Consider the following 57,671-nt stretch of genomic DNA (forward strand, 5'->3'; position numbering starts at 1 on the left):
TATGCAGCACCGTCCGGTGCCTGAGACGGCGCGTTTTGCAGAGCACCCGCAACAATGGGGTCATATCCACTGGCCGGAAGCGCTTGACGTTGAATCACGGACGGCACCGAATAATGATTCAATCACCGGTGTGTAAGAATGTAATCACACCTTTCCGCAATCAAGTCTTATTTATCTCTGTCGCAATAATAAATCATGCCCGTAAATTTAAAATTGATTCCACCTGTGGCTCAGAAACCCAAATTTCCGATCGGCAGACGCTGGTTGAAAGGTCTGACTGGATTACTGGTGATAGGTTCCGGTTGGTCTTATTTTACCGGATTGTCATTTTATGCGCCGGTATTCTGGATATTTTCAGCCGGGCTTCCCCTTACCGTGTGGTTGGTTGCAATATGGCTGCGCATTATGGTTTATCATCCCGTGTTAATTCAGGCCCAAGCCTGGGATCGGCGTAGAGAGGAATTATTACTACGTAAAATTCGTCGTGGTCGTCGCGCATTGCAGATATTGCATAGCGCATTTATTACGCCACACAGTGACAACCAGCCAACGGGCAACTCTTCTGCAAATATGTTGAAACAGAATAAGCCGCTCCTGCATATGCAGCCATCATGGCATGGAATTGAACGTTTTCGCCATAGTCGCTTGCCCCTGGAGCCAGGGATGAAGCGAGATGACCTGATTAAGCAGATATTTGACAGATTAATGACTGGAATTGCACGACATCTTAACCAACTGCCGGACCATCAGCCCATAGCGCTATTGTTTGAAACCAATACCTCACTATCCCGCCAACGGTTGCACACGCTGTGGTGCAATACCTGGCAACAATGTGATATTCGTCAACCCATCGAGTCTGTGACCGGGTACGGGTTGAACGTTATTGATAGCTGGATGGACAGTCGAACCCACGAAGAAACAGTATTATTGGTCATCGCGCTGCAGGTCGCTCCAGACGATCCTGATGGGACCGGGGAGGCGGCCGTTGCACTGCTGCTTGGCAATCGCATGACCCAAAATATCCTTCCTCCTCTGGCATGGGTTCATCGACCGGAAGCGAGTTTTGCCGACACGTTGGCAGAGAACATTGCTCAAGCGTTGGATTGGGTGCCCGTTCAACCTGAAGATATCCACGATCTCTGGTCATCCGGTCTGTCACACCAGCAGCAAAGTACGATAGCTGCGCTGAATGCGCACCCGCCTCTGCAGGGGATAGAGATGAATAGCCGGTTATATAACCTTGACCGAACGCTAGGTGAAACGGGGTGCGTCGCCCCCTGGCTGGCTATCGCTGCCGCAGCACAAGGTACAAAAGAGTCGCAACTGATTATGAGTGGTGAAACAGGGAGCACAAAAATGTGGAGCGTGGTGGTTTCACCTTGTCAGACTGCAAAGGAGAAGGACTAAGTGATGCGGTTTTTATTCCCGATTAACAATTCGACAGTGCGTTACTGGCTGATAGCAATAGCACCTATGCTGATTTCGGCAGTTGCCTGCCTGATAATCTGGCACTGGCCAGAAAAAGTCGGCATGTTGCCGGGAAGCCTGAAACACTCTCGCTGGATAACCGGGTTAGGGGTGACGACTGCGGTAACCGGCGTTTATGCGGTGTTGACCTGGTTTAGCGCGCGATCTTCTGGGCGTCAGAGTTTCGACCTTACCCGGGCGCATATCCAGGGGGATGATCAACCTCGCATTAGTGAGAGTTACCAACATCACCAGCAGTCGACCCCATTTGCGGATATGTACGCGTATCTACGCCGTCAGTATGGACTCTTCTGGCGTCAGAGGGTGCGTGTCATTCTTGTCATCGGGGAGGAGGCCAAAGTCGCATCGATTGCGCCAACGCTTGCCGAGAAACAATGGCTGGAAGGTGAGGGTACCGTACTGATTTATGGCGGTAGCCCGCAGGAATCAGCAGATCTCGGACCTTTATCGACGTTGCGTAAATTACGCAGTGCCCGACCTGTGGACGGAATAATTTTGTCGCTCAGCTGCGAACAAGCATCAAGCGCTCAATGGATGAGTGATTCGCGACGAAGCCTGGAGCTCACAGGTAACGCATATCACTGGCTACCGTCAATATGGTTGTGGCAAACGGACCAGAGCATGCAAGGGACCCGCATTACTCAGCCGGTAGGTATTTTCTTTCACGAAAAGACTACCCCAGAGAGTGTGGGCCGCGAATTAACCCGTTTGCTGCCGCAGCTATGTGAACAAGGGATGCGTCAGATTTTTACTGATAACCACCACGATTATCTATTACGACTTGGGCAGTGGCTGAAGTTGGGTGGGATTGAAAGCTGGCAGCGGAGCCTCACGCCGTGGCTGTCTGGTAAGCAATGGCGGATGCCCATATGTGGGCTGATGTTTAGTCCCTCTGTAACTGTCGCGGCGGCGTCGGTTATTCATGCGCATTACTGGTCTCCACCAGCCGTGTTTCGTGGCGTACTGAAAATGGGGGCTCAGGCAACTGGGCGGCATATGGGGTTATCCCGAGGTCGGATAATGTGTTACGTGGTGGCGGTAGCTATCGGTCTGTGGGGCGTCGGCAGCCTGATATCGTTTGCCGCCAATTATTATCAAATGACGTCCCTGACAGACAAAGCACAGCAGTTGGCGATCGGTGAGCAGGTATCAGATGCTGAACTGATACAACTGAATGAACTGCGTAATGATATTGGCCGCATTCAGACACAAAAAAACACAATAGGGTGGCGTCATTTTGGTCTGAATCATGATGCTGAATTATTGGCCGTTTTACTCCCGATTTATGGGGTGGCAAATAATCGCCTGATGAGAGATGAAGCTGCGCGGGTGTTGTCTGAAAAACTCAATGCTCTGACGCATCTTCCTCCAGGAAGTCAGCAACGCGCTGACCTGGCAAAAACCGCATACGATCAGCTTAAAGCCTGGCTGATGATGGGCCACCCGGAAAAGGCCGACCCCGCCTTTTTTTCTCAGGTCATGACGCTGACACAACCGACGCGCAAAGGGATTTCTACCGGTATCTGGCAGAGTCTGTCGCCGGACTTGTGGGGATTTTATATGCAAACTTTACCTGGGCAGCCTGACTGGAAAATTACCCCAGATACACCGGTGATGATAGCAACCCGACAGATCCTGCTAGCGCAGATTGAACAACGTAATAGCGATAATGCTATATATCGGAAAATGCTGGCAGCCGTATCTCGCAATTTTCCGGATATGCCTTTGGCGCAGATGACGAATGATACGGATGCCGCACAATTGTTTACCACTTCGGAAACCGTTCCTGGGGTATTTACCCGCCAGGCATGGGAAGGGCAGGTGAAGCAGGCAATTGCTGACGCAGTGGTATCACGCCGTGAAGAACTTGACTGGGTGTTGAGCGACAATAAAAAAAATATTAGTGCCGATGCTTCTCCTGAAGCATTAAAACAACGACTGACAGATCGCTATTTTAGCGAATACTCGGGATCATGGCTTAAGTTCCTCAACAGTTTACGCTGGAAGCCAGCGCAAAATCTTTCAGATGTTGTGGATCAGCTTACGCTAATGAGCGATGTGCGCCAGTCACCGGTAGTCGCACTGATGAACACTGTTGCCTGGCAGGGGCAGACAGGAAAAAAACGTGAAGATCTGTCCGATTCGTTGATGAAATCGGCAGAAAAAATATTGCAGAAAGCAGAGGATGCACCGGTTATTGACCAACATGTAAACGATATGACCGGTCCGTTAGATGAAACGTTTGGCCCATTACTGGCGATAACCGGTAAGGGTGATACGCTGAATAACCTAACGACTGAAACCTCATTAAGTTTTCAAACATTTCTCACTCGCGTGACCCGAGTCCGCCTGAAGTTGCGCCAGGTCACTAATTCAGCCGATCCGCAGGTCATGATGCAGCAACTGGCACAGACGGTGTTTCAGGGCAAAAATATTGATCTTACCGATACGCGGGAATATGGCAGTTTGTTAGCTGCGGGATTAGGAGAGGAGTGGAGTGGTTTTGGCGACGCGCTTTTTGTGCAACCTCTGACGCAGGCATGGGAGCAGGTCCTGCAACCATCGGCTGCGGGAATTAATGAGAGCTGGCAACGTGTGGTTGTCTCTGATTGGCAGGAGGCAACAGACGGCCGATATCCGGTGAGTGAGGGGCGCAGTGACATTCCATTGCCGGTTCTGGCTGAGTTTATTCGGCGTGATACCGGAAAGATCGACCAATTTCTTCATGAGAATCTCGCGGGTTTAATTCACCGTGAGGGGCGTCGCTGGGAAGTAGACGAAATGAATACCCAGGGATTAATTATTAATCCGGAATTTATTCATGCCGTTAACCGTCTAGGTGAGGTTCGCGATGCCTTATTCGCCGATGGTAGCCAGGGGATGCGTTTTGAGCTGCGCGCCCGTCCGGTACCGGACGTTGTGGAGACGGTACTTTCCATTGACGGACAGCGACTGCACTACTTTAACCAGATGGAAAGCTGGCAGAGTTTCCGTTGGCCAGGAGAAAGCCAGAGACCCGGCGCCATGTTGACCTGGACGACAACGCTGGGAGGGGCAAATCTTTACGGGGACTATCCGGGAGAATTAGGCTTAATTCGTTGGCTGGAACAAGGACGAGCGGAGAAACGTGATGATGGTATGTGGCAACTCACGCTCAGTGCGCCAGACGGTAAAAAGCTGTGTTGGCTAATGCGTACCGGGCCGGGCGGTGGGCCACTGGCATTATTAAAACTGCGAGGTTTTGTCCTGCCGAAGGATATCTTTTTGGTGAATCGCCAACAGAATTCAGACGCCGGAATAAACTAGCTCAGCCTTCAGATGCTTAAATCCGTTCCTGGACGAATGTATCCCTCTCATGTTGCCTCAACGCAACTCGAAATATATCGATATACAAAAAGAATACGCTGACGATAAATAGCAGTAAGGAGAATATATGGCTGGATGTTATTTGGTTATGGGTGATAAAACCACCTGCGGAGGGGTAATTATTGAAGGTGATCCCACGCATACTATTATGGGAATGCCTGTAGCAAGAGAATTTGACCGGGTTACCTGTGGGCGTTTTATTGGCATATTCAGCATTATCGGCGGAATTGTGCCCGATACTATCAACGGTCGAATCCCTGCCGGCTCGCAGGAAAGTCAAAGTACCTGTCCATGTCAGTCTTTGTTTATTCCTTCCATGATAACCGACATCTACACTATTTAATAAATGAGTATTCCATGGATGATTTAACCCTGCGTTACTTTGACGCCGAAATGCGTTACCTGCGCGAAGCGGGTGAGGAGTTTGCCCGCGCCCATCCTGACCGGGCGGTGATGTTGAATCTGGATCGCCCCGGTGCTCGAGACCCTTATGTCGAGCGATTGTTTGAAGGCTTCGCTTTTCTTATGGGGCGGTTGCGGGAAAAACTGGATGACGACCTACCGGAACTGACCGAAGGGTTGGTGAGTTTGCTATGGCCGCATTATCTGCGAACGATCCCTTCGTTAGCGATCGTGGAGTTGACGCCACAATGGCGCGAGATGAAAGAGCGGATGGTTGTAGAGAAAGGATTTGAGGTGCTTTCAGGCCCGGTAGGTGATAAGCGCACCCGCTGTCGTTACACCACGACCCGGGATGTCACATTGCTGCCGTTGTCGCTGGAGATGGCGCGACTGGACACCGATCCGGACGGACGTTCCGTGATCAAACTGCGTTTTTCCTGCGGTGAGCTGGCCGACTGGCAGCAGGTTGACCTGAGTCGACTTGCATTTTATCTCAATGCCGATGCACCGCTGGCCTGTGCATTACATGAAGCGTTGTCACTAAATGTGGCGACAATACGTTTGCGATTGCCTGGACAGACAGATGATCAACCGCTGGAGGCATGGTTCAGCCCAGGGGGATTTGGCAATGAGGATAACCTCTGGCCGAAGGATAGCGGTGCGTTTAGCGGCTATCAGCTGTTGTTGGAGTACTTCACTTTTCGGGAAAAATTTATGGCGCTGGCGCTCTGCGGACTTGAACAGGTTGCTCTCCCGCAAACGCTCCCCTGGTTCGAACTTGATGTCGTTTTGAAACGCCGCTGGGATTATGACTTCACCTTCAGTGAAAAACATATCCGCCTGCACTGTGTGCCAGTGATCAACCTTTTTCCTCTGGAGTCTGACCCGCTGACCCCCGATGCCTTGCAGACCGAATATTTGTTACGTCCGATGCGTATTCAGGATGGCCACACTGAAATTTACTCTGTAGATTCCGTTATTTCGTCAAAGCACTCCGGGCATCAGGTTTTTGTGCCATTCACCAGTTTTCGCCACAAGGGGGGAATGTTACGCCATGACGCACCAGAGTATTATTATCACACCCGAGTAAAACGTGGTCCTTCCGGTCTACATGATACCTGGCTAATCCTCGGTGGTGAGGCTTTTGATAACCACAGCGTACCTGAAGGCGAAAGCCTGTCATTAAGCCTTACCGGTACGAACGGTCAACTACCTCGTCGGGTATTACGCAGTACGTTGCTCGACACCGTTGTAAAGTCTACCGCGGCGAATGTCCGAGTCCGTAATCTGACGGCGCCAACGCTTCCCTGTTATCCACCAAACCGTGACCGCTTTCACTGGCGTGTATTAAGCCATTTGGGGAGCAGTTTTCTGTGGATGATGGATAACCCGGAAGTATTGCGTGGAACTCTGGCGCTTTATGACTGGACGGACGATGAAATGAATCGACGCCGTCTGGCCGCTATTGTTGACGTTAAGCACAGCGAAACGGAGCGTTTCGAGCGGGGGCATCTGCTACGCGGTGTGCAGATAGAGGTCACCATTGATAGCAATGGTTTTGCCGGCCGCGGAGACATCAGCCTGTTTGGTGAAATGCTCAATCGCTTTTTTGCACTCTATACCGACATCCACCTGTTTAATCGGTTGATTCTGATCTTACAACCTACGGGGGAGCAGCTTGCATGGGACGAAAATCCGCGCAACCCAGGGATGCGCTAACATCACGTCTGAAAGAAGATATTAGTCGTATTAATTTTTATCGATTTTGCCAGCTTCTGGAAAGCCACGGCGCTCACCGACTGGGGGAAAGTGATAACCCGCATGATGATATGGTGCGTTTTCGCCCCCATCCTGGAGTAGGGTTTCCCGCTAGTGAACTGAAAGCGATTGAGTGCGATCCAGATCATCCCGATGCCCCTCTTACGGTCCGCTCAACCTTCATGGGGCTTTACGGTGTGGATTCACCGCTGCCAACGACATACATAGATGACATCACGCAAAGGCGCGATGGCCACGAGGTACTGGAAACCTTCCTCGATATTTTCAACCATCGTATTTTGACGCAGTTTTACCGCATCTGGCGGAAATACAGTTACCCGGCCACCTTTGAAGCGGGGGGAAGCGATAGTACTTCTCGCTGCTTATTGGGACTCATTGGCTTAGGGATCGCCGGTACACAGGAGCATATTGCCACACCGTCATCGCGTTTCCTCGCCCTGTTGGGGATCATGCGCCAGCCTGGGAGAACGGCAGAGGGCATTGCACGGCTGGTCAACTTACTGGCACCGAACACGCGTACCGACGTCACACCACACGATCTGCGTACAGTGGCAATACGACAACCTGCAGGGCTGCTTGATGAACAGCCATTAAGGCTGGATGGTCATACGGTACTGGGGGATGAAGCAACCGATGCAGCCAGTCAGTTGTTAATTTCACTCGTTACTGATGATGCAACGGAAACGGAAGGCTGGTTACCCGATGGGGCGCTTTTGACCGACTTGTTGGTATTGCTGCGCGTTTATCTGGGGTGGCGCTATCGGGCGCGGATTATGTTGACTCTACCCACCCATCTGCTTCCTGTGCCTGTGCTGGGTGAGTCACCCGTGCGGCTGGGTCTTACCTGTGTTAATGGTCTGCAACAAGGAGACAGGGACTTACCGGACGACTTCACTGTAGAACTGGGACATTACCGTGGTCTGACATCCGCTATAATAAATAAGGACATACAGCGTGTTCATTACCGTTTTTAAATTGAAATACATTTTTCCCGTACTGGCATTAATACTCAGTGGCTGCGGCCTACTTCAGTCAGTGAGTGACGGTACTCGTTCCGCCGCAAGCTCTCTTTTTTATAAACAGATTAAGGTATTACATCTTGATATCTCTGGCCGGGCCGCGCTCAATACTGACAGCCGCGAGCAAAACAGCGCGCCGCAGTCGGTTATAGTGCGTATTTACCAGTTAAAAGATGAGAAGCGTTTTAATCAAACTCAGTACGAACAACTGGTCGGTGACGGGGCTAACTTATTAAAAGAGGATTTACTGGCTGAGCAGTTTGTGGTGGTGAAACCCAATAGCGCCGTGACGCTGGATATGCCGATGGAGGAGGGAACACAATTTGTGGCGATTGCGGCTCTGTTTCGCGATCCTGATATGGCCCAGGGAAACTGGCGCTTGGTAGTCAAACGCCACGATCTCGATCCCGATGAGGCACGTAAAATCGTGCTTGATGACCATACTATGACGATGCAGACAGAGGAAAAGTAACCTCTGATAGAAAAGGGCGCTGATGCGCCCTTTGGTGTGTTAATCGGTGAACGGGATGATGATTTCACCCGGTTTTACTTCAATTCCTTTTGCCAGCTTTTTCGCCAGCGCTTCGCCTTCACTGCTGTCTTCACGCAGGACGTATGCCGGTTGCTGGTTGAAATAATTGCGCAGCGACTGGTTTAAATACGGCATCAGGGTTTGCAAAACCGACTGCATTTTTTCTGGTGTGACGGTCGCATCAACCACTTCCATCTCTTGCAGATAAATCGCGCCTTTATCTTTATTGAACACCGGTAATGCTTTTAACTTCAGCTTCATTGTCGCTTTCTGGCTGCCAAATAGTGAGTTCATGTCCAGGTTGGCGTCGCCGGTCAGGGTCACTTTATTGGGTTCTTCACGACCGATCTGGCTGGTCAGATTGCTCAGCACGATGTGGGCTTCAGCAACGCCGGGCAAACCGATATCTTTCGAAAAATTATTATGCTTTGCCAGCGCCTGGTTAATTTCTTGCTCGCTTACCGTGTATTGTGTGAGTTGATTACAACCAACCAACAGGCCGCTGACAATGAGTGCAGCAGCAAAAAAAAACTTTTTCATGGGGTTCCTCAACATGATGCTTATGGCGTAATCGTGACACAAAGCAGCATCCAGTACCAGCGCCCCGGACACCAGCAGAAAAAACTGAAAAGGTGTCCGGGCTGAGGGTTACGCGTCAGGCATCAGGCTCCAGCATGCCACGCGTCGTGCGTTTGTGGCTGAACTGCCAGCCCAGCGCCAGGAAGGTGATAATGCCGATAACACCCAGCATCATCCACGGTAACTCGGGCTGCGACAGTGCCTTACCCATATCAAACAGCCAGCCGCCGCCGATGTAGCCTATGGCGCCGCCGATGGCGAGTCCCAGCCGACTAAAACCCATATAGCTCCCCCGGGCCCGTGCGCTCGCCAGCGAGGCGCTGAGCGTTTCACGTGCTGGCTCAGCAATAATGGAGCCGATATAGAACGTGCAGATCAGGGTGAAGAGCTGCTGTAGGTTTCCGACCAACCCAATAGGCATCATGCTGACTGACATGATTAACAGACCGGCCATCAGGCGGTGTTCAAGGCGAAAACGTTTTTCGCTCCAGCGGGCAATCGGGTAGAGCAACGTTAATGAGAGGCACGCCTCGATGGCATACATCCATTTGACGGCCGCCGGGGATCCTGCAATGTCGTTAACCATAATCGGCAGCATCAGCATCACCTGGACTGCCAGCATGTAGTAACCTGCCAGCGTCAGCACGTAAGTGACAAATCGCTTGTCACGCATCACGTGGTTCATCCCTTCACGCACCGGAATTTTCACTGTCGATAGTTTCCACGCAGGAAGCAACCAGGCGTTAAAGGCGGCGCACAGGATGAAGATAATGGCCCCGGTGGCGCAGACCAGCCTGAAGTCATACTGTAACAGCCAGCTTCCCAGTAATGCCCCAATGACCGCCCCGGCGCTGTCCTGCATCATCAGGATGGAGAAGAAGCGCCCGCGCTTTTCCGGGCGGATCAGTTTGACCACCAGCGCCGAACGGGGGGGATCGAACAGCGTGCCGCCCAGCCCGGAGAGAAAACAGGAAAACCACAGAAGCCAGGGTTCATGGGCGATTCCCATCGTCGCAAACCCGGCGGCGCGCATCAGCATGCCGGTGACAATCATCGGTTTTGCGCCAAAACGGTCGGCAATGGCCCCGCCAAAAATTCCCAAACCCTGCTGAATAAATTGACGTAACCCGAGCGCGATGCCGACCATCACGGCGGCCCAACCCATTTGGTCGACGAAACGAATCGAGATCAGCGGGAAGACGACGAAGAAGCCCAGCACGACCAGCATATTATCGATAAGCAGGAAATATTTACCCAGGTTCCTCGCCTGCGAGACTTGCGACATTTCCCCTCCAGGGAAAAACTCGTCACTCTGTTTAGAGTTTTAACGGTAAGCCTGTCTATTCTGCGGGGTTGTCTGACCTTTTCCCACCCTCGGTGGGACAATATTTTTTTATCAAAAGTCGGTCTTGATAGAGAGTTTTCATCAAAATGTGTGAATAATTCAAGAAATGGTGTTTTGCTCTTTTCATCGGGCATATTTGTACAGGTATAGTATCGCGAATAGCGTATTGAAAACGGTGCGGGAAGGAGTAGGTATAGAATGTTTGGCTATCGCAGTAACGTGCCAAAAGTGCGCTTAACCACGGACCGCCTGGTCGTGCGTTTAGTGCATGAGCGTGATGCCTGGCGTCTGGCAGATTATTACGCAGAGAATCGTCATTTCTTAAAGCCCTGGGAGCCTATTCGCGATGAAAGCCACTGCTATCCCTCTGGCTGGCAGGCGCGTCTGAGTATGATCACCGAGTTTCATAAACAAGGCTCTGCCTATTACTTTGCGCTGCTCGACCCGGAAGAGAAAGAGATTATCGGTGTTGCAAATTTCTCCAACGTTGTGCGTGGATCGTTTCACGCCTGCTATCTCGGCTATTCCATTGCGCAAAAGTGGCAAGGGCAGGGATTGATGTACGAGGCATTGGTTGCAGCCATTCGTTATATGCAGCGTACACAGCATATTCATCGCATTATGGCGAACTATATGCCACACAATAAACGTAGCGGCGATTTGCTGGCGCGGCTTGGATTTGAAAAAGAAGGTTATGCCAAAGACTATCTGCTGATAGATGGGCAGTGGCGCGATCATGTGCTGACGGCGTTAACAACATCAGAATGGACCCCCGGTCGCTAAGTTTCAGCTGTATTGGCTGATGAATGGAGAAGACGATGAAATATGAATTAACCGCTACCGAAGCACGCGTGATTGGCTGTTTGCTGGAAAAACAGGTGACTACGCCGGAACAATATCCGCTCTCCGTGAATGGTGTCGTGACCGCCTGTAACCAAAAAACCAATCGTGAACCGGTGATGAATCTGTCGGAATCGGAGGTGCAGGATCAGCTCGATAATCTGGTGAAACGCCATTTCTTGCGTACGGTGAGCGGATTCGGCAATCGTGTGACCAAGTACGAACAGCGCTTCTGCAATTCAGAGTTTGGTAACCTTAAGCTCAGCGCCGGTGAGGTGGCCTTGATCACCACGCTGTTACTGCGCGGTGCGCAGACGCCGGGCGAACTGCGTAGTCGCGCATCCCGCATGTATGAATTCAGCGATGTGGCGGAAGTGGAGTCAACGCTGGAACAGCTGGCCACCCGCGAAGATGGTCCTTACGTGGTCCGTCTGGCGCGTGAACCGGGAAAACGCGAAAGCCGCTATATGCATCTGTTCTGTGGCGACGTCGATCTGACGATGGTGACAACCGCCGATGAGCCTCAGGCGGCATCCTGCGATTTGCAGGCGCGCGTTGAGGTGCTGGAAAGCGAAGTCGCTGAGTTAAAACAGCGGCTCGAATCCTTGCTGGCGCATCTGGGAGAGTAACGTGAAAAAACTTCGTATCGGTGTCGTCGGGTTGGGCGGCATCGCGCAAAAGGCCTGGCTACCCGTGTTGGGCGCCGCTGCGGACTGGACGTTACAGGGGGCCTGGTCACCTTCGCGTGAGAAAGCAGAACGGATTTGTGCAGCCTGGCGCATGCCGTATGTTGATTCATTACAAAACCTGGCGGCAACCTGTGATGCGGTTTTCGTACACTCCAGTACTGCGACGCACCATGCGGTAGTCAGCGAATTGCTTCATGCCGGGGTCCACGTTTGCGTGGATAAACCGCTGGCGGAAAACCTGCGTGATGCGGAACAACTGGTGGAGCTGGCGGCGCGAAAAAAACTGACGTTGATGGTCGGATTTAACCGCCGGTTTGCGCCGCTGTATCGCGAGTTAAAGTCGCAGTTAAGCCAGCCAGCCTCCATCCGCATGGATAAGCATCGCAGCGATAGCGTCGGGCCACACGATCTGCGTTTTACGCTGCTGGATGACTATCTGCATGTGGTGGACACCGCGCTGTGGCTGGCAGGGGGAAAGGCACAGCTAAATAGCGGCACGCTGTTAACCAACGAGTCCGGAGCAATGCTGTATGCAGAACACCATTTCTGCGTCGACCGGCTGCAGATAACGACCAGTATGCATCGCCGTGCGGGCAGTCAGCGCGAGAGCGTGCAGGCGGTTATCGACGGTGGGTTAATTGATGTCACGGATATGCGTGAATGGCGTGAGGAGCGCGGACACGGTGTCGTTCAGCAACCGATACCCGGCTGGCAAACGACGCTGGAGCAGAGAGGCTTTACCGGATGTGCGCGCCATTTTATTGAATGCGTGCAAAATCAGACAGTTCCTGAGACAGCGGGTGAGCAGGCTATTCTGGCGCAGCGCGTGGTGGAAAAGCTGTGGCGGGATGCGATGGACGAATAACCCCCTGTAACATCTGGCGGTAGTAATTCAGCATAATCCAGGTACTATACCCAAAATAATTCGAGTTGCAGGCAGGCGGCAAGGGAGTGAATCCCGTTAGCTTACTCAGGTAAGTGATTCGGGTGAGCGAGCGCAGCCAACGCACATGCAGCTTGAAGTATGACGGGTATATATGCCCACTCAAAATAACACCTCTTTTCAACCATAGGCTGGCTTGTAGGCCTGATAAGACGCTGCGGCGTCGCCATCAGGCACAGTGACATTGCCGGATGGCGATGTTGGTTATACGGGGTTTTGCCTCAGAGTCTGGAATACAACATAGATGAATTTATTAAAGTCACTGGCAGCCGTCAGCTCAATGACGATGTTCTCACGTGTGCTGGGTTTTGCGCGTGATGCGATCGTCGCCAGAATCTTTGGTGCAGGGATGGCGACCGATGCCTTTTTTGTGGCATTCAAACTTCCTAACCTGCTGCGTCGAATTTTTGCTGAAGGCGCATTTTCTCAGGCATTTGTCCCTATTCTGGCTGAATACAAAAGTAAGCAGGGCGAAGACGCCACCCGCGTGTTTGTTTCCTACGTGTCTGGCTTGCTGACGCTGGCGTTGGCCGTTGTGACGGTTGCCGGGATGCTTGCCGCGCCGTGGGTGATCATGGTCACCGCGCCAGGCTTTGCCGATACTGCTGACAAATTTACGCTGACTACCCAGCTGTTGCAGATAACCTTTCCTTATATTCTGTTGATTTCGCTGGCCTCGTTGGCGGGTGCGATTCTGAATACCTGGAACCGTTTCTCTATTCCGGCGTTTGCGCCGACGTTTCTCAACATCAGCATGATCGGTTTTGCGCTGTTTGCCGCTCCGTATTTTAATCCGCCGGTGCTGGCGCTGGCGTGGGCCGTGACCGTCGGTGGTGTGCTGCAACTGGTTTATCAGCTTCCGCACTTGAAGAAAATTGGCATGCTGGTGCTGCCGCGCGTGAATTTTCGTGATGCGGGCGCGATGCGCGTAGTGAAGCAGATGGGGCCGGCGATCCTCGGCGTTTCCGTCAGCCAGATTTCCCTGATTATCAACACGATTTTCGCGTCATTTCTGGCTTCAGGTTCGGTTTCCTGGATGTACTACGCTGACCGTTTGATGGAGTTCCCTTCAGGTGTTCTGGGCGTCGCGCTGGGCACTATTTTGCTGCCCTCGCTGTCAAAAAGTTTTTCCAGCGGTAACCATGATGAATATTGTCGCCTGATGGACTGGGGGTTACGCCTGTGCTTCCTGCTTGCTTTGCCCAGTGCGGTGGCATTGGGGATCCTGGCAAAGCCGCTGACGGTTTCATTGTTCCAGTACGGTAAGTTTACCGCTTTTGATGCGTCCATGACCCAGCGCGCGCTGGTAGCGTATTCGGTCGGTCTGATTGGCCTGATCGTGGTGAAAGTATTGGCCCCCGGATTTTATTCCCGTCAGGACATTAAAACGCCGGTGAAAATTGCCATCGTGACGCTGATTATGACCCAGGTGATGAACTTGGCGTTTATCGGTCCGTTGAAACATGCCGGGCTGTCGCTGTCGATCGGTCTGGCGGCCTGTCTGAACGCCTCGCTGCTGTACTGGCAGTTGCGTAAACAGAAAATATTCACGCCACAGCCGGGTTGGGCCTGGTTCCTGGCGCGTCTGGTGATCTCTGTGCTGGTGATGTCTGCGGCGCTGGTGGGGATGCTGTACATTATGCCGGAGTGGTCTCAGGGGACGATGCTGTGGCGTCTGCTGCGCTTAATGGCGGTGGTGTTGGTCGGTATTACTGCTTACTTTGCCGCGCTGGCCGTGCTGGGCTTTAAAGTGAAAGAGTTTGTGCGCCGAACGGCATAATGAACATACTGCCGGATGAGGGGATCACCTTATCCGGCCTGCAAAACACGCAGGCCTGAAAGCTACGAGCCGTCAGGCATTCGTCAAATTGAGAATTTCTTTCCGCCGCGATGGGCTGAAGATGTTTGGCCGTTAGCGCCATACAGCGTGGGTTCCTGATGCGGTTTAAGCACCTCGAGCGCCTGTTGATTGCGCTCGATTTGTCCTTCCAACAGCCAACCATTATGCTGGTTGAGATCGCGTAAATGCTGCGTTTTAGTGGTAATCGTCTGCCAGCGTTGGGCAATATCATCATTAGCGCTGCGCGTCGCGTCGTGCTCAAGACGTCGCTGCTGCTCCAGGTAATCCAGGGTTGCCAGCAAAGAACTTTTTTCTTCTGTAATACGCTGTAGCTGGCTACCGTGAATGTGGCCTGCGGAAAGTTGCTGCTGCTCAGCATCCATCACCGTTTTCAGGTCATTCAGGACAGTCGTCATCTGATCAAGTATTTCTGACAAACGCGTCATACTTTATTTACTCTGTAAGTAGCTCTGCGCCTCGCGGATCAGCGAGTCGGCAATTTTTCCGGTATCCATTTTCAACTCACCGTTACGGATGGCGGTTTTCAGTGCTTCAACGCGCTCCATATTGATGTCGTTGGTGCCGGGTTGCATCAGCTTTGCCTGCGCGTCGCTCAACATGACGCTAGTGCTGTTGGTCGTGGACGTTTTTTCCTTACGCGTTTTTTGGACCAACGTGTCGCTGGCTTCGCGCGGCTGGACAGTACTAACTGGCTTCAATGGTGAGGTACGATCAATACTCATTTTTTTTATCCTCATCGAGGGGTTACGCTATAGCGGCCCGCTTTAATCATTGGTTGATTATCTATCGGCATCCGCAAAAAAATCTTTAACCTATTATAGGTTAATAAGAATATTCCCATCAGAATCGACGACGCCGCTGACGACCTGGCCTGAAAGCATCCGTACCCTGGCGTTCTGGGCAACCGCCGCATTATTCAGCGCCTTACCTTCCGCATTCACGCGAAAACCGTCTCCATTGGCGATAACCAGCACGCGCTGACCCGCTTTTATCCGCCATGCTTGACGCAGCATGGTGAGCTGGATCGGCTGGCCAGCGACCACATCACGCAGACTCACCGCTTCCTGCACCTGGTTAATGTCCAGCACGGTACGTGGCGGCAGTTGGTCCAGACGACCGCGTTTTAGCGTTACGCTGGCTGAGTTAAGCGCGCTTCCCCGCGCGATGGGGGCAGCGGCAACCACGTAGTCGCCCGTGGCCTGCACGTTCACCTGTAGGTAACGTTTTTCATTGCCGCATCTCGCCAGCACATTCACATTGCCCCATAACTTCGCGCTACCGGCCACGCTGAGTGCCGGTTGCTCACAGGCAGGCAGCAGGTTGGGTGGGGTCCGGAGGGTAACGACCACCTCGTCACTGAACCCTGCCAGTCGCTCGGAAAACCACGCCGTAAGCTGCGAATTCAGGTCTTGCGCCAGCGTCAGGGGGCTGAACAGCAGTGCGACCACCGCTATTCCGCGTTTGAACGTTTGCATCAATACCTCTCGCTTTTTCAGGCTGTGGCTGGATTTTACCTGTGTGACGCCGCCATCAACGCAACAAATAGCGACGCATTTTGCGCTTATTCCAGCGATAACGCGCGCGTAATGGGATTTAAGCTGTCGGCTGAATTTTGTCATTTGCGGAGGAGATATGCTCGATAAGCTCGACGCCGCCTTACGTTTTCAACAGGAAGCGCTGAATCTGCGCGCCCAACGCCAGGAAGTATTAGCGGCCAACATTGCCAACGCCGACACGCCGGGGTATCAGGCGCGCGACCTGGATTTCGCCAGTGAATTAAAAAAAGTCATGGTGCGTGGACGGGAAGAAACCGGCGGTGTCTCGTTGACGCTGACCTCTGCACAACATATTCCGGCCCAGACACTTTCTGCACCTTCGACTGAGTTGCTTTATCGCATTCCGGACCAACCGTCGCTGGATGGCAATACGGTGGATATGGACCGCGAGCGTACGCAGTTTGCCGATAACAGTCTGAAGTATCAGATGGGGCTCACCGCATTGGGTGGACAAATCAAGGGCATGATGACCGTGCTGCAAGGAGGGAACTAATTCGTGGCGTTGTTAAATATTTTTGATATCGCAGGTTCGGCGCTGACCGCGCAATCCCAGCGCCTGAACGTGGCGGCGAGCAATATGGCGAATGCGGACAGCGTGACGGGACCTGACGGTCAACCGTATCGCGCGAAGCAGGTTGTTTTTCAGGTTAACGCCGCGCCGGGTGCGGCTACCGGTGGCGTAAAAGTCGCTGATGTGATTGAGAGCCAGGCGCCGGACAAGCTGGTTTATGAACCGGGTAATCCGCTGGCCGATGCGAACGGTTACGTCAAAATGCCCAATGTGGATGTGGTCGGAGAGATGGTCAACACCATGTCAGCCTCACGCAGCTATCAGGCAAACGTCGAAGTGCTCAATACCGTAAAAAGTTTGATGCTTAAAACGCTGACGCTAGGCCAGTAAAGGAGCCGCACATGTCAATTTCGGTAAAAATGAATGACCCGAGCAGCACGGGCGTGAATGCAGCCAGTAACAACAGTTCACTGACGGGCAGCAATGCCGCCGATCTGCAAAGCAGCTTTCTGACGCTGTTAGTCGCGCAGCTGAAAAACCAGGATCCGACCAACCCCTTGCAAAACAACGAACTCACCACCCAGTTGGCGCAAATCAGTACCGTCAGCGGGATTGAGAAGCTGAATACTACGCTGGGGTCGATTTCTGGACAGATAGACAACAGTCAGTCGCTGCAGGCCAGTACCTTGATTGGTCATGGCGTGATGATTCCAGGTACCACGATCCTGACCGGGAAAGGGACGGAAGAGGGGGCGACCACCACCACGACACCGTTTGGCGTTGAGCTGCAGCAGCCAGCCGATAAGGTCACTGCCACCATTACCGATAAAGACGGCAAGGTCGTGCGCACGATCGATATTGGTGAGCTGAAGGCGGGGGTTCACACCTTCACTTGGGACGGCACCATGACGGATGGCACGGCGGCCCCAAGCGGTTCCTACAACGTGGCGATATCCGCCAGCAATGGGGGGACGCAGCTTGTGGCGCAGCCACTTCAGTTTGCGTTGGTGCAGGGGGTTATTCGCAGCAACGGCGGTAACACGCTGGACCTCGGCACCTATGGAACCACCACCCTCGACGAAGTACGGCAGATCATCTAAGCCTTCACACTTATCAGGAGTAAGTCATGGCCTTTTCTCAAGCGGTCAGCGGTCTGAACGCTGCAGCGACCAACCTCGATGTCATTGGTAATAACATCGCCAACTCCGCGACCTACGGGTTTAAATCCGGAACCGCTTCCTTTGCGGATATGTTTGCCGGTTCTAAAGTGGGCCTGGGCGTTAAAGTTGCGGGTATTACCCAGGACTTTACCGATGGCACTACCACCAACACCGGCCGTGGGCTGGACGTTGCCATTAGCCAGAACGGATTCTTCCGTATGGTCGACAGCAATGGGTCTGTTTTCTTCAGCCGAAACGGTCAGTTCAAGCTCGATGAAAACCGTAATATCGTCAACATGCAGGGGCTGCAGTTGACGGGTTATCCGGCCACCGGCACACCGCCGACGGTACAGCAGGGCGCAAACCCGGCACCGATCACGATTCCGAATACGCTGATGGCGGCGAAATCCACGACCACCGCGTCTATGCAGATCAACCTGAACTCCACTGACAAGATTCCGGCGAATAAACCTTTTAGCGCAAGTGATGCGGACTCGTACAACAAAAAAGGCACCGTGACCGTATTTGATAGTCAGGGTAATGCCCATGACATGAATGTTTTTTATGTCAAAACGACGGATAACAAATGGGATGTTTACACCCAGGATGCCAGCGTGGCGGGCTCTCCCGCGACTAAAAATGCGGTGATGAACTTCAGCGCTAATGGCACGCTGGCCTCGGTGAATAACTATGTCGAAGAGCCAGTAGATCCCTTAAATCCAACTGGGCCAAAACATCTCGTGGAAGGCCCCGCCAACGCCCAGCCGCAAATTCAGATAACCACCGGTGCTATCAATGGCGCGGTCCCTGCGGGTTTCTCTCTGAGTTTCCTCAATTCCATGCAGCAGAATACCGGCGCCAATAACATCGTTGCGACGAATCAGAACGGCTACAAACCGGGCGATCTGGTGAGCTACCAGATTAACGATGACGGCACGGTGGTGGGTAACTACTCCAACGAACAGAAGCAACTTCTGGGACAGATCGTGCTGGCTAACTTTGCCAACAACGAAGGTCTGGCTTCTCAGGGCGATAACGTCTGGGCCGCGACACAGTCTTCTGGCGTCGCGCTGCTGGGCACCGCGGGCACCGGTAACTTCGGCAAGCTGACGAACGGCGCGCTGGAAGCATCGAACGTGGATTTGAGTAAAGAACTGGTGAACATGATCGTCGCCCAGCGTAACTATCAGTCGAACGCGCAGACCATCAAAACCCAGGATCAGATCCTCAACACGCTGGTCAACCTGCGCTAAGCGCTTGACGGGATGGCTTAATGGATCACGCAATTTATACCGCCATGGGCGCGGCCAGTCAGACGCTGAACCAACAGGCGGTGACGGCCAGCAACCTGGCAAACGCCTCAACGCCGGGTTTCCGCGCGCAGCTTAATGCGCTACGTGCGGTGCCGGTTGAAGGGCTCTCTTTACCGACGCGTACGCTGGTGGTGGCCTCCACGCCAGGGGCTGATATGACGCCAGGTCAGATGGACTACACCTCCCGCCCGCTGGACGTTGCGCTGCAACAGGACGGCTGGCTGGCGGTTCAGACCGCTAACGGCAGTGAAGGGTACACCCGTAATGGCGCAATTCAGGTAAGCCCCACCGGTGAACTGACCATTCAGGGACACCCGGTGATTGGCGAAGCCGGGCCAATAGCGGTACCGGAAGGTTCAGAAATCACCATTGCTGCTGACGGGACGATTTCTGCGCTGAACCCAGGCGATCCGGCGAACACCGTGGCGCCTGTCGGGCGTCTGAAGCTGGTGAAGGCGACGGGAAGTGAAGTACAGCGTGGTGATGACGGTATGTTCCGTCTGAGCGCGGCGGCACAGGCGACCCGTGGCCCGACGCTTCCGGCCGATCCCAGCATCCGCGTGATGTCGGGCGTGCTGGAGGGCAGTAACGTCAAACCGGTTGCCGCGATGAGCGACATGATCGCCAGCGCCCGTCGCTTCGAAATGCAGATGAAGATTATCAGTAGCGTGGATGATAACGCGGGTCGCGCCAACCAACTGCTGTCGATGAGTTAATACAGGACATTTTATGATCAGTTCATTATGGATCGCCAAAACCGGCCTGGATGCACAGCAAACCAACATGGATGTGATTGCCAACAACCTGGCAAACGTCAGCACCAATGGTTTCAAGCGTCAGCGTGCGGTGTTTGAAGATCTGTTGTACCAGACGATTCGTCAACCGGGCGCGCAGTCTTCTGAACAGACCGTACTGCCTTCGGGTTTGCAAATCGGTACCGGTGTGCGTCCGGTGGCGACCGAGCGTTTACACAGTCAGGGCAACCTGTCACAGACCAATAACAGCAAAGATGTGGCGATTAAAGGCCAGGGTTTTTTCCAGGTCATGTTGCCGGATGGTACTTCTGCTTATACGCGTGACGGCTCTTTCCAGGTGGATCAGAACGGCCAACTGGTGACGGCAGGCGGTTTTCAGGTTCAGCCAGCGATCACCATTCCAGCGAACTCGCTCAGCATCACTATCGGGCGTGATGGCATCGTCAGCGTAACCCAGCAAGGACAGGCGGCGCCGGTACAGGTAGGCCAGCTCAACCTGACCACCTTTATGAACGATACCGGCCTGGAAAGCATTGGTGAGAACCTGTACACCGAGACGCAATCTTCAGGTGCGCCGAACGAGAGCACGCCAGGGCTTAACGGCGCGGGTCTGCTGTATCAGGGCTATGTTGAAACCTCTAACGTCAACGTGGCGGAAGAGCTGGTGAATATGATCCAGGTTCAACGTGCTTACGAAATCAACAGCAAAGCGGTGTCGACTACCGATCAGATGCTGCAAAAACTGACGCAACTCTAACGTGTTGTCCGGTGGGGTGAAAACCTCACCGGCACACTGATGTAGAAGATGAAGGCAATGCGAAAAAACGCGCTTCACCCATATCCGATTACGGCCCTGCTGGTGGTGTCACTGACAGGATGTGCCTGGATCCCGGCCACGCCGCTGGTTCAGGGGGCGACCTCTGCCCAGCCGATACCTGGCCCAACGCCGGTGGCGAATGGATCAATTTTTCAGTCTGCGCAGCCAGTTAACTATGGCTACCAGCCGCTATTTGAAGACCGCCGTCCGCGCAATGTTGGCGATACGCTAACTATCGTATTGCAGGAAAACGTCAGTGCGAGCAAAAGCTCTTCTGCTAACGCCAGCCGTGATGGCAAAACAAACTTTGGTTTCGACACGGTGCCGCGCTACCTGCAGGGACTGTTTGGCAACGAGCGTGCTGACGTAGAAGCGTCCGGTGGGAACTCCTTTAACGGTAAAGGTGGCGCCAATGCCCGTAACACCTTTAGCGGTACGCTGACCGTGACCGTCGATCAGGTTCTGGTCAACGGCAATTTACACGTTGTGGGTGAAAAGCAGATCGCCATAAACCAGGGCACTGAATTTATCCGCTTCTCCGGGGTGGTTAACCCGCGCACCATCAGCGGCAGCAACTCTGTTCCGTCAACCCAGGTGGCGGATGCACGTATTGAGTATGTCGGTAACGGCTATATCAACGAAGCGCAGAATATGGGCTGGTTGCAGCGTTTCTTCCTTAATTTGTCACCGATGTAAGCGAGGCTTTCTGTGTTTAAAACTCTTGTTGCAATGGTCCTGATGCTGGCAACCACGTTGGCCCATGCCGATCGTATTCGCGATCTGACCAGCGTTCAGGGTGTGCGTGAAAACTCGCTGATTGGCTACGGGCTGGTGGTGGGGCTGGACGGCACGGGTGACCAGACCACCCAGACGCCGTTCACCACCCAAACGCTCAATAACATGCTCTCTCAGCTGGGGATCACCGTGCCGACCGGCACCAATATGCAGTTGAAAAACGTGGCGGCGGTGATGGTGACTGCATCCTTTCCGGCGTTTGGACGTCAGGGACAAACCATTGACGTTGTGGTCTCTTCAATGGGTAATGCCAAAAGCCTGCGAGGCGGGACGCTGCTGATGACCCCGATGAAAGGGGTTGATAGCCAGGTGTATGCGCTGGCGCAGGGCAATATTTTAGTCGGCGGCGCAGGTGCGGCGGCGGGCGGCAGTAGCGTTCAGGTGAACCAACTCAATGGTGGGCGGATCACCAACGGGGCCACTATTGAACGCGAACTTCCTAGCCAGTTTGGTGGCGGAAACACCCTCAATCTGCAGCTGAATAATGAAGACTTCACCCTGGCACAGCAGATAACCGACACCATTAACCGTTCGCGTGGGTTTGGCAGCGCCACGGCGCTGGATGCGCGTACGATTCAGGTGCGTGTGCCGAGCGGCAATAGCTCGCAGGTGCGCTTCCTCGCTGATATCCAGAATATAGAAGTGAACGTAACGCCGCAGGATGCGAAGGTGATTATCAACTCCCGTACGGGATCGGTAGTGATGAACCGCGAAGTTACGTTGGACAGTTGCGCGGTTGCGCAGGGCAACTTGTCTATCACGGTGAATCGCCAGGCCAACGTTAGTCAGCCCGATACGCCGTTTGGCGGTGGGCAAACCGTGGTTACCCCGCAAACCCAAATCGATATGCGTCAAAGCGGCGGCTCATTGCAGAGCGTGCGCTCCAGCGCCAATCTGAACAATGTGGTTCGCGCCCTCAATGCGCTCGGTGCCACGCCAATGGATTTGATGTCAATTCTGCAATCCATGCAAAGTGCGGGTTGTTTACGCGCCAAACTGGAAATTATCTGATGATTGGCGACAGCAAACTGCTGACCAGCGCCGCCTGGGATGCGCAATCGCTGAACGAACTGAAAGCGAAGGCGGGTCAGGACCCGGCGGCAAATATTCGCCCGGTCGCCCGCCAGGTTGAAGGGATGTTTGTCCAGATGATGCTGAAAAGCATGCGTGAAGCGCTGCCAAAAGATGGCGTCTTTAGCAGCGACTCGACGCGCTTGTACACCAGCATGTATGACCAGCAGGTAGCCCAGCAGATGACGGCAGGCAAAGGTCTGGGGCTGGCTGAAATGATGGTTAAGCAGATGACCGAAGGCCAGGGGACGCCTGCGGATGATGCGCCGCAGGTACCGATGAAGTTTTCACTGGAAACGGTGACCAGCTATCAAAACCAGGCACTGACGCAGATGGTGCGTAAAGCGCTACCGAAAGCGGCGGAAGGGAACGACGAACCGCTGTCGGGGGACAGTAAAGACTTCCTTGCTCAGCTATCGCTACCAGCAAAACTGGCGAGTCAACAAAGTGGGGTACCGCATCATCTGATCCTGGCGCAGGCGGCGCTGGAATCCGGTTGGGGGCAACGCCAAATCCGCCGTGAGAACGGTGAGCCGAGCTTTAACATTTTCGGCGTGAAGGCTTCGGGGAGCTGGAAAGGGCCGACCACCGAAATCACCACTACCGAATATGAAAACGGTGAGGCGAAAAAAGTGAAAGCCCGATTCCGCGTCTATAGCTCGTACCTTGAGGCGCTGTCGGATTATGTCGGGCTGATATCGCGTAATCCGCGCTACGCCGCGGTAACCGGTGCGGCGACTGCCGAACAGGGTGCGCAGGCCTTGCAGAATGCAGGCTACGCCACCGATCCGCACTATGCGCGTAAATTAACCACCATGATCCAGCAGCTGAAGTCGATGAGCGAGAAAGTGAGTAAAACTTACAGTAGCAATCTCGACAATCTGTTTTAAATAACTCAAGTCTACCCATCCGCTGCCGATAATAACCAGTATTGAAGGATTACAAGGAACCTCCATGTCCAGCTTGATTAACAACGCCATGAGTGGTCTTAGCGCAGCGCAGGCCGCGTTGAACACAGCCAGTAATAACATCTCCAGCTATAACGTGGCAGGGTATACCCGCCAGACGACCATTATGGCGCAAGCAAACAGCACGCTGGGTGCGGGGGGCTGGGTTGGCAATGGCGTCTATGTTTCTGGCGTGCAGCGTGAGTATGATTCATTCATCAGTAATCAGTTACGCGCTGCGCAGAACCAAAGCAGCGGTCTGACAACGCGTTATGAGCAAATGTCGAAAATCGATAACCTGCTCGCCAGCAAGACCAGCTCTATTTCTACCTCGATGCAGGGCTTTTTCACCAGCTTACAAACGTTGGTCAGTAACGCAGAAGACCCGGCGGCGCGTCAGGCATTGATTGGCAAAGCAGACGGCTTAGTCAACCAGTTTAAAACCACCGATCAGTATCTGCGCGATCAGGATAAACAGGTTAATACCGCGATTTCCGCCAGTGTTGACCAGATCAATAACTACTCGAAGCAAATTGCCAGTCTCAACGATCAAATCTCTCGTCTGACCGGCGTCGGCGCGGGCGCTTCACCGAACGATCTGCTGGACCAGCGCGACCAGTTGGTGAGCGAATTAAACAAGATTGTCGGCGTTGAAGTCAGCGTTCAAGACGGCGGCACCTATAACGTCACCATGGCGAATGGCTATTCGCTGGTGCAGGGCAGTAGCGCACGTCAGCTTGCTGCCGTACCGTCCAGTGCCGATACCACCCGCACCACCGTGGCCTATGTCGATGGGGTTGCGGGTAATATTGAAATTCCAGAAAAACTGCTCAATACCGGCTCACTGGGTGGGTTGCTGACGTTTCGCTCTCAGGAACTTGACCAGACGCGTAATACGCTGGGCCAATTGGCACTGGCTTTTGCCGACGCCTTTAACACACAGCATAAAGCCGGTTTTGATACTGATGGTGTTGCGGGTAAGGATTTCTTTGCCATCGGCGATCCGTCGGTGACCAGTAATGCTAAAAACACCGGCAAAGCGGAGTTAACCGCTGAAGTTGATGATAGTTCGAAAGTGCAGGCGACTGACTATAAAGTTGTGTTTAACGGTGGCAAATGGCAAGTCACGCGCCTGGCGGATAATACGACGTTTGAAGCAAAACCGGATGCCAGCGGTAAACTGGATATTGATGGCCTGAAAGTGACGGTGACGAATAAACCAACCGGAGCTAACGATAATGACAGTTTTATTCTGAAGCCGGTTAGCGACGCTATCGTCAATATGAAAGTGATGGTGACCGACGAGTCAAAAATTGCCATGGCGTCAGAGAAAAAGACCGATCCTGCTGCGGAGACGGGCGCAAGCGACAACCGTAACGGTCAGAAACTGTTGGATCTACAAAATAAGGCCACCGTCGGGAATAAAACCTTCAACGATGCCTATGCCACGCTGGTAAGCGATGTCGGTAACAAAACCGCGACGCTGAAAACCAGCAGCACCACGCAAAACAACGTGGTCACGCAGCTTTCTAATCAGCAGCAGTCCATCTCCGGGGTGAATCTCGACGAAGAGTACGGCAATTTGCAGCGCTATCAGCAGTACTACCTGGCTAACGCCCAGGTGCTGCAAACCGCGAATGCGTTGTTTGATGCACTGATTAATATTCGCTAAGGGAGAGGGAATCAATGCGTATCAGTACCCAGATGATGTACCAGCAGAACATGCGGGGCATCACCAACTCTCAGGCGGAATGGATGAAATTCGGCGAGCAAATGTCGACGGGTAAACGGGTCATTAATCCGTCTGACGATCCGATTGCCGCCTCACAGGCCGTGGTGCTGTCTCAGGCTCAGGCACAAAACAGCCAGTACACGCTGGCGCGCTCTTTCGCCACGCAAAAAGTCTCACTGGAAGAAAACGTGTTGGGACAGGTAACGACGGCTATTCAGAGCGCGCAGGAAAAAATTGTCCATGCTGCTAACGGGACGTTAAGTGATGATGACCGTGCATCGTTGGCAACTGATTTACAGGGGATCCGCGATCAGCTGATGAACCTGGCGAACAGCACCGATGGCAACGGGCGCTATATTTTCGGTGGATATAAAACAGAAAGTGCACCATTTGCCCAGGCTGATGGTACCTATACTGGCGGAACCCAAAACGTGACCCAGCAGGTCGATGCTGCCCGTACCATGGTGATTGGCCATACCGGGGATAAAATATTTGCCGAATTGACCAGTAATGCGGTGCCGGAACCCGCGGGTGGAACCCAGGAAAAGAGCCTGTTCAAAATGCTGGATACCGCTATTGATGCCCTCAATACGCCGGTTGCTGGGGATGATGTGGCAAAAGATAAAGCGGCAGCCGCTATTGATAAAACCAGCCGTGGCCTGAAGAACTCGCTTAATAACGTCCTGTCTGTGCGTGCTGAATTAGGCACACAACTCAGTGAGTTGAGCTCGCTGGATTCACTGGGTACCGATCGCGCATTAGGGCAAACTCAGCAGATGAGTAACCTGGTGGATGTCGACTGGAACGCAGCGATTTCGTCCTATGTTATGCAGCAGGCTGCGCTGCAGGCATCCTATAAAGCGTTTACCGATATGCAGGGAATGTCGTTGTTCCAGTTAAATCGTTAACGCCTTTTTTTGAAACATATCATGAAACTGGATATGTTTGTCTGCCCGCGCCACTTACACCCCGGCGCGGGCATTTTTTTAGGCCGTTTTTGTCCGACTCACTACGGTGTTACCCGTCAGTCTGATCATCAGAGCAATCGCACCGCTGACGGTTGCCAACCCGACAACGCCTTGCCAGTTTGCCAGGGCGTAAACTTGGGTGCCGAGAACTGAACCCAGCGCCATGCCAATGAACACCAGGGTAAACAGCAGGGCGTTCAGGCGGCCCCGCGCCTGAGGCTCAAGGCTATAGACCAGATTCTGGTGAGCTACCAGGCTGGATTGTAGCCCAAGATCAAAGCCGACCGCAGAAAGGGCTATTAGCAGCCACTGTCCCTCAACCGGCAGGGCGGGCAGTAAAAACATCAGCGCGAAAGAAAGCGTCACTAATAATGCCCCCAGTTGCGTGACCTTTTCGCCGCCAACTCTGTCTGCAAGATGTCCAGCTAGCGGTGCGGCAAGCGCGCCTGCTGCTCCTGCAATACCAAAACCCCCGGCTACTGCGCTGCCCATGTGATAATGCTCGGATAACATCACCGCCAGCGTTGACCAGAAGGCACTGAAGGCAATTGACAAGAATCCCTGTGCCAGCGCCGCCCGGCGCAGTACAGGATACCGTTGCCAGAGTTTGGCCATTGAGAGCATTAACGACGGATAGCTCAGCGTGGAATTGGCCGCAAAGTGAGGCAGCATTTTCCACATCACCACAGTAATAATGGCAATACTGATGGCGGCGAGTTGATACATCTCGCGCCAGCCAAACGCTTCGCCCACCAGACCACTGACGGTGCGGGAGAGCAAAATGCCCAGCAACAGGCCGGTCATCACCGTACCGACCATTTTTCCCTGTTTCCCCGCGGGGGCGAGTATGGCTGCTGCGGGAACGATGTCCTGTGCCATGGTTGCCGCCATTCCCATCAGCAAGCTAATCAACAGCAGTGAATGCAGTTGCCCGCTAAAGCTGCAGGCCAGAAGCAGCACGGCAAGTGAGATGCTTTTCAGCAAGATTAAAGTCCGGCGGTCATAGCGGTCGCCAAGCGGCAAGAGAAACAAAATCCCCAGCGCGTACCCGGCCTGGGTAAGCGTCGGCACCAGCCCCATACCGGTGAGACTTAAGGTCAGGTCCTGACCGATCAGCGGCAGAAGAGGCTGGGCATAGTAGATAGCCGCCACGCTGAAACCGGCGCCAAGTGCCAGTACAAAGATGACCCAACGGGAAAGTGCGGTAGATGTGTTCACAAATGATTCCTCAATCACAGGATGTACGGCTATTTTTATCTTTCGCTCATTGGCACGGTAGCGGGCGTGGTGGTAAAACAGTTATACGTTTGACGTATGATGAAAGTGGTTATCTTGAAAAATGAGCGTATAGACAGAGTGGAGCTGATGCGGACGTTTGTGCGCATCGTTGAGGCAGGATCGCTCTCTGCGGCGGCAAAACAGATGGGGACCACCCAGGCGACCGTCAGTCGGAGACTGCAATCCCTGGAAACGCTGCTGGGTGTGAAACTGATTTTACGCACCACCCACGCGATGAAATTGACCGATGACGGAGAGCGGGGATATCAGCATGCTAAGCATATTATCGATGCCTGGTTAGCGCTGGAAGATGGGCTGAATATCACGGAGGATGAACCCGTCGGTACGCTGCGGGTACGAGCGCCTCATGCGTTTGGTCAGCAACAACTGCTTGAACCGCTGCTGCAATTTCTGGCCCGTTATCCGCAGTTATCGGTGGAGTGGATGCTCAATGACAAAACGGTGGATTTCCTTAGCGACAATATTGATTGCGCGATCCGAGTGGGTGCGGAAGTTGATCCGGCAACGGTCTCCGTTCTGCTGGCCGAAGTGCCCCGAAGCATTGTGGCCAGCCCGGCATTGCTGGCGCAGTATGGCGATACTACGCATCCCGAACAGTTATCAACGCTGCCGTGGATTGCTGTAAACACGTTTTATCAGCATAGTGTGTCGCTGCGCCATCAACAGCGAAATGAACTCATCACGATAAATATCTCTCCCCGATTAAGCACGGACAGTATTTATGTTGCCAGAAATGCGGCTCTGGCAGGGCTGGGGGTAGCCATTGTGTCAAGCTGGATGGTGGAAGAAGATATTGTTCACGGGCGTTTAGTCGAGCTATTCGCAGACTGGCCTGCGGCATCGCTGCCGGTGCATCTGGTGTATCCCTGGGCGCGTTATTATCCGGTCCGACTGCGTAAATTTCTGGCGCTGATGAAGGATGTGATGCCGCAGCTGACGGGAATGAAACAAATCGATAAGAAATAAAAAAGCCGACCCGAAGGTCGGCTTTGATGTTGATTACGGCTTACTCAACAGGCTGCGGGCGTGTGGCTGGGGCAGTAGCCTGATGCGTGGCGCTGTGACCGCCTGCGGCACCTTTGCCTTCGAAGTCGAAAGCAGGGCGCTGCCAGTCGCTCTGACGCGGCGCTTCTGGTTCGTAGTCCGGCGCAGGTGCGCGGGTCATCGGTGCGGTTGCGTGGCTGTGAACCGTTACGGGTACAGCGGCAACAGACGCAGGTTCTACCACAGCTTCAGCGACAACGACTGGTGCAACCGGTGCGACTTCTTCCTGCGTAACCGGGGCAATTGGCGCGGCCTCGATAACCGGTTCAGCAACGTCTGGCTGGGCGACAGCGACGTCAACCTGGACAGGTTCTTCGGTAATCGGTGCTTCTACCACGTTTGCTACGGGCTCAGCTTCAGCAACAACCTCTTCTGCAACCGGGACGTCAGCGTCAACGATGAACTGCGGTTGTTCCTCAACAGCCGTCTCGATAACCTCCGGATGTGTGGTTTCAACCGCCACAACCTGAGGTTCGACAACGACGGTTTCGGTGACTACCGGCGCTTCTGTGACCGCGACAGATGCCGCTACGGTTTCCACTGCTGGTGCAACGACCGCTGCAATGGTTTGCTGCTCGGCGATAACCGGCTGCACCTGGGCCACTTCCTGCTGATGCTGCTCTTCAACCTGCAGTTCCTGTGCACGGGCAACAGGGTAACGGATCCAGACTTTACCAGAGGCTAATTCAGGAGATGCACAGGCGACAGTAATCGGCATTGGCGACTGCGTCGGGTAACGTTCGTCACGATAGCGACGACGACGCTGTCCGCTTACGCGCAGATGGCGAGGCGAGCGGCGAGAACGACGCGGCATACCGTTGCTATCACGTGCATCGTTGTTATCACGCGCATCGTTGTTATCTTCATGCTCGGTAGTGACAACGGCAGGCAGGTCGACTTTCGCCAGTTCAGTTCGCTGGGCAACAGCGGCCTGAACCACAGGCTCAGCCACAACCGTTTCGGTAACCACGGCAGCGGTTACGGCTTCGGTTTCGACGGTTGCGCTATCGGTGTAACGAACCTTCTGGTTCAACTGACGCTGTTTACGGCGAGTCTGAGGCTGGCGAACGCGCTCTTCCTGATCCGTATCCTGTGCCGGTTGTTCAACCAGGTTCAGTTCTTTAACTTCCTGCGGTGCCTGACGCTTGTCGTCGTTACGACGGCGGTTGCGTTCACGACGCGGAGCCTGCTGCTCGTCACCTGACTTCGCTTTATCAGCAACATCGGTGGATTGCTGGCGGGTATCGCGCGCTTCGGCATTCTGCGGCTGGCGACGGTTACGGCGATTTTCATCGCGGTTTTCGCTGCTATCAGAACGTTCATTACGGTTGTCACGATCGCGGTTATCACGTTCGCCACGGTTATCGCGATTATCACGACGATCGTTACGATCGTTACGATCGTTGCGGTCACGGCGATTGTTCTGACGAGGCTTACGACGATCCTGCTGGCGTTCAGAAGATTTCTCTTCCGCTTTCGGTGCTGGCTGCTCAACCGGCTTGGCTTCTTCATTGCCACCAAAGATGGACTTCAGTGCGCCGAGGAAACGACCAAACAAACCAGGCTGTTCGGATCCTGCTGCGACTGCGGCTGCTTTTGGTGCGGCAGCAACGGCTGTAACGGCAGGCTCCTGCAGAGCAGGTTCTGGCGGTACGTCTGGCATGGCGAAGGTCGCCAGCGCAGGCTGTTCCGGCTGTTTACGCTCGACGTACTCTTCTTCCGTCGGTAACGCCATCTCTTCTTCGTGCAGTTTCGGCAGCAGATAGCTCAGGGTCGATGTCTCTTCACCTTTGCGAACACGCAGAACAGAGTAGTGCGGTGTTTCCATTTGATCGTTGGGCACGATCACACAGCGTACGCCGTTCTGTCGGGTTTCAATGGCATTGACCGCAGTACGTTTTTCGTTAAGCAGATAAGACGCAATCGGCACCGGGACAATCGCATGGACTTCCTGGGTGTTTTCCTTCAGCGCTTCTTCTTCAATCAGGCGCAGAATAGACAGCGACAGCGATTCGTTATCACGCACTGTACCTGTGCCGGAGCAACGCGGGCAGACGTGATGGCTGGATTCGCCTAATGACGGACTCAGACGCTGACGGGACATCTCCAGCAAGCCGAAGCGAGAAATATGGCTAATCTGGATACGCGCGCGGTCCTGACGAACGGCTTCACGCAGACGGTTCTCAACGGCACGTTGGTGACGAACCGGCGTCATGTCGATGAAGTCGATAACAATCAGGCCGCCGAGGTCACGAAGACGCAGCTGGCGAGCGATTTCATCGGCCGCTTCAAGGTTGGTATTAAATGCGGTCTCTTCGATATCGCCGCCGCGCGTGGCACGTGCGGAGTTGATATCAATTGCGGTCAGTGCTTCGGTGCTATCGATAACGATAGAACCCCCAGAAGGCAGGCGTACTTCACGCTGGAACGCAGACTCAATCTGAGACTCTATTTGATAGTGGCTGAACAGCGGGATTTCACCGGTGTAGAGCTTAATTTTGCTGCTGAAATCCGGACGACCCAACGCGGCGATGTGCTGACGCGCCATCTCCATGACTTTTGGGTTATCAATGAGGATTTCGCCGATATCCTGACGTAAATAGTCGCGGAATGCGCGAACGATGACATTACTTTCCTGATGGATCAGGAACGGAGCAGGGCGGCTGTCAGCGGCCTTTTTAATCGCTTCCCAGTGCTTCAGACGGAAACTCAGGTCCCACTGCAGCGCTTCTGCGGATTTACCAACACCCGCAGTGCGTACGATGAGCCCCATGCCATCAGGCAGTTCCAGGCTTGCCAGCGCTTCTTTGAGTTCTGTCCGGTCATCGCCTTCGATGCGACGAGAGATACCACCCGCACGCGGGTTGTTAGGCATCAGAACCAAATAACTACCCGCCAGGCTGATAAAGGTGGTCAGTGCAGCACCTTTGTTGCCGCGTTCTTCTTTATCAATCTGAACAATCACTTCCTGACCTTCGCGCAACACATCTTTAATGTTGGGACGGCCATGGGAGTTGTAGTTAGCGGGGAAGTATTCGCGGGCAATTTCTTTTAACGGGAGGAAACCGTGACGTTCAGCGCCATAATCAACAAAAGCGGCTTCCAGACTCGGTTCAATACGGGTAATTTTACCTTTATAGATGTTGGCTTTTTTCTGCTCGTGTCCAGGACTTTCGATATCCAGATCGTACAGACGCTGCCCATCTACAAGGGCGACACGCAACTCTTCCTGCTGAGTCGCGTTAATTAACATTCTTTTCATCGTAACTTACTCATTATTCTTACATTGACGACTAAGCTGCGGGCAGAGTAATGCCTTTCCGGGTGTGAACCGATGGCCTCGTGTCTATTCGCGTCGCCAACCTCACGGTTATCGTCAGCTCAAAGAGGCGCAGAGTGTCGGTTGCCTGTATTTCATACGGAAACACAGCGCAATTATCAGGGGAACAGTCTGGGTGTTACTCTCCAGAAACGCTTCCATTATGCTCGTCGTCTTTCACGCTATCGGTGCGTTGGCTTCATCTACTCACCCCAGTCACTCACCGGAGTAAATTCTTGGGGGTTCCCAGACTTGCCGTCTTCCTACAACGCGAAATTCATAGAGCACTTACCGGTAAGGACTGCAACCCGCAGCCCGCTAACTGCCTGAAAGATCAATACGTCTTACGCCATTGCTGCGTTGATGATCGGTCGGGCAAAATTGGGTCATTCCGGAAAAGTTCTTGTTTTAACAAGATTCAACACGGAGACGACCTCATTATTCCACTGCTAACCTTGTTATAGCAAGATGACTTTTGCCATTTACCACCCGGTTACTCACAGTTTTTACACTTCCGTACAGTGATTGGTTTAATAACCACCAAATCGAAACTGTCAAACCTGTGTAATAGGGTATAGCAGTTAATATAAGCATAGAAAAATGTGTGGCGCGAATCTTGATGGCTATTTAAAATCGGCACCCATGAAAACAGAGACTCCAGCCGTAAAAATTGTTGCCATTACTGCCGACGAAGCAGGGCAACGCATCGACAACTTTCTGCGCACCCAGCTTAAAGGTGTGCCAAAAAGTATGATTTATCGCATTTTGCGTAAGGGCGAAGTGCGGGTGAATAAAAAACGCATCAAACCCGAGTACAAGCTCGAAGACGGAGATATTGTGCGTATTCCGCCAGTGCGTGTCGCTGAGCGCGAAGAAGAAGCTATTTCACCGCATCTGCAGAAGGTCGCCGCGCTGGCCGATGTTATTCTGTATGAAGATGACCATATTCTGGTGCTCAACAAACCGTCAGGCACGGCCGTGCATGGCGGCAGTGGATTAAGCTTTGGGGTAATTGAAGGTCTGCGAGCGTTACGCCCGGAGGCACGTTTCCTTGAATTGGTGCATCGCCTCGACCGTGACACGTCTGGCGTGCTGTTGGTTGCCAAAAAACGTTCCGCACTGCGTTCGCTGCATGAACAGTTGCGCGAAAAGGGAATGCAAAAAGATTACCTGGCGCTGGTAAGAGGTCAGTGGCAGTCGCATGTCAAAACCGTACAGGCGCCGCTGTTAAAGAATATTCTGCAAAGCGGTGAGCGAATCGTGCGGGTAAATCAGGAAGGTAAACCGTCGGAGACGCGATTTAAAGTGGAAGAGCGCTATGCGTTTTCCACGCTTGTGCGCTGTAGTCCGGTAACCGGGCGGACCCACCAGATTCGCGTGCATACCCAGTATGCTGGACATCCTATTGCTTTTGACGATCGCTATGGCGACCGTGAGTTCGACAAGCAGTTGGCCGGTACGGGGCTGAACCGACTGTTTCTGCATGCCGCAGCATTGAAGTTTACCCATCCGGGGACCGGTGAGGTCATGCGTGTTGAAGCCCCGATGGATAATCAGCTGAAACGCTGCCTTGAAATATTACGCAGCAAAGCCTGATGCGCGTTGCTTATCAGGCCTACCATTGCGTTATGCGCCGTAGGCCTGATAAGACGCACCGCGTCGCCATCAGGAAGATTAATCAGGCTTTCAGCGGATTCATCTCTTCCCGGCGTAGCATTTGACACAACGCAATCAGCGGCAGGCCAACCAACGTATTAGGATCGCGACCCTCCAGACGCTCAAAGAGCGCAATACCTAATCCCTCGCTTTTAAAACTGCCGGCACAATGTAACGGACGTTCTTTGCGTACGTAATCGTCAATTTCCGTCTCGCTTAAATGACGGAAATGAACATCGAACGGTTCGACTTCGGTTTGTAAATGTCCGTTTGCAGAATTATACAGCGCCAGTCCGGTGTAAAACGTCACAATATTGCCGCTGGCTTTGGTTAATTGTTGTCTGGCCTTTTCTTCTGTTAACGGTTTTCCGGTTATTTCTCCATCAAGTACACAGATTTGATCGGATCCAATAATGAGGTGTGATGTGTAGCGGTGGGCAAGAGATTGCGCTTTTTCCTGGGCCAGACGTAACACCAAATGCCGAGGTGTTTCGCCAGGCTGCGGTGTTTCATCAACCTCAGGTGCTGCACATTCGAACGGGATGGCCAGTTTTTCAAGCAAGGCGCGACGCCAGGGAGAGGTAGACGCAAGAATGAGTTGAGGCATATTTTTTCCCTCGCATATAGCGTAATGATGAGAGCCATTTTAAACTAGGGCTCTCGACCTTCAAGTTGGCTGCTATGGCCAGACTTGAGTGATTTTAAGTCGATGACCCGCAATGTGTGCGAATTATTGGCAAAAGGCAACCTCAGGCTGCCTTTTTCTTTGACTCTATGACGTTACAAAGTTAATATGCGCGCCCTATGCAAAAGGTAAAATTACCCCTGACTCTTGATCCGGTTCGTACGGCTCAAAAACGCCTCGATTATGAAGGTATCTATACTTCTGATCTGTTAGAGCGCGTCACCGATTTTGTAGTCAGTGTGGACAGTGATGTGGAATGCTCCATGTCGTTCGCGATCGATAACCAACGTCTTGCCGTTATTACCGGTGATGCGAAGGTCTCGGTTACGCTCGCATGCCAGCGTTGCGGGAAACCGTTCCCACTCCATGTCCACACAACATATTGTTTTAGTCCTGTCCGTTCTGACGAGCAGGCTGAAGCACTGCCGGAAGCGTATGAACCGATTGAGGTTAACGAATTCGGTGAAATCGATCTGCTTGCAATGGTTGAAGATGAGATTATCCTCTCCTTGCCGGTAGTTCCGGTGCATGATTCTGAACACTGTGAAGTGTCCGAGGCGGACATGGTCTTTGGTGAATTGCCTGATGAAGCGCAAAAACCAAATCCATTTGCCGTATTAGCCAGCTTAAAGCGTAAGTAATTGAGGAGTAAGGTCCATGGCCGTACAACAGAATAAACCAACCCGTTCCAAACGTGGCATGCGTCGTTCTCATGACGCTCTGACCGCAGTCACCAGCCTGTCTGTAGACAAAACTTCTGGTGAACAACACCTGCGTCACCACATCACTGCCGATGGTTTCTACCGCGGCCGTAAGGTAATCGCTAAGTAATCACGCATGGCTCAATGAATTTCCCACCTCGGTGAGAAAGACAAAGAGAACCAGCGTGATGAAGCTTAGTGAGGCTTTCCCCGGGTAACTGGGGAAACACCTAGCCGAGCAGCGACGATACCTTGACACGTCTAACCCTGGCGTTAGATGTCATGGGGGGCGATTTTGGCCCTACCGTGACAGTGCCTGCAGCACTGCAGGCACTGAATTCTAATTCGCAACTCACACTTCTTTTAGTCGGGGATCCCGATACAATCACGCCATTACTTGCCAAAGCTGACTTCGAACAACGTTCACGTCTGCAGATTATCCCTGCTCAGTCAGTTATTGCCAGTGATGCCCGGCCCTCGCAGGCTATCCGCGCCAGTCGTGGTAGCTCTATGCGTGTTGCCCTGGAGCTCGTGAAAGAAGGTCGTGCAGAAGCCTGTGTGAGCGCCGGTAATACGGGCGCGCTAATGGGACTTGCGAAGTTATTACTCAAACCCCTTGAGGGGATTGAGCGACCTGCGTTGGTGACGGTGTTGCCGCATCAGCAGAAGGGCAAAACGGTGGTGCTGGATCTCGGCGCTAACGTTGATTGCGACAGTACGATGTTGGTGCAATTTGCCGTCATGGGTTCCGTGCTGGCAGAAGAGGTGGTTGGGATTGCCAGCCCTCGCGTTGCATTGCTTAATATCGGTGAAGAAGAAACTAAGGGTCTCGACAGTATTCGGGATGCTTCTGCTGTGCTAAAAACAATCCCTTCCATTAACTATATCGGCTATCTTGAAGCCAATGAGTTGTTGACTGGCAAAACCGATGTGTTGGTTTGTGACGGCTTTACAGGCAATGTCACATTAAAGACGATGGAAGGTGTTGTAAGAATGTTCCTTTCACTGCTGAAATCTCAGGGTGAGGGCAAAAAACGGTCGTGGTGGCTGCTGTTATTAAAACGTTGGTTACAAAAAAGCCTAACGAGGCGATTCAGTCACCTCAACCCCGACCAGTATAATGGCGCCTGTCTGTTAGGATTGCGCGGCACAGTGATAAAAAGTCATGGTGCGGCCAATCAGCGAGCATTTGAAGTCGCGATTGAACAGGCAGTGCAGGCGGTGCAGCGACAAGTTCCTCAGCGAATTGCCGCTCGCCTGGAATCTGTATACCCAGCTGGATTCGAACTGCTGGATGGTGGCGAAACGACACGCTCGCGGGCGCGCAGATGATAGTGCGGTCGAGAGCGTAGCCTACCTACCCGTGATTTGTTCGTAGCGGTATATAACCAAAAAGTGACTGAGCGTACATGTATACGAAGATTATTGGTACTGGCAGCTATCTGCCTGAACAAGTGCGTACTAACGCCGATTTGGAAAAAATGGTCGAGACATCTGATGAGTGGATTGTCACTCGTACAGGTATCCGTGAACGCCATATTGCCGCGCCCAATGAAACCGTTGCGACGATGGGCTTTGCCGCCGCAAACCGCGCACTTGAAATGGCTGGCATCGATAAAGATCAAATTGGTCTGATTGTGGTTGCGACCACATCATCAACGCACGCTTTTCCGAGTGCGGCGTGCCAGATCCAAAGTATGCTGGAAATTAAAGGCTGCCCGGCGTTTGACGTCGCGGCTGCCTGCGCCGGTTTTACTTATGCCCTGAGCGTGGCTGACCTGTACGTTAAGTCCGGCGCAGTGAAGCACGCGCTGGTGATCGGGTCTGATGTGCTGGCGCGTACTTGTGATCCGACCGATCGCGGGACGATCATTATTTTTGGTGATGGTGCTGGCGCGGTGGTACTGAGTGCCTCAGAAGAGCCAGGCATTCTCTCCACACATTTGCATGCTGATGGTCGCTATGGCGAACTGTTGACACTGCCGAATGCCGATCGTGTGAATCCGGAGAACCCGATTCATCTGACCATGGCGGGTAACGAAGTCTTTAAAGTGGCGGTTAGCGAGCTTGCACACATCGTTGATGAAACGCTGGCAGCGAATAATCTCGACCGTTCTGCCCTGGACTGGTTGGTACCGCACCAGGCAAACTTGCGCATTATCAGCGCGACGGCGAAAAAGCTGGGCATGTCGATGGATAATGTCGTGGTTACGCTGGACAGACATGGCAATACGTCAGCCGCTTCCGTTCCATGTGCGTTGGACGAAGCCGTCCGCGACGGGCGAATTAAAGCCGGTCAGCTGATATTGCTTGAGGCCTTCGGGGGTGGATTCACCTGGGGCTCGGCGCTGGTTCGTTTCTAGTATAAGGATTTTAACATGACGCAATTTGCATTTGTGTTCCCGGGTCAGGGATCTCAAACCGTTGGGATGTTGTCTGAAATGGCTGCAGCCTACCCCATTGTTGAAGAAACTTTTGCTGAAGCTTCAGCTGCGCTGGGCTATGATCTGTGGGCACTTACCCAGCAGGGACCAGCAGAAGAACTGAATAAAACCTGGCAAACGCAGCCAGCGCTGTTAACGGCCTCTGTTGCATTGTACCGCGTGTGGCAGCAGCAGGGTGGCGCAACGCCTGCGCTGATGGCCGGGCATAGCCTGGGTGAATACTCCGCGTTGGTATGCGCGGGTGTCATCAACTTTGCTGATGCCGTACGCCTGGTTGAACTGCGTGGCAAATTCATGCAGGAAGCGGTGCCGGAAGGTACGGGCGGCATGTCTGCTATCATCGGCCTGGACGATGCGTCCATCGCGAAAGCCTGTGAAGAGTCAGCAGAAGGTCAGGTTGTATCACCGGTTAACTTTAACTCACCGGGCCAGGTGGTGATTGCCGGGCATAAAGAAGCCGTAGAACGTGCAGGTGCAGCATGTAAAGCTGCAGGTGCGAAACGTGCTCTGCCGCTGCCGGTTAGCGTGCCGTCTCACTGCGCGTTGATGAAACCAGCAGCAGAAAAACTGGCCGTTGAACTGCAGAAGATTACTTTTAACGCACCGACCGTTCCGGTTGTGAACAATGTCGATGTGAAGTGCGAAACCCACGCAGACGCGATCCGCGATGCGCTGGTTCGCCAACTGTACAGCCCGGTTCAGTGGACCAAAACCGTCGAGTTTATGGCGTCCCAGGGCGTAGAGCATCTGTATGAAGTGGGGTCGGGTAAAGTCCTCACGGGTCTGACAAAACGTATTGTTGATACCCTGACTGCTTCGGCATTGAATGAGCCGGCGGCGCTGACTGCGGCGCTTGCGCAATAAAAGAGGAAAACCATGAGTTTTGAAGGAAAAATCGCGCTGGTTACCGGTGCAAGCCGTGGCATTGGCCGCGCAATTGCTGAAACACTCGTTGCCCGTGGCGCGAAAGTGATCGGCACTGCAACCAGCGAAAGCGGTGCGCAGGCCATTAGCGATTACTTAGGTGCAAATGGTAAAGGTCTGGTGTTGAATGTGACCGATCCTGCATCTATCGAATCTGTTCTGGGAAATATTCGCGCAGAATTTGGGGAAGTCGATATTCTGGTTAATAATGCCGGGATTACTCGTGATAACCTGTTAATGCGCATGAAAGATGACGAGTGGAACGATATCATCGAAACCAACCTGTCATCTGTTTTCCGTCTGTCAAAAGCGGTAATGCGCGCTATGATGAAAAAGCGTCATGGTCGTATTATCACTATTGGTTCTGTGGTTGGTACCATGGGAAATGCGGGTCAGGCCAACTACGCTGCGGCGAAAGCGGGTTTGATCGGCTTCAGTAAATCACTGGCGCGTGAAGTTGCGTCTCGTGGCATTACTGTAAACGTTGTTGCTCCGGGCTTTATTGAAACGGACATGACGCGTGCGCTGACTGATGAGCAGCGTGCGGGTACGCTGGCGGCAGTTCCTGCGGGGCGCCTTGGCTCCCCAAATGAAATCGCCAATGCGGTTGCATTTTTAGCTTCTGACGAAGCAAGTTACATCACAGGTGAGACTTTGCATGTCAACGGCGGGATGTACATGGTTTAACCACGAGATAAAAAAATTTGCGTTATTAGGGTGAATGCCCTCAAAATAACGCAAAATCGTGGTAAGACCTGCCGGGATTTAGTTGCAAATTTTTCAACATTTTATACACTACGAAAACCATCGCGAAAGCGAGTTTTGATAGGAAATTTAAGAGTATGAGCACTATCGAAGAACGCGTTAAGAAAATTATCGGCGAACAGCTGGGCGTTAAGCAGGAAGAAGTAACCAACAATGCTTCCTTCGTTGAAGACCTGGGCGCAGATTCTCTTGACACCGTTGAGCTGGTAATGGCTCTGGAAGAAGAGTTTGATACTGAGATTCCGGACGAAGAAGCTGAGAAAATCACTACCGTTCAGGCTGCCATTGATTACATCAACGGTCACCAGGCGTAAGTGAACATCTCCAGGCGGTCATTCGACCGCCTGAGTTTTATCTTTTTATCCCACTTGAATTATTTTCCCTCCCTGGAGGACAACCGTGTCTAAGCGTCGTGTAGTTGTGACCGGACTGGGCATGTTGTCTCCTGTCGGCAATACCGTAGAGTCTACCTGGAAAGCTCTCCTTGCCGGTCAGAGTGGCATCAGCCTGATCGACCATTTCGATACTAGCGCCTATGCAACGAAATTTGCTGGCTTAGTAAAGGATTTTAACTGTGATGACATTATCTCGCGCAAAGAACAGCGCAAGATGGATGCCTTCATTCAATATGGAATTGTCGCTGGCGTTCAGGCCATGCAGGATTCTGGTCTCGAAATTACGGAAGAGAACGCTCACCGTGTTGGCGCCGCTATTGGCTCCGGTATTGGTGGTCTCGGTCTTATCGAAGAAAACCATACCTCGCTGGTAAACGGTGGACCACGTAAGATCAGTCCATTCTTCGTTCCGTCGACGATTGTTAACATGGTGGCCGGTCACTTGACCATCATGTACGGCCTGCAAGGGCCAAGCATCTCCATCGCTACCGCCTGCACTTCAGGCGTGCATAACATCGGTCATGCCGCGCGTATCATTGCATACGGCGACGCAGACGCGATGGTTGCGGGTGGTGCTGAAAAAGCCAGTACACCGCTGGGTGTGGGTGGTTTTGGCGCAGCACGTGCGCTGTCTACGCGTAATGATAACCCGCAAGCGGCAAGCCGTCCGTGGGACAAAGAGCGTGACGGTTTTGTGCTGGGCGACGGCGCTGGTATGGTGGTACTGGAAGAGTACGAGCATGCAAAAGCGCGTGGTGCAAAAATTTACGCTGAAGTGGTCGGTTTTGGGATGAGCAGCGATGCTTACCATATGACTTCGCCGCCGGAAAACGGCGCGGGTGCTGCACTGGCGATGGTCAACGCATTACGTGACGCGGCTATCGAACCCGGTCAGATTGCCTATGTCAACGCACATGGCACGTCTACACCAGCAGGCGATAAAGCGGAAACTCAGGCAGTGAAATCTGTCTTTGGTGATGCGGCACGTAGCGTGATGGTCAGTTCGACCAAATCCATGACCGGACACCTGTTGGGTGCGGCGGGCGCGGTAGAGTCTATTTTCTCTATTCTGGCGCTGCGCGATCAGGCGGTTCCACCAACCATCAACCTGGATAACCCGGATGAAGGTTGTGACCTGGACTTTGTTCCGCACGAAGCACGTCAGGTCAGCGGCATGGAATATGCTCTTTGTAACTCCTTCGGCTTTGGTGGTACTAACGGTTCGGTGATCTTTAAAAAGATCTAAGTCCCGCAGGTAACTTACCTGGCGTCATAAAAAAGGTCCGCTTGCGGGCCTTTTTTTATTCGATTTTTCGACCTTGTCCTGGCTTTGGCATCCTGCCAAACTAGCGGACCACGAATAAGGAGCCACCATGTTCTTAATTAATGGCCGTGAGCAGGGCACGTTGGTTGCAAACGATCGTGCGACGCAGTTTGGTGACGGATGTTTTACCACTGCGCGAATTGTCGATGGTAATGTGTGTTTTCTTTCGGCGCATCTCCAGCGTTTAGACGACGCATGCAAAAAATTGCTGATCCCCTTCGATAAGTGGTCAGAACTGCAAGATGAAATGCAAATGCTGGCGGTCGGGCATACACGTGGTGTACTGAAAGTGATCATCAGTCGTGGTAGCGGGGGCAGGGGCTATAGTGGCGCGAACTGTCATTCGCCTACGCGTATTCTCTCTACTTCTGCCTTTCCCACACATTACGCTTGTTGGCAGAACGATGGGATTGTTCTGGCTGTAAGTCCTGTGCGTCTGGGGCGCAATCCGATGCTTGCCGGAATTAAACACTTGAACCGACTGGAGCAGGTGCTGATTCGTTCTCATCTTGAGCAGACAGACGCCGATGAAGCGCTGGTTCTTGACAGTGAGGGATGGGTTACGGAATGCTGTGCGGCTAATGTGTTCTGGCGTAAAGACGATGTCGTTTATACTCCTCGACTGGATCAGGCTGGCGTGAACGGCATTATGCGACAATTCTGTATGCGGATGCTGGCACAATCACCGTTCAAGATTGTCGACGTGTATGCGCGGGAAGAGGACGTGATGCAGGCGGATGAGATGGTTGTCTGTAATGCATTAATGCCGGTGGTTCCTGTGCGTGCCTGTGGTGACAGGATGTTGTCTTCACGTTTGTTATTCGATTTTTTAGCCCCACTTTGTGAGCACCCAAATTAGTCATGAAAAAATTGTTACGCGTTGTTGTTTTATTGCTGGTTGTGCTGGGCATTGCCACGGGTGTGGGAATGTGGAAAGTTCGCCATCTGGCGGACAGTAAATTATTGATTAAAGATGAAACGATTTTTACGCTGAAAGCGGGCACGGGTCGTCTGGCTCTGGGTGAGCAGCTGTATGCAGATAAGGTGATTAATCGTCCACGCGTATTCCAGTGGTTACTGCGTATTGAACCCGACCTTTCGCATTTTAAAGCCGGGACCTACCGGTTGACGCCTGATATGACTGTACGGGAAATGTTGCAACTGCTGGAAAGCGGAAAAGAAGCACAGTTCCCATTACGTCTGGTTGAGGGCATGCGCCTGAGTGATTACCTTAAACAGCTGCGCGATGCGCCCTATATCAAGCACACATTGAGCGACGACAACTACGCTACCGTTGCCGAGGCGCTGAAGCTGGAGAACCCGGAATGGGTGGAAGGCTGGTTCTGGCCGGATACCTGGATGTATACCGCCAACACCTCGGATGTGGCGCTGCTGAAGCGTGCACACCAGAAAATGGTCAAAGCTGTTGATACTGCCTGGGAAGGGCGTGCCGAAGGTCTACCGTATACCGACAAAAATCAGCTGGTGACCATGGCCTCTATTATTGAAAAAGAAACCGCTGTCGCCAGCGAGCGCGATCAGGTGGCCTCGGTGTTTATAAACCGTTTACGTATTGGCATGCGCTTACAGACCGATCCGACCGTGATTTACGGGATGGGCACACGGTATAATGGTAAATTGTCGCGCGCCGACCTGGAAACGCCGACTGCGTATAACACCTACACCATTACCGGGCTGCCGCCAGGCCCGATTGCTATGCCGGGCGAAGCCTCATTGCAGGCCGCCGCGCATCCGGCAAAAACACCGTATCTCTATTTCGTGGCTGACGGTAAAGGTGGTCACACGTTTAATACCAATCTTGCCAGCCACAACCGATCTGTGCAGGATTATCTGAAAGTGCTTAAGGAAAAAAATGGGCAGTAATTATATCGTCATCGAGGGCCTGGAAGGCGCCGGAAAAACTACCGCGCGGGATGTAGTGGTGGAGACACTTGAGCAACTCGGTATCCGCGACATGGTGTTTACCCGCGAGCCAGGTGGGACCCAGCTGGCAGAGAAATTAAGAAGCCTGGTGCTGGACATCAAGTCGGTCGGTGACGAAGTGATTACCGATAAAGCGGAAGTGCTGATGTTCTACGCCGCACGTGTTCAGCTGGTCGAAACCGTCATTAAGCCTGCGTTGGCAAAAGGTGCCTGGGTGATTGGCGACCGTCACGATCTGTCGACCCAGGCCTATCAGGGCGGTGGCCGTGGCATCGACCAAACGATGCTGGCCACTCTGCGTGATGCGGTACTCGGTGATTTTCGCCCGGACCTGACGCTCTATCTGGATGTGACGCCTGAAGTGGGTTTAAAGCGTGCCCGTGCTCGTGGTGAGCTGGACCGCATTGAACAGGAGTCTTTTGACTTCTTTAATCGCACCCGTGCCCGCTATCTGGAACTGGCGGCGATAGATCCCAGTATCCGTACCATAGATGCCACGCAGCCGCTTGAAGCTGTCATGAATGATATCCGTAGCACCATTACCCACTGGGTACAGGAGCAGGGCGCATGAAATGGTATCCATGGTTACGACCCGATTTTGAAAAACTTGTCGCCAGTTACCAGGCGGGTCGCGGTCACCATGCGTTACTGATTCAGGCGTTACCCGGTATGGGTGACGACGCGCTGATTTACGCCCTGAGTCGCTATCTGATGTGCCAGCAGCCGGAAGGGCATAAAAGCTGCGGACGTTGCCGTGGTTGCCAGTTGATGCAGGCAGGAACGCATCCTGACTATTATTCTCTGCTGCCGGAAAAAGGAAAGAACACGCTGGGTGTTGACGCGGTGCGTGAAGTCACTGAAAAGCTGTACGAACATTCGCGTCTGGGCGGTGCCAAAGTGGTGTGGATCCCCGATGCTGCCCAGTTAACGGATGCGGCAGCCAATGCCCTGCTAAAGACGTTAGAAGAGCCGCCGGCGCAAACGTGGTTTTTCCTGGCTACTACCGAGCCGGCACGCTTACTTGCCACATTACGCAGCCGTTGTCGATTGCATCACCTTGCTCCCCCGGAGGAATCGTATGCGGTTTCCTGGTTGGCCCGCGAAGTGACTGCCCCGCAGGATGCACTTCTTAGCGCACTACGCCTGAGCGCCGGGTCTCCTGGGGCGGCACTAATGTTGCTTCAGGCAGAAAGCTGGGCGCACCGTAGCGATTTTTGCGCGGCACTGGCGAACACCTTGCATTCCGGCGACTGGTATCAGCTGCTGGCGGCGCTCAACCATGAACAAGCTGCAGCCCGCTTACACTGGCTGGCAACGCTGTTTACGGATGCGCTCAAACGTCCGTATGGTGCTGCCCATTTAACTAACCCTGATGCACTGGCGTTGATTTCATCCATTGCTGAACGGTTCTCCGTGGCGCAGATTCAGGCGATGCTGGGTGATGTGTGCCACTGCCGTCAGCAACTGCTCAACGTGACGGGTGTCAATCGTGAACTGGTATTAACCGATCTTATCCTGCGTATTGAGCATTACCTGCAACCAGGCGCCGTACTGCCTGTTCCCCATCTTTGAGAGAGACATTATGTTTTTAGTCGACTCACACTGCCATCTTGATGGCCTGGATTATCAATCTTTGCATAAGGACGTGGATGACGTGCTGGCGAAAGCGGCAGCGCGTGATGTGAAGTTTTGTCTTGCCGTAGCGACCACCTTACCCGGATACCGCAATATGCGCGACCTGGTTGGCGAGCGCGATAATGTGGTGTTCTCCTGCGGTGTACATCCGTTAAATCAGGATGAAACCTATGATGTAGAAGACCTGCGTCGCTTTGCCGCGGAAGACGGCGTGGTGGCGATGGGGGAAACCGGGCTGGACTATTTCTACACCCCGGAAACCAAAGTGCGTCAGCAGGAGTCGTTCATTCATCACATTCAGATTGGCCGCGAACTGCAAAAACCAGTGATCGTCCATACCCGTGATGCGCGAGCCGATACGCTATCGATTCTGCGAGAAGAAAACGTGACGGATTGTGGCGGCGTACTACACTGTTTTACAGAGGACAGGGAAACTGCGGGCAAATTGCTGGATCTCGGATTCTATATCTCTTTTTCCGGCATTGTCACGTTCCGTAACGCCGAACAGTTACGCGACGCCGCGCGCTATGTTCCTTTGGATCGCTTGTTAGTTGAGACTGACTCTCCGTACCTTGCGCCGGTACCGCATCGTGGTAAAGAGAACCAGCCCGCCATGGTTCGTGATGTCGCAGAGTATATGGCCGTATTGAAAGGTGTTGCCGTTGAAGAACTGGCGCAAATCACCACTGATAACTTTGCCCGCCTGTTTCACATCAACGCTTCTCGCCTGCAATCTATCCGTTAATTGAGTTTTTTTAAAGCTCGTAATTAATAAGTAAACCGAGTAAAGTTCACCGCCATAAAATGGGCGGTGAATAACCAGTTAGACACATTCAGATACTCATTTTATCGGATTGTGCGAATTTTACGGCTATCCACAGCTGAATTGTGATAGCCGTCAAACAAAAATAAGCTGAATTATTTTACTCTGTGTAATAAATAAAGGGTACTTAGATGCCCTGTTCACGGCGAGGTTCTCCCCCCTCGCCAATGCGTGAGAACGTAGAATACGCAAAATCATTCAAGCAGCATCAAGGCGGCAAGTGAGTGAATTGCAGGAGCTTACTTAAGTAAGTGACTGGGATGAACGAGCGCAGCCAACACTGAGGCGGTTTGAAGGATGAAGTGTATAAGCACAAATACTCAGGAGCACTCCTAATTATGTTTAAGAATGCATTTGCTAACCTGCAAAAGGTCGGTAAATCGCTGATGCTGCCGGTATCCGTACTCCCGATCGCAGGTATCCTGCTGGGCGTCGGTTCCGCTAACTTCAGCTGGCTGCCAGCCGTTGTATCGCACGTTATGGCAGAAGCAGGCGGTTCTGTTTTTGCAAACATGCCGTTGATTTTTGCCATCGGTGTCGCGTTAGGCTTCACCAACAATGACGGTGTTTCCGCACTGGCTTCAGTGGTTGCCTACGGCATCATGGTCAAGACCATGGCTGTGGTTGCGCCGCTGGTTCTGCATTTACCTGCTGAAGAGATCGCAGCTAAACACCTTGCTGATACGGGTGTTCTCGGGGGGATTATCTCCGGTGCGATAGCAGCGTATATGTTCAACCGTTTCTACCGTATCAAACTGCCTGAGTATCTTGGCTTCTTTGCCGGTAAGCGCTTCGTTCCAATTATTTCTGGTCTGGCTGCCATCTTTACGGGTGTGGTCCTGTCCTTTATTTGGCCGCCGATCGGTACTGCTATCCAGACATTCTCCCAATGGGCTGCATACCAGAACCCGGTTGTGGCGTTCGGTATCTACGGCTTCATTGAACGCTGCCTGGTACCGTTTGGTCTGCACCATATCTGGAACGTTCCATTCCAGATGCAGATTGGCGAATACACCAACGCTGCGGGCCAGGTGTTCCACGGCGATATCCCTCGCTATATGGCGGGTGACCCGACTGCGGGCATGCTGTCTGGTGGCTTCCTGTTCAAAATGTACGGTCTGCCGGCTGCCGCTATTGCTATCTGGCATTCTGCAAAACCAGAAAACCGCGCGAAAGTGGGCGGTATCATGATCTCCGCGGCGCTGACCTCGTTCCTGACCGGTATTACCGAGCCGATCGAGTTCTCCTTCATGTTCGTGGCGCCGATCCTGTACATCATCCACGCGATTCTGGCAGGCCTGGCATTCCCGATCTGTATCCTGCTGGGTATGCGTGACGGTACGTCGTTCTCTCATGGTCTGATCGACTTTATCGTTCTGTCCGGTAACAGCAGCAAACTGTGGCTGTTCCCAATTGTCGGTGCTGGCTATGCTATCGCCTACTACACCATCTTCCGTGTGCTGATCAAAGCGCTGGACCTGAAAACACCGGGTCGTGAAGACGCGACTGAAGACAGCAAAGCGGGCGCAACGGGTGAAATGGCTCCGGCCCTGGTTGCTGCGTTCGGCGGAAAAGAAAACATCACTAACCTCGATGCGTGCATTACGCGTCTGCGTGTCAGCGTGGCTGACGTCGCCAAAGTGGATCAGGCTGGCCTGAAGAAACTGGGTGCAGCAGGCGTGGTGGTTGCGGGTTCTGGTGTTCAGGCTATTTTCGGCACCAAGTCCGATAACCTGAAAACTGAAATGGATGAATACATCCGTAACAGTTAAGCCGTAAGATGTTGGGGAGAACTAAGGCAGCCTGCGGGCTGCCTTTTTTAATGCATTAATTGGCCTGAACACGAATCGGCGCGGTGGCAGCAAATAGCCATGGACGAGCATCACTGTTTACGCGCGGTGACAAGGTTTCTCTGACTTGCTGATGGTAATCATCAATCCACTGCTTTTCGCTCTCGCTCAGCAGATGCAACTCAACCAGATTCAAATCAATGGGCACCAGCGTCAACGTGGAGAAGCGGCAAAAACCAGGGCGACTGTCGATAATTTCCACCTGATTCTCAATACGGATACCGTATTGTCCGGCCAGATAATATCCTGGTTCGATGGTAATAATGTTGCCCGCAACCAGAGGCCAGGGATTCACTTTCTTCGCAATGCGGTGCGGCTGCTCGTGGATCAACAACTGATGTCCGACACCGTGGCCGGTGCCATGATCGTAATCCAGGCCCAGCGCCCAAAGTGCCCGACGGCTAAACGCATCCAGTTGATGCCCCTGAGTACCGCTCGGGAATTGCAAAGTGATCAGCGATAAAAAGCCTTTCAGCACCGCAGTGTAATGCAGTCGACGCTGTGGATCCTGCGGGCCAAAGGCGAGGGTGCGCGTTGTATCCGTAGTGCCGTTCTGATACTGACCACCAGAATCATTTAAATACATCGCCTGAGAGGTGATGGGGGTATTGGTTTTTTCGCTGGAATGATAATGACACATTGCCGCATTGCTGGCTGATGCTGAGATCGTACCAAAACTTTGCTCAATAAACCCAGGCTGCTGCTGGCGAAACGCCAACTGTTTTTCCTGGGCTTCCAGTTCGGTTACCGGATTACCCGCAGCCTCACGTAAGGGGACTTCATGCGCCAGCCAGGCGAGGAAGTTCACCCAAGCGGCACCATCCTGCTCATGACATTCGCGATAACCCGCCAGTTCTGTGTCATTTTTATGTGCTTTGATAAGCGTTATGGGATCGGGTGCCCAGAGGAGTTCGCCGCCGTGCTGTTCAATGGCGAATCGCAGTGCAACCGGTGCATAGTCTTTATCGACCAGGAAGCGTTTCCCGTGGGCAAGTTGCTGGCAGCGAGACAGAAAATCCTCTTGTGGCGAAATCGTTAATGCGTTCAGTAGCGCTTCGGGTAACTGCTGCGTTTTGTTGGCATCCACAAACCACTCCAGTTCACCACTGCGATGCAGCAAGGCAAACGAAAAAGGCACCGGAACCATATTGAGATCTGAACCGCGCACATTGAGCAGCCAGGCGATGTTATCGGGCAGGGTGATTGCCAGAAAGTCAGCCTGATGCTGAGCAAGTTGCTCGACGATCCGTGCGCGTTTCTGCGCACTGCTTTCGCCGCTGATCTCAATGGGCATTTCGCGGATGATGCCACAGGGGGCAGCCGGACGGTCGAGCCAAACTGTATCGAAGGGGTCGGTTTCCAGCGCGACCAGTTCGCAATGAGTGGCCGAAAGCGCCTCAAACTGGCTGTTGACCATCAGCAGAGGCTCAAAGCCAATGCGGGTACCTGCTGGCACATGCGTCTGCAAATAATCGGCCAGCGGCTCGTCGTGTAAATGATGAATCTCGAAATCGTCCAGGGAGACTTCGTTACGGACCTGGACCTGGTAACGTCCATCGACAAACATCAATGCGCGATCGCGAAGCACCAGTGCCAGACCGGCTGAGCCGCTAAAGCCGGTAAGCCAGGCCAGTTTATTGTCGTGTGGTGTGCAATCCTCACTCTGATGAGCGTCGGCGCGTGGAACAATCATACCATCCAGTCCCTGTGCTAACAGGAGATTGCGCAGGGCGGAAAGGGGCGTTGAGTTATGCATAGTTACCTTCAGGCCTTAACGGAACGGCGGTTCGTTGAACGTACGTAGTTTGCGGGAATGCAGGCGATCGCCTTCGGCGCGAAGCCGATCGATTGCCCGAATACCGATTTGCAGATGCTCGGAAATTGCACCTTCATAAAAACGGTTGGCCTGGCCTGGCAGTTTAATCTCTCCGTGCAGCGGTTTATCGGAGACGCAAAGCAGGGTGCCGTAAGGTACGCGGAAACGGTAACCCTGCGCGGCAATCGTGGCGCTCTCCATATCGATAGCGACGGCACGACTGAGGTTAAAACGCAGCGCAGAGGCAGAATAGCGTAGCTCCCAGTTACGGTCGTCAGTGGTGACGACCGTGCCGGTACGCAGTCGCTGTTTGACCTCTTCACCGGGCATGCCGCTGACCTCTTTGGTCGCGTCATACAGCGCGCGCTGGACTTCGGCGATGCTCGGAATCGGAATATCTGGCGGCAGTACGGCATCCAGCACGTGGTCGTCGCGTAGGTAGGCGTGGGCGAGAACGTAATCACCTATGGCCTGGCTCTCACGCAGGCCGCCACAGTGGCCAATCATTAGCCAGACGTCAGGACGCAGGACCGCCAGGTGATCGCAAATGGTTTTGGCGTTTGACGGGCCAACGCCGATATTCACCAGTGTGATCCCCTGACCGTCGGCGGTGATTAAATGCCAGGCGGGCATCTGGTGCTTCTTCCAGGCAAGATCGGAAATAGCCTCTTCCGGTGCCTCAGTTTCTGCGGTAATCCAAATTCCACCTGCGCATGACAGCGCAATATACGGACTGTCCGGGTCGAGGATCTGGCTACAGCCCCAGCGCACAAACTCATCGACATAGCGAGTGTAGTTGGTGAACAGTACGAAAGGCTGAAAATGTTCTACCGGTGTGCCGGTGTAATGGCGCAGGCGTGCAAGTGAAAAATCAACGCGTCGGGCGTCGAAGTGCGACAGGGGAGAAAATTCTGCCGGGTGAAATGTTCCATCCGCGGTTTCATCGCCAATCTGCGACAGTTCGGTAGTGGGGAAATGGCGCGTTAATCCGGCGCTCATGGAGCGGTCGAGCGTCAACTCAGAACCGTCTATCACGTAGGGGTAGGGGATCTCGTGCTGGGACGGTTCGACAGAGATATGCGCATCGTAATCCTGGTACAGCAGGGTGAGCTGTTCTTCAAGATAAGGTCGGAACAGAGACGGGCGAGTAATGGTCGTGGTATAGCAGCCAGCATGGGTAAAACGGCCATAGGCGCGTGTTTTTGGAGGATTCGTTGCGCTGCCATCCCAGGTCACAGAAAGTGAAGGGTAAACAAAAAGACCTTTATCTCGGGCGATGATGTCAGGAAGCGTCCCGGTTTCAATGTACTTGCCAATGGCGCTACGCAGAGCCTTAACTGATTGCTCATACAATGCGTCCAGTTTATCCAGTGCCTGAGCCGGGGTCAGGCTGGAGCCCTTATTGTTCATGTCTGTCTCCTTGTTCCACAGATGTGCTGCTCTCCCGATAGTATGTCACAGGAATGTGAAACAAAAGTCAGACGTTAAGGAAGAATCTGCGAAGGCCGAACGGCCTTCGCAGAACGGCTTAGCCGTGTGGTTTATCTTTCATCAGAATTGCGGTCGCGGCAGAAATAAGACACCCCGCCATCAGGTATATGGCTACGCTGTGCCAGTTTCCGCCCGAGAAGGTCACCAGTGCCGCGGCAATAAACGGGGTAAAGCCGCCGCCAACGACGCTGGCTACCTGATAGCCAACGCCAGCACCGCTGTAACGGTAACTGGCGCCAAACAACCCGGTAAACATTGGCTGTTGCACGCAGACCACCATGTCGTGGGCGATGTTTGCCAGCATAATGGCGAAGAATACAATCCAAAAGATAGACTGTGCCTCAAGGGCCATAAAGAACGGAAAGGCACAGAGCGTGCCGACCAGAGCGCCGGTAATGTAGACCCGTCGGCGGCCGAAGCGGTCAGCAAGCCAGGCGAAACAGGGGATGGTCAGACAGCTCAACCCACCAACTAACAGACCGATATTCAGAAATAGCTCGCGCGGTAGACCCAGATTTTGCGTGGAATAGTTGAGTGCAAACGCGGTGACGATATACATGGTCAGCAGCTCACACAGGCGCAGGGCGATTATCTTTAAAAATGCGCCCGGATGGCGGATTAACGCCTCAACGACCGGCAGCCGCTTTTTCTCGGGCAGAGGTTCCTGTTTTTGCTGCTCGAACTCAGCTGATTCATCCATGCGGTTACGCATCCATAATGCACCAAGTACCAGCACGATGCTGAACAGGAATGGGATGCGCCAGCCCCAACTCAGGAACTGCTCATCGGTTGTTTGCGAACTGATCAGCGAAACCAATCCGGTCGAGAGCAATAGGCCAACGCCATAACCCACCTGCACGCCGCTGCTGTAGAAGGCTTTTTTATTTTTTGGCGCGCTTTCGACAGAGAGTAACGCCGCGCCGCCCCATTCGCCGCCGACGGCAAAACCCTGAATGGCGCGTAGTGTTACCAGCAGTACTGGAGCCCACCAACCGATAGTGTCAAAAGAGGGGATGATGCCAATCAACGCCGTGGCAATACCCATCACCCAGACGGTAAGCATCAGCATACGTTTGCGGCCAAGACGATCGCCGAAGTGACCGAAGATAACTCCGCCTAATGGGCGGAATAAAAATCCGACACCAAAGGTGGCAAAGGCCGCGAGCGTGCCCATCGCCGGGCTGACTTGCGGGAAAAACTCGCGGTTAAAGACTAACGCGGCGGTGATGCCATACAGAAGAAAATCATACCAATCGACCACGGCACCGGCGAAGCTGCCCAGTGCGGCACGTCGAGCGCGATCGCGATGATGTAAAGAGGAGTCCTCCTGAGGACTCGCGGAGATGAGGGTGGAATCCATAGCTATCCTGTCTGTACTGATTTTTTGTTATTAGTATTGGAATAAGGTTACGCACATTGCAGTCGATATATTAGCGACTGTGATGAGACTACCGCGACAGGCGGGAAGAGAAAACGATTTTATCTGTTACAACGGAGTAAGATGATAAATAGGACGAAAGATAAAGTAGAAAAGCAAAAAGCCTGCTTAGTTTCCTAAGCAGGCTTCTTAAATTTGGCTCCTCTGACTGGGATCGCCCTTGCCAGTAACTGGCTAATAAATAAGCTAAACCTGAATTCCGTTTCTGTCAAGACCACCATAATGACCACCCAATAGGCCGGGTTACATAAATTGATTTGAGCGGTCTACGTTCATTTGGTAATCGTTACTATGGTTTTATCTACGAGGGTAGTGTTGTTTCTGTCCTCGTAGTGGAATTGTACCCGTGAAAATGCCCTGGGAGCCTGTTCTGTGCATATGTTGTGTGAAAAGGTGTTTGGTCAAAGAGAGACGGCCGAAAATAGAGCTTAAAACCGTGCTCGTGTGTAAAATTTGGCCCTAACTATCCAATTGAGCAATTTCATATTTTGCGTAGACGCGCGCCCTAAGTTTATGGCAAGGGTTTTCACACAGTCTGCGCCAATAGCGGATATTAAAGGTATTCAAGTAGTTACAATAGTATGTTCTGGCTTAGGTCTCTAAACGTGGATATGGTGAAATAAAATAATTTTTAAGGGTCAAGATTTCTATGAATATAGCAGTAAGGAGCGTAGACAAAGTCAGAGTATCACGTGCGGGACACACTTTTCATGAACGGTGGGCAGCGCGGCGAGCTCTTCAGCTTGTGTTCCCGAAGGATGATCTTTTCGCGATAGTGATCGAAGGCCTATCCCCTAACGAAGATCTAAAGCTTGGAAAAGAGGCAGAGGATATAGCTGACCTTGTTCTTTATTATGGCAATGGAGATACTTTCGAGACCTGCATAGCCCAGCAGATTTTGCAGTTCAAATACAAGGAAGCTTCCGAGCCCGTCACATCATCCTATCTGAAAAAAACGATCAAGAAATTCGCTGCAACACTGCGAAACTTTAAGGCCAGCATTTCGGATGAAGATATAGCGAAGAAATTGTCATTCGGGTTCGTGACGAATGCGGAATTTTCTTGTGAGCTTTGGGATGCTATCGCGTGCTTGAAATCGGGTCGTGCACCGGGGTCCAGTAGCGCCAAGAAGCAACTTGAGTACCTCAAAACCTGGTGCAAGGAAGAGAAGGTCGAAGCGAAGGATATTTTCCTGCTCATCGAGTTTCGTGCTGCAACAAATGATTTACCTGCGCAGAACCGATTCTTGCGACGAACAATCAGTGATTGGTCGGCTGACTCAAGCGGACTGGCTGCAAGGAGGCTGTTTGCACTCGTAGAGCTTGTCCGAGAGAAGTCGCAAATCGAGGGGCAGGGCAAGAATTCTATCAGGCGTGAAGATATCCTCGATGCTCTTGAATGTGATGAGGATCAGTTATTTCCAGCGGATACGCGGTTTGTTGATGTTGGTGATGTCGTTGAGCGCAGCGCCTCGCAAGATGTCAAAGACGAGATCGAAGCCAGCAATCTTCCCGTATTCCTCCATGCTGACGGCGGTGTTGGAAAAACCGTCTTCATCCAGAGCCTGACCACATATCTGACAGATACTTTCGAAATCGTGGTGTTCGACTGTTTCGGTGGCGGGTCGTATCGCTCTGAAGCCCAGGCACGTCACCTTCCTCGGGTTGGCCTTCTGCAAATCGTCAATGAACTGGCGACCCGCGGACTCTGCGATCCACTTTTTCCAACCGACAGCGATCAATATGGGTTGATCGAAATTGCCCGCAAGCGTTTCAAGCAGGCGAGCGAGACTGTCAAAAGTCAGTCTTCACTGCAAGGTATACTGGTTGTTTTGGACGCAGCAGACAATGCGCAGTTGGAAGCTGAGGCGCGAAATGAAATCGCCTTCCCTAGACTTCTCCTTGCATCGCTGAGCGCAGAACCTATCGAAGGTGTGAAGCTTCTGCTTACTGCGCGTCCTCACAGGATGGAAAGTGTAATCGGAAAGAGCCAGACGAAGCGTCTCGCGCTCGAACCATTCACGAAGGAGGAAACTTGGAGCTTTCTTGAAACAAGGCGTAAAAATATCACCGATGTGGAATTTTCCGCAGTTTTTGCGCGATCGCAAGGAAATGCCCGCGTCCTTGAGTACCTCGTCGAAAGTTGGGACTCGCATGTGTCCGGCAATGCGCCGCAGAGCGAAATATCCGTCGAAGAATTGATCGCACAAAAATGCGTGAAGATATTCCGGGATCTACATATGGCAGGCTGGCTTGAGAGCGAGATTCGCGAATTCTTCGCCGCTTTATCGCTTCTTCCACCACCCATTCCGTTAACTGAACTTGCTGAGGCTCTGGGCTGGTCAGAAACGCAAGTCAAAAGCGCGGCATCCGATCTTGCGCCGATGCTTGAGCTGGTCAAACATGGTGTGATTTTTCGCGACGAACCCACTGAAACCTATATCAAGGATCACTATGCAAGAGAGGCAGCAGCCCAGCAGTCCATTGCACATAGGCTTCTAACGCGCCAGAAAGATTCAATGTACGCTGCAGAAGCGCTTCCGCATTTCCTTGTGGTAATTGGCGACAGCGACAGAGCTTATCAGCTTGCTGGCTCCGATGAGTTTCCTTCTATGATCGAGACTGAATATGGACGGCGAAAATTGAAACTTGCGCGCCTTTATGCGGCATTCTCGCTTGCCATACGAGGCGACAACCTAGACAGAGTTCTGAGCTTGACCATGCAACTCTCACAGGTAGCTTCGGCAAATGCGAGGGGTGATCAGTTTATCCGGCGTTCTCCGGCACTGGCGACGATCCTTGGAGATTCTGATGCCTCTCGCCGCCTGTTCAATGATCGATCTGGCTGGCGCGGTGGGCGTGATGCACGTCTGATCGTCGCTTACAGTTTTACCGATGAACTAGACGAAGCGCGCATTCATCAAAACAGGGCCATTGGGTGGATAAATTGGCATCTTAATAAAGATGATGAGACCAAACGGTTTGACCGCTCGGGGCCGGAAGCATCTGACGTCGCGGCGATTATGTTCTTGAGTGTACTGAAGAACGAGTACTCGTCGTTTAACCGGAATATCCAGATATGGAGTTTCAAGTTTGCACTTTCCGTAATTGAAGAACTGATCACTCTTTGCGCACAACACGAAGTCTCGAATGGAAGTGATGCTTTGCAGGCCCTCGCCAAATTCGCAGCATCGAAAAGGTGCCTGTCTCTTACCTTGCAAATCGGTCTCCTGTCTAAGGAGTATGGCCTTTCGAAAAGCCAACTCAAGGCTGTTTCGCTAGCGACGAGTTTGCTTTCACAGAGTTACAAGAACAAAGTTCCGCAAGATAACTCCGACTATAAAATGGAGCTGCAGGGGGCTATTGCTGGTGCGGCGATGGACTCCTTAATCGTGAATTCAAGGCAGGCCGCGAAGCGGTTGCTCAAGTTATGTCGATACCGTAGGCCATCATGCTACGACTATGGCGAACGTCATGGCATTAACGGTGTTTGGATGTCTGTTCAATCGGCTTGCATCACGTCCTGGTCGTCAGGCAAAGAGCTGTCTTTTCATCGCCTTTTGCCGGAGGAAGTGAAAACAGGGCGAAAGGCAAAATCTATAGCCACCGAAGCTGACTTCAGCGCGTTCCTTGATAACCTCATCATCACAAGAGACCACAACAGGGGGCGAAAGGGTCGGAAGCCAGAGAAACGCAAGCAGTTTTCCGGGCATGAACGAGAAGATATTGTGAAGGGCGTGGCCTGCGTCCTGCAGCTAGTCAAACCTATTGAGTCAGCCCTTCTGTCGAAGGTTACGCTTTCAAATGACGTTCTGGCCGAGTTCTTGACTGTCTGGAAATCTTCGTTGAGACCCGATGTCCACTGGAGAGCTGAAACCGGAAGAGACAATGTTGCGCGACACGTCGGCATTGGACTTGCCAGACTGCTGCTTCGCCATTGCGAAACGGTCGAAAAGAAAGAGGCTGAAGAGCTCATTCAAATCATTGGCTTGAACCGGTTTTCGCTGGGTGACAAGCTAAGCGTACTCGCTCTTATCGCTAGGTGCCCCAATCTGTCCGATGTCGCAGGAGCGTACTCCGCGATGATTTCCAGCGACATAGTAAAGGATGACTACATCGAACAACGCGGCGAGTCCTACCAGGATTTGGCTGCATCGTTGCTACCGATGAGCATTGGCGAAGCACAGGAGTACTACGCACAAGGTTTGGTTGAACTTGATCAGATGGGTGGTAATGACTTCGACTTGATTTACTCCGCCTTGCACTACGCCGCAGAACAGCCTGGAGGGTTTGTGAAGCCGGAGGTCTCGCACCGGCTCATGAACCTTTGTCAGACGATCTTCCAGCATGAGCCATCAAAGTTCGGATGGACACTGTTCGGACGTGCCGCCGCTTCATCCATCGGCTTTCCGGCGATATATAAGCTGATACGCTGGGATGATCAGGATGTTGTGGATTATTCCTACGGACTTCCACAGCTTGCCTGCTACCTCGCGAAAGCGGGACATCTTGATGCGCGCCGTGCGGCGGTGCTTCTCACAATATGTGAAGATCATGGCTGGCATGAGTGGCAGGTCGGTAAGGGTTTGCACGATCTGCTTTCGGTTGCCAATCCCAAGGAAAAGGCTGCAATCTTCTCTCTTGTGGCAACGAAGCTCGATCAAGAGCACAGTTTTGGTGGGTGGGAAGGGCTCTGGGAGAGCCTGCTGGGCTGTGTGGATGCCATTGAAGAGATCAATGACTTGAGTTTACGTGATCATCTCCAAGGTCAGCGGGAAGCTGCGCGGCGTAGGCGCGTCATCGAAAATACCAAAAGAAATTATGGTGGGGCGAGCGCTGAATACGGAGTACAGGAGCGTAGCAAGAAGCAGGATGAACAGGCTCGAAACAAAGCCGTCGCGACGATTGTTGCCAAATGTGACTTTACATCTGCATCATCGGTGGATGAGGCAATTCAAAAAATTAAGTCCAGTGATGGGCTGCTATTCGTTAGCAGAGGTCGCCTGCTAGAGGAACTCCGGACTGCTTGCCCGTATGCCAAAAGGGTCAAGTTTCTTGAGGCACTTTGTGAGTCTACCGAGCTTGAATTTGATCGCGCACTCGACCTTATAATCGAATGCGTGGAGGTTTGGGGCAATAGTTCGGTGCATGCAAGGAAGAGCGCACCTGATCTGATCAAGAAGCTTTTTGCATTCAAGGGATCCGAGCTTTTCGAGCTCCAATATTCGGGCATCTCCAGACACATCCTTCGTCTATCCAAACTTTGCGGCGATCCAAAATTCGTGTTGCAAACCGTTTTAGAAACGGTAGCGAAGGAGCGCCTTGAGCTCGGAGGAGACGAATGGCTTCAACTGGCGACCAGTCTATCTCGCCACACTGACCCTTCGACGGCTTTAGATGCCTTTGAGGACTTGCTTTCCAGTTCAGTTGCAAAGGTTGGTGATGAAATTGGCGAAGGTGAGTATCGCGCTGCGTTCGCAGGTAAGAGTGACGAAAGTGACGTCCTCGCTGATATCATCTGGCATCTGCTTGGTGATAGTGATGCCTTTGTCAGATGGAGTGCCGCACGAAGTCTGAAGGGCATGCTTGATGTCGGATTGACAGAAGATATAGGGTGCTTGCTTGATCGTTTTGATTCGGTTGACAACTCA

48 protein-coding genes and 1 pseudogene (1 of these 49 running past the window's edge) are annotated in these 57,671 nt (G+C 52.9%); 38 read left to right on the forward strand and 11 right to left on the reverse strand.

Annotated elements, in window-relative coordinates; genetic code table 11:
• The first annotated feature begins 225 nt into the window (after positions 1-225).
• The 6 genes and pseudogenes from FCH32_RS22170 (at position 226) to tssJ (ending at position 8,526) form a co-directional block, all read left to right on the forward strand.
• A complete protein-coding gene (locus FCH32_RS22170) occupies positions 226-1,407 on the forward strand; it encodes a hypothetical protein (RefSeq protein ID WP_174361543.1) in 1,182 nt (393 codons plus the stop codon).
• A 3-nt stretch (positions 1,408-1,410) separates the two neighbouring features.
• Positions 1,411-4,794, forward strand: coding sequence for an ImcF-related family protein (locus FCH32_RS22175; RefSeq protein ID WP_174361560.1), 3,384 nt, complete (start codon positions 1,411-1,413; stop codon positions 4,792-4,794).
• 127 nt (positions 4,795-4,921) lie between these two features.
• A pseudogene (locus tag FCH32_RS22180) lies at positions 4,922-5,194 on the forward strand (PAAR domain-containing protein); the annotation flags it as partial.
• Positions 5,195-5,211: 17 nt separating this feature from the next.
• Entirely contained in the window at positions 5,212-6,975 is a 1,764-nt protein-coding gene (gene tssF, locus FCH32_RS22185; RefSeq protein ID WP_174361545.1) for a type VI secretion system baseplate subunit TssF, read from the forward strand.
• A complete protein-coding gene (tssG, locus tag FCH32_RS22190) occupies positions 6,939-8,009 on the forward strand; it encodes a type VI secretion system baseplate subunit TssG (RefSeq protein ID WP_174361546.1) in 1,071 nt (356 codons plus the stop codon). The genes tssF and tssG overlap by 37 nt, the downstream gene beginning before the upstream one ends.
• Positions 7,990-8,526: a type VI secretion system lipoprotein TssJ gene (tssJ, locus tag FCH32_RS22195; protein ID WP_249414881.1), complete on the forward strand. Its 537-nt coding sequence runs from the start codon at positions 7,990-7,992 to the stop codon at positions 8,524-8,526. The genes tssG and tssJ overlap by 20 nt, the downstream gene beginning before the upstream one ends.
• A 39-nt stretch (positions 8,527-8,565) precedes the next feature.
• Here tssJ and FCH32_RS22200 read toward each other — a convergent pair whose 3' ends face one another.
• A complete protein-coding gene (locus FCH32_RS22200) occupies positions 8,566-9,126 on the reverse strand; it encodes a lipoprotein (protein ID WP_153879639.1) in 561 nt (186 codons plus the stop codon).
• 115 nt (positions 9,127-9,241) lie between these two features.
• On the reverse strand, positions 9,242-10,450 hold the full coding sequence (mdtH, locus tag FCH32_RS22205; protein ID WP_117341763.1) for a multidrug efflux MFS transporter MdtH: 1,209 nt from the start codon (positions 10,448-10,450) through the stop codon (positions 9,242-9,244).
• Between the two features lie 258 nt (positions 10,451-10,708).
• On the opposite strand from mdtH, the gene rimJ reads away from it, so the two are divergent.
• The 4 genes from rimJ to murJ all read left to right on the forward strand — a co-directional run bounded on the left by rimJ (position 10,709) and on the right by murJ (position 14,762).
• On the forward strand, positions 10,709-11,293 hold the full coding sequence (rimJ, locus tag FCH32_RS22210; RefSeq protein ID WP_115258871.1) for a ribosomal protein S5-alanine N-acetyltransferase: 585 nt from the start codon (positions 10,709-10,711) through the stop codon (positions 11,291-11,293).
• A gap of 35 nt (positions 11,294-11,328) precedes the next feature.
• Positions 11,329-11,979 (forward strand): YceH family protein, encoded by a 651-nt coding sequence (locus FCH32_RS22215; RefSeq protein ID WP_174361547.1) that lies wholly within the window; start codon positions 11,329-11,331, stop codon positions 11,977-11,979.
• A gap of 1 nt (position 11,980) precedes the next feature.
• Positions 11,981-12,904 (forward strand): Gfo/Idh/MocA family protein, encoded by a 924-nt coding sequence (locus FCH32_RS22220; protein WP_096757567.1) that lies wholly within the window; start codon positions 11,981-11,983, stop codon positions 12,902-12,904.
• Between the two features lie 322 nt (positions 12,905-13,226).
• A complete protein-coding gene (gene murJ, locus FCH32_RS22225; protein WP_096757566.1) occupies positions 13,227-14,762 on the forward strand; it encodes a murein biosynthesis integral membrane protein MurJ in 1,536 nt (511 codons plus the stop codon).
• Positions 14,763-14,845: 83 nt separating this feature from the next.
• On the opposite strand, the gene flgN is transcribed toward murJ, so the two are convergent.
• From flgN to flgA, 3 genes are all read right to left on the reverse strand, one after another.
• Positions 14,846-15,268 (reverse strand): flagella biosynthesis chaperone FlgN, encoded by a 423-nt coding sequence (flgN, locus tag FCH32_RS22230; RefSeq protein ID WP_115258870.1) that lies wholly within the window; start codon positions 15,266-15,268, stop codon positions 14,846-14,848.
• 3 nt (positions 15,269-15,271) lie between these two features.
• Positions 15,272-15,565: a flagellar biosynthesis anti-sigma factor FlgM gene (gene flgM, locus FCH32_RS22235; protein ID WP_096757564.1), complete on the reverse strand. Its 294-nt coding sequence runs from the start codon at positions 15,563-15,565 to the stop codon at positions 15,272-15,274.
• 93 nt (positions 15,566-15,658) lie between these two features.
• The gene (gene flgA, locus FCH32_RS22240) at positions 15,659-16,318 is read right to left on the reverse strand and encodes a flagellar basal body P-ring formation chaperone FlgA (RefSeq protein WP_115258869.1); all 660 of its coding nucleotides are present in this window, start codon (positions 16,316-16,318) and stop codon (positions 15,659-15,661) included.
• Positions 16,319-16,475: 157 nt separating this feature from the next.
• Here flgA and flgB point away from each other — a divergent pair, with 157 nt between their 5' ends.
• From flgB to flgL, 11 genes are all read left to right on the forward strand, one after another.
• Positions 16,476-16,892: a flagellar basal body rod protein FlgB gene (gene flgB / locus FCH32_RS22245; protein ID WP_096757563.1), complete on the forward strand. Its 417-nt coding sequence runs from the start codon at positions 16,476-16,478 to the stop codon at positions 16,890-16,892.
• Positions 16,893-16,895: 3 nt separating this feature from the next.
• Complete coding sequence (gene flgC / locus FCH32_RS22250; protein ID WP_096757562.1) at positions 16,896-17,300, forward strand: flagellar basal body rod protein FlgC; 405 nt, start codon at positions 16,896-16,898, stop codon at positions 17,298-17,300.
• An 11-nt stretch (positions 17,301-17,311) separates the two neighbouring features.
• Positions 17,312-18,010: a flagellar hook assembly protein FlgD gene (gene flgD, locus FCH32_RS22255; protein ID WP_115258868.1), complete on the forward strand. Its 699-nt coding sequence runs from the start codon at positions 17,312-17,314 to the stop codon at positions 18,008-18,010.
• Between the two features lie 26 nt (positions 18,011-18,036).
• Positions 18,037-19,323 (forward strand): flagellar hook protein FlgE, encoded by a 1,287-nt coding sequence (gene flgE, locus FCH32_RS22260; RefSeq protein ID WP_146717064.1) that lies wholly within the window; start codon positions 18,037-18,039, stop codon positions 19,321-19,323.
• Positions 19,324-19,343: 20 nt separating this feature from the next.
• On the forward strand, positions 19,344-20,099 hold the full coding sequence (locus FCH32_RS22265; RefSeq protein WP_096757559.1) for a flagellar basal body rod protein FlgF: 756 nt from the start codon (positions 19,344-19,346) through the stop codon (positions 20,097-20,099).
• Between the two features lie 13 nt (positions 20,100-20,112).
• Complete coding sequence (gene flgG / locus FCH32_RS22270) at positions 20,113-20,895, forward strand: flagellar basal-body rod protein FlgG (RefSeq protein ID WP_045441663.1); 783 nt, start codon at positions 20,113-20,115, stop codon at positions 20,893-20,895.
• A gap of 57 nt (positions 20,896-20,952) precedes the next feature.
• Complete coding sequence (locus FCH32_RS22275) at positions 20,953-21,651, forward strand: flagellar basal body L-ring protein FlgH (RefSeq protein WP_096757558.1); 699 nt, start codon at positions 20,953-20,955, stop codon at positions 21,649-21,651.
• A gap of 12 nt (positions 21,652-21,663) precedes the next feature.
• Positions 21,664-22,761, forward strand: a complete 1,098-nt coding sequence (locus FCH32_RS22280; protein WP_096757557.1) for a flagellar basal body P-ring protein FlgI — start codon at positions 21,664-21,666, stop codon at positions 22,759-22,761.
• Complete coding sequence (gene flgJ / locus FCH32_RS22285) at positions 22,761-23,711, forward strand: flagellar assembly peptidoglycan hydrolase FlgJ (RefSeq protein WP_174361548.1); 951 nt, start codon at positions 22,761-22,763, stop codon at positions 23,709-23,711. Before FCH32_RS22280 ends, flgJ begins: the two co-directional genes overlap by 1 nt.
• Before the next feature lie 64 nt (positions 23,712-23,775).
• Positions 23,776-25,440: a flagellar hook-associated protein FlgK gene (gene flgK / locus FCH32_RS22290; protein WP_115258864.1), complete on the forward strand. Its 1,665-nt coding sequence runs from the start codon at positions 23,776-23,778 to the stop codon at positions 25,438-25,440.
• A gap of 14 nt (positions 25,441-25,454) precedes the next feature.
• Positions 25,455-26,408 carry a flagellar hook-associated protein FlgL gene (gene flgL, locus FCH32_RS22295; RefSeq protein ID WP_174361549.1) on the forward strand — a complete coding sequence of 318 codons (954 nt, stop codon included), beginning with the start codon at positions 25,455-25,457 and terminating at the stop codon, positions 26,406-26,408.
• A gap of 78 nt (positions 26,409-26,486) precedes the next feature.
• Here the strand turns inward: flgL and FCH32_RS22300 are convergent, their stop codons facing one another.
• On the reverse strand, positions 26,487-27,686 hold the full coding sequence (locus FCH32_RS22300; protein ID WP_174361550.1) for an MFS transporter: 1,200 nt from the start codon (positions 27,684-27,686) through the stop codon (positions 26,487-26,489).
• Between the two features lie 111 nt (positions 27,687-27,797).
• Between FCH32_RS22300 and FCH32_RS22305 the strand changes: the two genes are divergently transcribed.
• A complete protein-coding gene (locus tag FCH32_RS22305) occupies positions 27,798-28,733 on the forward strand; it encodes a LysR family transcriptional regulator (protein WP_174361562.1) in 936 nt (311 codons plus the stop codon).
• 40 nt (positions 28,734-28,773) lie between these two features.
• On the opposite strand, the gene rne is transcribed toward FCH32_RS22305, so the two are convergent.
• The gene (rne, locus tag FCH32_RS22310) at positions 28,774-32,073 is read right to left on the reverse strand and encodes a ribonuclease E (protein ID WP_174361551.1); all 3,300 of its coding nucleotides are present in this window, start codon (positions 32,071-32,073) and stop codon (positions 28,774-28,776) included.
• 699 nt (positions 32,074-32,772) lie between these two features.
• Between rne and rluC the strand changes: the two genes are divergently transcribed.
• Entirely contained in the window at positions 32,773-33,726 is a 954-nt protein-coding gene (gene rluC, locus FCH32_RS22315) for a 23S rRNA pseudouridine(955/2504/2580) synthase RluC (protein WP_168246964.1), read from the forward strand.
• Between the two features lie 82 nt (positions 33,727-33,808).
• Here rluC and FCH32_RS22320 read toward each other — a convergent pair whose 3' ends face one another.
• Complete coding sequence (locus FCH32_RS22320) at positions 33,809-34,393, reverse strand: Maf family protein (protein ID WP_096757549.1); 585 nt, start codon at positions 34,391-34,393, stop codon at positions 33,809-33,811.
• A gap of 197 nt (positions 34,394-34,590) precedes the next feature.
• Here FCH32_RS22320 and yceD point away from each other — a divergent pair, with 197 nt between their 5' ends.
• The 14 genes from yceD to ptsG all read left to right on the forward strand — a co-directional run bounded on the left by yceD (position 34,591) and on the right by ptsG (position 47,198).
• Positions 34,591-35,112 (forward strand): 23S rRNA accumulation protein YceD, encoded by a 522-nt coding sequence (yceD, locus tag FCH32_RS22325; protein WP_115258860.1) that lies wholly within the window; start codon positions 34,591-34,593, stop codon positions 35,110-35,112.
• A 16-nt stretch (positions 35,113-35,128) separates the two neighbouring features.
• On the forward strand, positions 35,129-35,302 hold the full coding sequence (rpmF, locus tag FCH32_RS22330) for a 50S ribosomal protein L32 (protein ID WP_003036242.1): 174 nt from the start codon (positions 35,129-35,131) through the stop codon (positions 35,300-35,302).
• 122 nt (positions 35,303-35,424) lie between these two features.
• A complete protein-coding gene (plsX, locus tag FCH32_RS22335) occupies positions 35,425-36,504 on the forward strand; it encodes a phosphate acyltransferase PlsX (RefSeq protein ID WP_096759432.1) in 1,080 nt (359 codons plus the stop codon).
• A 77-nt stretch (positions 36,505-36,581) separates the two neighbouring features.
• On the forward strand, positions 36,582-37,535 hold the full coding sequence (locus FCH32_RS22340; RefSeq protein WP_174361552.1) for a beta-ketoacyl-ACP synthase III: 954 nt from the start codon (positions 36,582-36,584) through the stop codon (positions 37,533-37,535).
• A gap of 15 nt (positions 37,536-37,550) precedes the next feature.
• Positions 37,551-38,480, forward strand: coding sequence for an ACP S-malonyltransferase (fabD, locus tag FCH32_RS22345; protein ID WP_174361553.1), 930 nt, complete (start codon positions 37,551-37,553; stop codon positions 38,478-38,480).
• Positions 38,481-38,492: 12 nt separating this feature from the next.
• On the forward strand, positions 38,493-39,227 hold the full coding sequence (gene fabG / locus FCH32_RS22350) for a 3-oxoacyl-ACP reductase FabG (protein WP_096757545.1): 735 nt from the start codon (positions 38,493-38,495) through the stop codon (positions 39,225-39,227).
• A gap of 155 nt (positions 39,228-39,382) precedes the next feature.
• Positions 39,383-39,619 carry an acyl carrier protein gene (gene acpP / locus FCH32_RS22355; protein WP_000103754.1) on the forward strand — a complete coding sequence of 79 codons (237 nt, stop codon included), beginning with the start codon at positions 39,383-39,385 and terminating at the stop codon, positions 39,617-39,619.
• 85 nt (positions 39,620-39,704) lie between these two features.
• Entirely contained in the window at positions 39,705-40,946 is a 1,242-nt protein-coding gene (fabF, locus tag FCH32_RS22360; protein ID WP_115258859.1) for a beta-ketoacyl-ACP synthase II, read from the forward strand.
• Between the two features lie 127 nt (positions 40,947-41,073).
• The gene (gene pabC, locus FCH32_RS22365) at positions 41,074-41,883 is read left to right on the forward strand and encodes an aminodeoxychorismate lyase (protein ID WP_174361554.1); all 810 of its coding nucleotides are present in this window, start codon (positions 41,074-41,076) and stop codon (positions 41,881-41,883) included.
• 2 nt (positions 41,884-41,885) lie between these two features.
• Positions 41,886-42,908, forward strand: coding sequence for a cell division protein YceG (gene yceG / locus FCH32_RS22370; protein ID WP_115258857.1), 1,023 nt, complete (start codon positions 41,886-41,888; stop codon positions 42,906-42,908).
• Entirely contained in the window at positions 42,898-43,539 is a 642-nt protein-coding gene (gene tmk / locus FCH32_RS22375; RefSeq protein WP_115258856.1) for a dTMP kinase, read from the forward strand. The genes yceG and tmk overlap by 11 nt, the downstream gene beginning before the upstream one ends.
• Positions 43,536-44,540 (forward strand): DNA polymerase III subunit delta', encoded by a 1,005-nt coding sequence (gene holB / locus FCH32_RS22380; protein WP_115258855.1) that lies wholly within the window; start codon positions 43,536-43,538, stop codon positions 44,538-44,540. The genes tmk and holB overlap by 4 nt, the downstream gene beginning before the upstream one ends.
• 10 nt (positions 44,541-44,550) lie before the next feature.
• Complete coding sequence (locus FCH32_RS22385) at positions 44,551-45,348, forward strand: metal-dependent hydrolase (protein WP_135912250.1); 798 nt, start codon at positions 44,551-44,553, stop codon at positions 45,346-45,348.
• Between the two features lie 416 nt (positions 45,349-45,764).
• Positions 45,765-47,198: a PTS glucose transporter subunit IIBC gene (ptsG, locus tag FCH32_RS22390; RefSeq protein ID WP_096757538.1), complete on the forward strand. Its 1,434-nt coding sequence runs from the start codon at positions 45,765-45,767 to the stop codon at positions 47,196-47,198.
• Between the two features lie 55 nt (positions 47,199-47,253).
• On the opposite strand, the gene FCH32_RS22395 is transcribed toward ptsG, so the two are convergent.
• From FCH32_RS22395 to shiA, 3 genes are all read right to left on the reverse strand, one after another.
• Entirely contained in the window at positions 47,254-49,032 is a 1,779-nt protein-coding gene (locus FCH32_RS22395) for an aminopeptidase P family protein (RefSeq protein ID WP_117341771.1), read from the reverse strand.
• Positions 49,033-49,047: 15 nt separating this feature from the next.
• Positions 49,048-50,502 (reverse strand): AMP nucleosidase, encoded by a 1,455-nt coding sequence (locus FCH32_RS22400; protein WP_115258852.1) that lies wholly within the window; start codon positions 50,500-50,502, stop codon positions 49,048-49,050.
• Positions 50,503-50,620: 118 nt separating this feature from the next.
• Complete coding sequence (gene shiA, locus FCH32_RS22405; RefSeq protein ID WP_096757535.1) at positions 50,621-51,943, reverse strand: shikimate transporter; 1,323 nt, start codon at positions 51,941-51,943, stop codon at positions 50,621-50,623.
• 727 nt (positions 51,944-52,670) lie between these two features.
• Between shiA and FCH32_RS22410 the strand changes: the two genes are divergently transcribed.
• Positions 52,671-57,671: the 5' portion of a hypothetical protein gene (locus FCH32_RS22410; RefSeq protein WP_217439120.1), read on the forward strand. It continues 1,413 nt past the right edge of the window; only the first 5,001 of its 6,414 coding nucleotides appear in the window; the start codon lies at positions 52,671-52,673; its stop codon lies off the right edge, out of view.

Source organism: Citrobacter gillenii (assembly GCF_013337685.1).
GTDB classification, from domain to species: Bacteria; Pseudomonadota; Gammaproteobacteria; order Enterobacterales; family Enterobacteriaceae; genus Citrobacter; species Citrobacter gillenii.

Bases quoted from the DNA above. Each gene is read 5' to 3' on its own strand.
- flgM (WP_096757564.1), bottom strand. From the start codon at position 15,565: ATGAGTATTGATCGTACCTCACCATTGAAGCCAGTTAGTACTGTCCAG.
- flgE (WP_146717064.1), top strand. From the start codon at position 18,037: ATGGCCTTTTCTCAAGCGGTCAGCGGTCTGAACGCTGCAGCGACCAAC.
- mdtH (WP_117341763.1), bottom strand. From the start codon at position 10,450: ATGTCGCAAGTCTCGCAGGCGAGGAACCTGGGTAAATATTTCCTGCTT.
- flgN (WP_115258870.1), bottom strand. From the start codon at position 15,268: ATGACGCGTTTGTCAGAAATACTTGATCAGATGACGACTGTCCTGAAT.
- tssF (WP_174361545.1), top strand. From the start codon at position 5,212: ATGGATGATTTAACCCTGCGTTACTTTGACGCCGAAATGCGTTACCTG.
- pabC (WP_174361554.1), top strand. From the start codon at position 41,074: ATGTTCTTAATTAATGGCCGTGAGCAGGGCACGTTGGTTGCAAACGAT.
- FCH32_RS22400 (WP_115258852.1), bottom strand. From the start codon at position 50,502: ATGAACAATAAGGGCTCCAGCCTGACCCCGGCTCAGGCACTGGATAAA.
- FCH32_RS22175 (WP_174361560.1), top strand. From the start codon at position 1,411: ATGCGGTTTTTATTCCCGATTAACAATTCGACAGTGCGTTACTGGCTG.
- FCH32_RS22395 (WP_117341771.1), bottom strand. From the start codon at position 49,032: ATGCATAACTCAACGCCCCTTTCCGCCCTGCGCAATCTCCTGTTAGCA.
- FCH32_RS22320 (WP_096757549.1), bottom strand. From the start codon at position 34,393: ATGCCTCAACTCATTCTTGCGTCTACCTCTCCCTGGCGTCGCGCCTTG.
- FCH32_RS22275 (WP_096757558.1), top strand. From the start codon at position 20,953: ATGCGAAAAAACGCGCTTCACCCATATCCGATTACGGCCCTGCTGGTG.
- rluC (WP_168246964.1), top strand. From the start codon at position 32,773: ATGAAAACAGAGACTCCAGCCGTAAAAATTGTTGCCATTACTGCCGAC.
- acpP (WP_000103754.1), top strand. From the start codon at position 39,383: ATGAGCACTATCGAAGAACGCGTTAAGAAAATTATCGGCGAACAGCTG.
- flgK (WP_115258864.1), top strand. From the start codon at position 23,776: ATGTCCAGCTTGATTAACAACGCCATGAGTGGTCTTAGCGCAGCGCAG.
- ptsG (WP_096757538.1), top strand. From the start codon at position 45,765: ATGTTTAAGAATGCATTTGCTAACCTGCAAAAGGTCGGTAAATCGCTG.
- FCH32_RS22265 (WP_096757559.1), top strand. From the start codon at position 19,344: ATGGATCACGCAATTTATACCGCCATGGGCGCGGCCAGTCAGACGCTG.
- yceD (WP_115258860.1), top strand. From the start codon at position 34,591: ATGCAAAAGGTAAAATTACCCCTGACTCTTGATCCGGTTCGTACGGCT.
- FCH32_RS22215 (WP_174361547.1), top strand. From the start codon at position 11,329: ATGAAATATGAATTAACCGCTACCGAAGCACGCGTGATTGGCTGTTTG.
- FCH32_RS22385 (WP_135912250.1), top strand. From the start codon at position 44,551: ATGTTTTTAGTCGACTCACACTGCCATCTTGATGGCCTGGATTATCAA.
- rne (WP_174361551.1), bottom strand. From the start codon at position 32,073: ATGAAAAGAATGTTAATTAACGCGACTCAGCAGGAAGAGTTGCGTGTC.
- tmk (WP_115258856.1), top strand. From the start codon at position 42,898: ATGGGCAGTAATTATATCGTCATCGAGGGCCTGGAAGGCGCCGGAAAA.
- fabG (WP_096757545.1), top strand. From the start codon at position 38,493: ATGAGTTTTGAAGGAAAAATCGCGCTGGTTACCGGTGCAAGCCGTGGC.
- FCH32_RS22340 (WP_174361552.1), top strand. From the start codon at position 36,582: ATGTATACGAAGATTATTGGTACTGGCAGCTATCTGCCTGAACAAGTG.
- murJ (WP_096757566.1), top strand. From the start codon at position 13,227: ATGAATTTATTAAAGTCACTGGCAGCCGTCAGCTCAATGACGATGTTC.
- tssG (WP_174361546.1), top strand. From the start codon at position 6,939: ATGGGACGAAAATCCGCGCAACCCAGGGATGCGCTAACATCACGTCTG.
- flgB (WP_096757563.1), top strand. From the start codon at position 16,476: ATGCTCGATAAGCTCGACGCCGCCTTACGTTTTCAACAGGAAGCGCTG.
- flgJ (WP_174361548.1), top strand. From the start codon at position 22,761: ATGATTGGCGACAGCAAACTGCTGACCAGCGCCGCCTGGGATGCGCAA.
- yceG (WP_115258857.1), top strand. From the start codon at position 41,886: ATGAAAAAATTGTTACGCGTTGTTGTTTTATTGCTGGTTGTGCTGGGC.
- shiA (WP_096757535.1), bottom strand. From the start codon at position 51,943: ATGGATTCCACCCTCATCTCCGCGAGTCCTCAGGAGGACTCCTCTTTA.
- flgD (WP_115258868.1), top strand. From the start codon at position 17,312: ATGTCAATTTCGGTAAAAATGAATGACCCGAGCAGCACGGGCGTGAAT.
- FCH32_RS22200 (WP_153879639.1), bottom strand. From the start codon at position 9,126: ATGAAAAAGTTTTTTTTTGCTGCTGCACTCATTGTCAGCGGCCTGTTG.
- flgA (WP_115258869.1), bottom strand. From the start codon at position 16,318: ATGCAAACGTTCAAACGCGGAATAGCGGTGGTCGCACTGCTGTTCAGC.
- holB (WP_115258855.1), top strand. From the start codon at position 43,536: ATGAAATGGTATCCATGGTTACGACCCGATTTTGAAAAACTTGTCGCC.
- fabD (WP_174361553.1), top strand. From the start codon at position 37,551: ATGACGCAATTTGCATTTGTGTTCCCGGGTCAGGGATCTCAAACCGTT.
- flgG (WP_045441663.1), top strand. From the start codon at position 20,113: ATGATCAGTTCATTATGGATCGCCAAAACCGGCCTGGATGCACAGCAA.
- flgL (WP_174361549.1), top strand. From the start codon at position 25,455: ATGCGTATCAGTACCCAGATGATGTACCAGCAGAACATGCGGGGCATC.
- rimJ (WP_115258871.1), top strand. From the start codon at position 10,709: ATGTTTGGCTATCGCAGTAACGTGCCAAAAGTGCGCTTAACCACGGAC.
- rpmF (WP_003036242.1), top strand. From the start codon at position 35,129: ATGGCCGTACAACAGAATAAACCAACCCGTTCCAAACGTGGCATGCGT.